At 57.1% G+C, this 55,758-nt stretch carries 57 protein-coding genes and 2 tRNA genes (1 of these 59 only partly in view); 22 read left to right on the forward strand and 37 right to left on the reverse strand.

The features are described from left to right. Positions 1 to 2: 2 nt before the first annotated feature. From ACMVME_RS20430 to mltB, 11 genes are all read right to left on the reverse strand, one after another. Positions 3 to 76 (reverse strand) — tRNA-Arg (locus tag ACMVME_RS20430). 4 nt (positions 77 to 80) lie between these two features. Further along, positions 81 to 173: transfer RNA gene (locus ACMVME_RS20435), tRNA-Ser, on the reverse strand. A gap of 343 nt (positions 174 to 516) precedes the next feature. After that, complete coding sequence (csrA, locus tag ACMVME_RS20440) at positions 517 to 702, reverse strand: carbon storage regulator CsrA (RefSeq protein WP_000906486.1); 186 nt, start codon at positions 700 to 702, stop codon at positions 517 to 519. A gap of 241 nt (positions 703 to 943) precedes the next feature. Further along, positions 944 to 3,571, reverse strand: a complete 2,628-nt coding sequence (gene alaS, locus ACMVME_RS20445) for an alanine--tRNA ligase (protein WP_078774237.1) — start codon at positions 3,569 to 3,571, stop codon at positions 944 to 946. Between the two features lie 131 nt (positions 3,572 to 3,702). Further along, on the reverse strand, positions 3,703 to 4,203 hold the full coding sequence (recX, locus tag ACMVME_RS20450) for a recombination regulator RecX (protein WP_014171334.1): 501 nt from the start codon (positions 4,201 to 4,203) through the stop codon (positions 3,703 to 3,705). Positions 4,204 to 4,271: 68 nt separating this feature from the next. After that, entirely contained in the window at positions 4,272 to 5,330 is a 1,059-nt protein-coding gene (gene recA / locus ACMVME_RS20455; protein ID WP_020883855.1) for a recombinase RecA, read from the reverse strand. A gap of 89 nt (positions 5,331 to 5,419) precedes the next feature. Continuing rightward, positions 5,420 to 5,917, reverse strand: coding sequence for a nicotinamide-nucleotide amidase (pncC, locus tag ACMVME_RS20460; RefSeq protein WP_020883854.1), 498 nt, complete (start codon positions 5,915 to 5,917; stop codon positions 5,420 to 5,422). Between the two features lie 130 nt (positions 5,918 to 6,047). Next, positions 6,048 to 6,926 carry a metal ABC transporter substrate-binding protein gene (locus ACMVME_RS20465; RefSeq protein WP_020883853.1) on the reverse strand — a complete coding sequence of 293 codons (879 nt, stop codon included), beginning with the start codon at positions 6,924 to 6,926 and terminating at the stop codon, positions 6,048 to 6,050. 14 nt (positions 6,927 to 6,940) lie between these two features. After that, complete coding sequence (locus tag ACMVME_RS20470; RefSeq protein ID WP_020883852.1) at positions 6,941 to 7,801, reverse strand: metal ABC transporter permease; 861 nt, start codon at positions 7,799 to 7,801, stop codon at positions 6,941 to 6,943. Then, positions 7,798 to 8,451, reverse strand: coding sequence for a metal ABC transporter ATP-binding protein (locus ACMVME_RS20475; RefSeq protein WP_025203389.1), 654 nt, complete (start codon positions 8,449 to 8,451; stop codon positions 7,798 to 7,800). Before ACMVME_RS20475 ends, ACMVME_RS20470 begins: the two co-directional genes overlap by 4 nt. 249 nt (positions 8,452 to 8,700) lie before the next feature. Further along, positions 8,701 to 9,801: a lytic murein transglycosylase B gene (mltB, locus tag ACMVME_RS20480; RefSeq protein ID WP_333054693.1), complete on the reverse strand. Its 1,101-nt coding sequence runs from the start codon at positions 9,799 to 9,801 to the stop codon at positions 8,701 to 8,703. Between the two features lie 274 nt (positions 9,802 to 10,075). On the opposite strand from mltB, the gene srlA reads away from it, so the two are divergent. The 7 genes from srlA to gutQ all read left to right on the forward strand — a co-directional run bounded on the left by srlA (position 10,076) and on the right by gutQ (position 14,981). Further along, positions 10,076 to 10,639 (forward strand): PTS glucitol/sorbitol transporter subunit IIC, encoded by a 564-nt coding sequence (gene srlA, locus ACMVME_RS20485; protein ID WP_014171343.1) that lies wholly within the window; start codon positions 10,076 to 10,078, stop codon positions 10,637 to 10,639. Then, on the forward strand, positions 10,636 to 11,595 hold the full coding sequence (locus tag ACMVME_RS20490) for a PTS glucitol/sorbitol transporter subunit IIB (RefSeq protein ID WP_014171344.1): 960 nt from the start codon (positions 10,636 to 10,638) through the stop codon (positions 11,593 to 11,595). The genes srlA and ACMVME_RS20490 overlap by 4 nt, the downstream gene beginning before the upstream one ends. 12 nt (positions 11,596 to 11,607) lie before the next feature. Further along, on the forward strand, positions 11,608 to 11,970 hold the full coding sequence (srlB, locus tag ACMVME_RS20495; protein WP_063156786.1) for a PTS glucitol/sorbitol transporter subunit IIA: 363 nt from the start codon (positions 11,608 to 11,610) through the stop codon (positions 11,968 to 11,970). Positions 11,971 to 11,985: 15 nt separating this feature from the next. Next, the gene (gene srlD, locus ACMVME_RS20500) at positions 11,986 to 12,765 is read left to right on the forward strand and encodes a sorbitol-6-phosphate dehydrogenase (protein WP_014171346.1); all 780 of its coding nucleotides are present in this window, start codon (positions 11,986 to 11,988) and stop codon (positions 12,763 to 12,765) included. A 61-nt stretch (positions 12,766 to 12,826) separates the two neighbouring features. After that, on the forward strand, positions 12,827 to 13,186 hold the full coding sequence (gutM, locus tag ACMVME_RS20505; protein WP_020883847.1) for a transcriptional regulator GutM: 360 nt from the start codon (positions 12,827 to 12,829) through the stop codon (positions 13,184 to 13,186). Positions 13,187 to 13,249: 63 nt separating this feature from the next. After that, on the forward strand, positions 13,250 to 14,023 hold the full coding sequence (gene srlR / locus ACMVME_RS20510; protein WP_014171348.1) for a glucitol operon DNA-binding transcriptional repressor SrlR: 774 nt from the start codon (positions 13,250 to 13,252) through the stop codon (positions 14,021 to 14,023). After that, positions 14,016 to 14,981: an arabinose-5-phosphate isomerase GutQ gene (gene gutQ, locus ACMVME_RS20515; protein ID WP_020883846.1), complete on the forward strand. Its 966-nt coding sequence runs from the start codon at positions 14,016 to 14,018 to the stop codon at positions 14,979 to 14,981. Before srlR ends, gutQ begins: the two co-directional genes overlap by 8 nt. Here the strand turns inward: gutQ and norR are convergent. After that, entirely contained in the window at positions 14,978 to 16,492 is a 1,515-nt protein-coding gene (gene norR / locus ACMVME_RS20520) for a nitric oxide reductase transcriptional regulator NorR (RefSeq protein ID WP_025203385.1), read from the reverse strand. The two genes, gutQ and norR, sit on opposite strands and share 4 nt — an antisense overlap. A 187-nt stretch (positions 16,493 to 16,679) precedes the next feature. Here norR and norV point away from each other — a divergent pair, with 187 nt between their 5' ends. Both norV and norW read left to right on the forward strand, forming a co-directional pair. Further along, positions 16,680 to 18,119, forward strand: a complete 1,440-nt coding sequence (norV, locus tag ACMVME_RS20525; protein ID WP_047356664.1) for an anaerobic nitric oxide reductase flavorubredoxin — start codon at positions 16,680 to 16,682, stop codon at positions 18,117 to 18,119. Then, positions 18,116 to 19,249: an NADH:flavorubredoxin reductase NorW gene (gene norW, locus ACMVME_RS20530; RefSeq protein WP_333054689.1), complete on the forward strand. Its 1,134-nt coding sequence runs from the start codon at positions 18,116 to 18,118 to the stop codon at positions 19,247 to 19,249. The genes norV and norW overlap by 4 nt, the downstream gene beginning before the upstream one ends. A gap of 121 nt (positions 19,250 to 19,370) precedes the next feature. Here norW and ACMVME_RS20535 read toward each other — a convergent pair whose 3' ends face one another. The 4 genes from ACMVME_RS20535 to ACMVME_RS20550 form a co-directional block, all read right to left on the reverse strand. Then, complete coding sequence (locus ACMVME_RS20535; protein WP_032680413.1) at positions 19,371 to 20,393, reverse strand: HoxN/HupN/NixA family nickel/cobalt transporter; 1,023 nt, start codon at positions 20,391 to 20,393, stop codon at positions 19,371 to 19,373. 1 nt (position 20,394) lies between these two features. After that, a complete protein-coding gene (hypF, locus tag ACMVME_RS20540) occupies positions 20,395 to 22,617 on the reverse strand; it encodes a carbamoyltransferase HypF (protein ID WP_068794960.1) in 2,223 nt (740 codons plus the stop codon). Between the two features lie 6 nt (positions 22,618 to 22,623). Continuing rightward, positions 22,624 to 23,169, reverse strand: a complete 546-nt coding sequence (gene hydN / locus ACMVME_RS20545) for an electron transport protein HydN (RefSeq protein ID WP_008499565.1) — start codon at positions 23,167 to 23,169, stop codon at positions 22,624 to 22,626. A 134-nt stretch (positions 23,170 to 23,303) separates the two neighbouring features. Then, positions 23,304 to 24,317 carry a LacI family DNA-binding transcriptional regulator gene (locus tag ACMVME_RS20550; protein WP_025203379.1) on the reverse strand — a complete coding sequence of 338 codons (1,014 nt, stop codon included), beginning with the start codon at positions 24,315 to 24,317 and terminating at the stop codon, positions 23,304 to 23,306. A 214-nt stretch (positions 24,318 to 24,531) separates the two neighbouring features. Between ACMVME_RS20550 and ascF the strand changes: the two genes are divergently transcribed. Both ascF and ACMVME_RS20560 read left to right on the forward strand, forming a co-directional pair. After that, positions 24,532 to 25,983, forward strand: coding sequence for a PTS cellobiose/arbutin/salicin transporter subunit IIBC (gene ascF, locus ACMVME_RS20555; protein ID WP_044858075.1), 1,452 nt, complete (start codon positions 24,532 to 24,534; stop codon positions 25,981 to 25,983). 18 nt (positions 25,984 to 26,001) lie between these two features. Continuing rightward, positions 26,002 to 27,426 carry a 6-phospho-beta-glucosidase gene (locus tag ACMVME_RS20560; RefSeq protein WP_020883838.1) on the forward strand — a complete coding sequence of 475 codons (1,425 nt, stop codon included), beginning with the start codon at positions 26,002 to 26,004 and terminating at the stop codon, positions 27,424 to 27,426. Between the two features lie 87 nt (positions 27,427 to 27,513). On the opposite strand, the gene hycI is transcribed toward ACMVME_RS20560, so the two are convergent. From hycI to hycA, 9 genes are all read right to left on the reverse strand, one after another. Continuing rightward, positions 27,514 to 27,969 carry a hydrogenase maturation peptidase HycI gene (hycI, locus tag ACMVME_RS20565; protein ID WP_014171360.1) on the reverse strand — a complete coding sequence of 152 codons (456 nt, stop codon included), beginning with the start codon at positions 27,967 to 27,969 and terminating at the stop codon, positions 27,514 to 27,516. After that, entirely contained in the window at positions 27,962 to 28,372 is a 411-nt protein-coding gene (locus ACMVME_RS20570; RefSeq protein WP_020883837.1) for a formate hydrogenlyase maturation HycH family protein, read from the reverse strand. Before ACMVME_RS20570 ends, hycI begins: the two co-directional genes overlap by 8 nt. Further along, positions 28,369 to 29,136, reverse strand: coding sequence for an NADH-quinone oxidoreductase subunit B family protein (locus ACMVME_RS20575; RefSeq protein WP_014171362.1), 768 nt, complete (start codon positions 29,134 to 29,136; stop codon positions 28,369 to 28,371). Before ACMVME_RS20575 ends, ACMVME_RS20570 begins: the two co-directional genes overlap by 4 nt. Next, on the reverse strand, positions 29,136 to 29,678 hold the full coding sequence (locus ACMVME_RS20580; RefSeq protein ID WP_068794961.1) for a formate hydrogenlyase complex iron-sulfur subunit: 543 nt from the start codon (positions 29,676 to 29,678) through the stop codon (positions 29,136 to 29,138). Before ACMVME_RS20580 ends, ACMVME_RS20575 begins: the two co-directional genes overlap by 1 nt. A 94-nt stretch (positions 29,679 to 29,772) precedes the next feature. Then, on the reverse strand, positions 29,773 to 31,482 hold the full coding sequence (hycE, locus tag ACMVME_RS20585; protein WP_068794962.1) for a formate hydrogenlyase subunit HycE: 1,710 nt from the start codon (positions 31,480 to 31,482) through the stop codon (positions 29,773 to 29,775). A 15-nt stretch (positions 31,483 to 31,497) separates the two neighbouring features. Further along, a complete protein-coding gene (locus ACMVME_RS20590) occupies positions 31,498 to 32,421 on the reverse strand; it encodes a respiratory chain complex I subunit 1 family protein (RefSeq protein ID WP_025203376.1) in 924 nt (307 codons plus the stop codon). A gap of 1 nt (position 32,422) precedes the next feature. Further along, on the reverse strand, positions 32,423 to 34,237 hold the full coding sequence (hycC, locus tag ACMVME_RS20595; RefSeq protein ID WP_068794963.1) for a formate hydrogenlyase subunit 3: 1,815 nt from the start codon (positions 34,235 to 34,237) through the stop codon (positions 32,423 to 32,425). Then, the gene (locus ACMVME_RS20600; RefSeq protein WP_014171368.1) at positions 34,234 to 34,842 is read right to left on the reverse strand and encodes a 4Fe-4S dicluster domain-containing protein; all 609 of its coding nucleotides are present in this window, start codon (positions 34,840 to 34,842) and stop codon (positions 34,234 to 34,236) included. The genes hycC and ACMVME_RS20600 overlap by 4 nt, the downstream gene beginning before the upstream one ends. Before the next feature lie 70 nt (positions 34,843 to 34,912). Further along, on the reverse strand, positions 34,913 to 35,377 hold the full coding sequence (hycA, locus tag ACMVME_RS20605) for a formate hydrogenlyase regulator HycA (protein WP_032680403.1): 465 nt from the start codon (positions 35,375 to 35,377) through the stop codon (positions 34,913 to 34,915). Between the two features lie 210 nt (positions 35,378 to 35,587). Between hycA and hypA the strand changes: the two genes are divergently transcribed. The 6 genes from hypA (at position 35,588) to flhA (ending at position 41,336) form a co-directional block, all read left to right on the forward strand. Continuing rightward, positions 35,588 to 35,938 carry a hydrogenase maturation nickel metallochaperone HypA gene (gene hypA / locus ACMVME_RS20610; protein ID WP_014171370.1) on the forward strand — a complete coding sequence of 117 codons (351 nt, stop codon included), beginning with the start codon at positions 35,588 to 35,590 and terminating at the stop codon, positions 35,936 to 35,938. Between the two features lie 3 nt (positions 35,939 to 35,941). Further along, positions 35,942 to 36,805: a hydrogenase nickel incorporation protein HypB gene (gene hypB, locus ACMVME_RS20615; RefSeq protein ID WP_068794964.1), complete on the forward strand. Its 864-nt coding sequence runs from the start codon at positions 35,942 to 35,944 to the stop codon at positions 36,803 to 36,805. Then, a complete protein-coding gene (locus ACMVME_RS20620) occupies positions 36,796 to 37,068 on the forward strand; it encodes a HypC/HybG/HupF family hydrogenase formation chaperone (RefSeq protein WP_014171373.1) in 273 nt (90 codons plus the stop codon). The genes hypB and ACMVME_RS20620 overlap by 10 nt, the downstream gene beginning before the upstream one ends. Before the next feature lie 3 nt (positions 37,069 to 37,071). Further along, positions 37,072 to 38,193, forward strand: coding sequence for a hydrogenase formation protein HypD (hypD, locus tag ACMVME_RS20625; protein WP_032678855.1), 1,122 nt, complete (start codon positions 37,072 to 37,074; stop codon positions 38,191 to 38,193). Further along, positions 38,190 to 39,200: a hydrogenase expression/formation protein HypE gene (gene hypE, locus ACMVME_RS20630; protein WP_068794965.1), complete on the forward strand. Its 1,011-nt coding sequence runs from the start codon at positions 38,190 to 38,192 to the stop codon at positions 39,198 to 39,200. The genes hypD and hypE overlap by 4 nt, the downstream gene beginning before the upstream one ends. Positions 39,201 to 39,263: 63 nt before the next feature. Next, positions 39,264 to 41,336 (forward strand): formate hydrogenlyase transcriptional activator FlhA, encoded by a 2,073-nt coding sequence (flhA, locus tag ACMVME_RS20635; RefSeq protein WP_020883827.1) that lies wholly within the window; start codon positions 39,264 to 39,266, stop codon positions 41,334 to 41,336. Positions 41,337 to 41,402: 66 nt separating this feature from the next. Here the strand turns inward: flhA and ACMVME_RS20640 are convergent, their stop codons facing one another. Next, complete coding sequence (locus ACMVME_RS20640; protein ID WP_068794966.1) at positions 41,403 to 41,747, reverse strand: nitrous oxide-stimulated promoter family protein; 345 nt, start codon at positions 41,745 to 41,747, stop codon at positions 41,403 to 41,405. 174 nt (positions 41,748 to 41,921) lie between these two features. Here ACMVME_RS20640 and ACMVME_RS20645 point away from each other — a divergent pair, with 174 nt between their 5' ends. Further along, a complete protein-coding gene (locus ACMVME_RS20645; RefSeq protein ID WP_032678858.1) occupies positions 41,922 to 42,152 on the forward strand; it encodes a SymE family type I addiction module toxin in 231 nt (76 codons plus the stop codon). 113 nt (positions 42,153 to 42,265) lie between these two features. Next, a complete protein-coding gene (gene mutS / locus ACMVME_RS20650) occupies positions 42,266 to 44,827 on the forward strand; it encodes a DNA mismatch repair protein MutS (RefSeq protein WP_068794967.1) in 2,562 nt (853 codons plus the stop codon). Positions 44,828 to 44,924: 97 nt separating this feature from the next. Here the strand turns inward: mutS and ACMVME_RS20655 are convergent, their stop codons facing one another. From ACMVME_RS20655 to ACMVME_RS20665, 3 genes are read right to left on the reverse strand one after another with little or no spacing between them, the layout of a single operon-like run. Further along, entirely contained in the window at positions 44,925 to 45,161 is a 237-nt protein-coding gene (locus ACMVME_RS20655; protein WP_014171381.1) for a non-oxidative hydroxyarylic acid decarboxylases subunit D, read from the reverse strand. 10 nt (positions 45,162 to 45,171) lie between these two features. Beyond that, positions 45,172 to 46,599: a non-oxidative hydroxyarylic acid decarboxylases subunit C gene (locus tag ACMVME_RS20660; RefSeq protein WP_025203369.1), complete on the reverse strand. Its 1,428-nt coding sequence runs from the start codon at positions 46,597 to 46,599 to the stop codon at positions 45,172 to 45,174. Continuing rightward, positions 46,589 to 47,191 (reverse strand): non-oxidative hydroxyarylic acid decarboxylases subunit B, encoded by a 603-nt coding sequence (locus tag ACMVME_RS20665; protein ID WP_063156797.1) that lies wholly within the window; start codon positions 47,189 to 47,191, stop codon positions 46,589 to 46,591. Before ACMVME_RS20665 ends, ACMVME_RS20660 begins: the two co-directional genes overlap by 11 nt. Positions 47,192 to 47,362: 171 nt before the next feature. Here ACMVME_RS20665 and ACMVME_RS20670 point away from each other — a divergent pair, with 171 nt between their 5' ends. After that, complete coding sequence (locus ACMVME_RS20670) at positions 47,363 to 47,770, forward strand: MarR family winged helix-turn-helix transcriptional regulator (protein ID WP_025203368.1); 408 nt, start codon at positions 47,363 to 47,365, stop codon at positions 47,768 to 47,770. On the opposite strand, the gene ACMVME_RS20675 is transcribed toward ACMVME_RS20670, so the two are convergent. Then, entirely contained in the window at positions 47,767 to 48,654 is an 888-nt protein-coding gene (locus tag ACMVME_RS20675) for a LysR family transcriptional regulator (RefSeq protein WP_044865621.1), read from the reverse strand. The genes ACMVME_RS20670 and ACMVME_RS20675 overlap by 4 nt on opposite strands. A gap of 107 nt (positions 48,655 to 48,761) precedes the next feature. Between ACMVME_RS20675 and ACMVME_RS20680 the strand changes: the two genes are divergently transcribed. After that, entirely contained in the window at positions 48,762 to 49,970 is a 1,209-nt protein-coding gene (locus tag ACMVME_RS20680; protein WP_068794968.1) for an MFS transporter, read from the forward strand. Further along, positions 49,967 to 50,344, forward strand: coding sequence for a DUF4440 domain-containing protein (locus ACMVME_RS20685; protein ID WP_014171387.1), 378 nt, complete (start codon positions 49,967 to 49,969; stop codon positions 50,342 to 50,344). The genes ACMVME_RS20680 and ACMVME_RS20685 overlap by 4 nt, the downstream gene beginning before the upstream one ends. 52 nt (positions 50,345 to 50,396) lie before the next feature. On the opposite strand, the gene rpoS is transcribed toward ACMVME_RS20685, so the two are convergent. The 7 genes from rpoS to ispD all read right to left on the reverse strand — a co-directional run. Further along, the gene (gene rpoS / locus ACMVME_RS20690; RefSeq protein ID WP_013098493.1) at positions 50,397 to 51,389 is read right to left on the reverse strand and encodes an RNA polymerase sigma factor RpoS; all 993 of its coding nucleotides are present in this window, start codon (positions 51,387 to 51,389) and stop codon (positions 50,397 to 50,399) included. Between the two features lie 59 nt (positions 51,390 to 51,448). Further along, positions 51,449 to 52,573: a murein hydrolase activator NlpD gene (gene nlpD / locus ACMVME_RS20695; protein WP_047356679.1), complete on the reverse strand. Its 1,125-nt coding sequence runs from the start codon at positions 52,571 to 52,573 to the stop codon at positions 51,449 to 51,451. A 116-nt stretch (positions 52,574 to 52,689) separates the two neighbouring features. Beyond that, a complete protein-coding gene (locus ACMVME_RS20700; RefSeq protein WP_020883820.1) occupies positions 52,690 to 53,316 on the reverse strand; it encodes a protein-L-isoaspartate(D-aspartate) O-methyltransferase in 627 nt (208 codons plus the stop codon). Beyond that, the gene (gene surE, locus ACMVME_RS20705; RefSeq protein WP_020883819.1) at positions 53,310 to 54,071 is read right to left on the reverse strand and encodes a 5'/3'-nucleotidase SurE; all 762 of its coding nucleotides are present in this window, start codon (positions 54,069 to 54,071) and stop codon (positions 53,310 to 53,312) included. The genes ACMVME_RS20700 and surE overlap by 7 nt, the downstream gene beginning before the upstream one ends. Continuing rightward, the gene (truD, locus tag ACMVME_RS20710; RefSeq protein ID WP_414743492.1) at positions 54,052 to 55,101 is read right to left on the reverse strand and encodes a tRNA pseudouridine(13) synthase TruD; all 1,050 of its coding nucleotides are present in this window, start codon (positions 55,099 to 55,101) and stop codon (positions 54,052 to 54,054) included. Before truD ends, surE begins: the two co-directional genes overlap by 20 nt. Next, entirely contained in the window at positions 55,098 to 55,577 is a 480-nt protein-coding gene (ispF, locus tag ACMVME_RS20715; protein WP_014171394.1) for a 2-C-methyl-D-erythritol 2,4-cyclodiphosphate synthase, read from the reverse strand. Before ispF ends, truD begins: the two co-directional genes overlap by 4 nt. After that, positions 55,577 to 55,758 carry the 3' end of a 2-C-methyl-D-erythritol 4-phosphate cytidylyltransferase gene (ispD, locus tag ACMVME_RS20720; protein ID WP_032680391.1) on the reverse strand. It continues 529 nt past the right edge of the window, so 182 of the gene's 711 nt are visible here — the last part of the coding sequence; its start codon lies off the right edge, out of view; its stop codon occupies positions 55,577 to 55,579. Before ispD ends, ispF begins: the two co-directional genes overlap by 1 nt.

The following is a 55,758-nucleotide window of genomic DNA, read 5'->3' on the forward strand; positions in this document are numbered from 1 at the left end:
GGTGCATCCGGGAGGATTCGAACCTCCGACCGCTCGGTTCGTAGCCGAGTACTCTATCCAGCTGAGCTACGGATGCAAAATGGCGGTGAGGCGGGGATTCGAACCCCGGATGCAGCTTTTGACCGCATACTCCCTTAGCAGGGGAGCGCCTTCAGCCTCTCGGCCACCTCACCACACAACGCCTCTTTCGAGTGCTTCGAGTAACTCGTTAAGAGCTTCTCGTCGCTGCGTGGCGCATATATTACTTTCTGGGACTTATAAGTCAAACAATTTTCCAAAAGCTTTTATCGTTTGCACAAATCACACGCAATTCGCATGCAAAAGCTGCAAAGAGGGTGTTTTATAAGCGGATTTTGCAGGCATCTTCTCAGAAAACTGATGACAGAATAGTGATGTTGAGGCGAGTTAAGGGTAAGAGAGTGGTTAAAAACAGAGCGATTGAAATTAAACGGTAACTTTGAGCAGGAAAAATGGCGGGAGAGGTTGCGTCTCGCCCGACAGCGAGACGCGACAATATCAGTAACTGGACTGCTGGGATTTTTCAGCCTGGATACGCTGGTAGATCTCTTCACGGTGGACAGATACTTCTTTAGGAGCGTTTACACCAATACGTACCTGGTTACCCTTTACCCCTAAAACTGTCACGGTGACCTCATCCCCAATCATGAGGGTCTCACCAACTCGACGAGTCAGAATCAGCATTCTTTGCTCCTTGAAAGATTAAAAGAGTCGGGTCTCTTGTATCCCGGCATTATCCATCATATAACGCCAAAAAGTAAGCGATGACAAACACGTAAAGTGTAAGCAGTCACGGCATCACATTCTGTTAAACGTAAGTTTAGCCGATATACACAAACTCAACCTGACTTTATCGTTATCGATAGCGCAGTGAACAAGACGCCATAACGTTACCGCTATGGCGTCTGCTTGTGCTTTGTAGTTATTACAGTTTCGCGCTCACCCAGCTTTCAACACTGGCCAATGCCGCAGGAAGTGCCGCCGCATCCGTACCACCGGCTTGCGCCATGTCCGGACGACCGCCACCCTTACCGCCCACCTGCTGGGCGACCATACCAATCAGTTCCCCTGCTTTTACGCGGTCGGTCACATCCTTAGAGACGCCCGCAATCAGAGAAACCTTACCTTCTGCCACTGTCGCCAGCACGATAACTGTGGAACCGAGCTGGTTCTTCAGATCGTCGACCATAGTACGCAGCATCTTAGGCTCAACGCCCGCCAGATCGCTGACCAGCAGTTTGACGCCTTTAATGTCTACAGCTTTGCTGGAGAGGTTTGCACTCTCCTGCGCCGCAGCCTGCTCTTTCAGCTGCTGCAGCTCTTTTTCCAGCTGACGCGTACGATCCAGCGCAACGCGCACTTTCTCGCCCAGGTTCTGGCTATCACCTTTCAACAACTGCGCGATGTCGTGCAGCTGATCGCTCTGCGCATGCAGGCTGGCAATCGCGCCTTCACCGGTTACCGCTTCAATACGACGCACGCCCGCCGCCGTTCCTGATTCGGAAACAATGCGGAACAGACCAATGTCGCCGGTACGGGAGGCATGCGTCCCGCCGCAGAGCTCAGTCGAGAAGTCGCCCATGCTCAGCACGCGAACGCGGTCGTCGTATTTCTCGCCGAACAGTGCCATCGCGCCTTTCTTCTTCGCCGCCTCGAGATCCATGATATCGGTTTCGATTGGCAGGTTACGACGGATCTGCGCATTCACCAGATCTTCCACCGCGCGGATTTCTGACGGCTTCATCGCTTCAAAATGAGAGAAGTCGAAGCGCAGCACTTTATCGTTAACCAGAGAACCTTTCTGTGCAACGTGCGTTCCCAGAACTTCACGCAGGGCAGCGTGCATCAGGTGCGTAGCTGAGTGGTTCAGACGAATGCGCGCACGACGAGCTTCATCAACGTTCGCCTGGACACCCTCGCCCACTTTCAGAGAACCGGCAGTCAGTTTGCCCTGATGGCCAATCGCCTGACCGTATTTCTGCGTGTCGCTTACGCTGAAGCTGAAACCGTTGCCTTTCAGTTCGCCTTTATCGCCAACCTGGCCGCCGGATTCCGCGTAGAACGGCGTTTTGTCCAGAATGACAACCGCATCCTGACCCGCGTTGATGCTGTCTACGGCTTTACCGTCAACAAACAGGGCGGTCACTTTGCCAGTCAGTTCCAGATTTTCGTAGCCTTTGAATTCTGATGCGCCATCAACGCGGATCATCGCGTTGTAGTCAGCACCAAAACCGCTGGACTCGCGCGCACGGCGGCGCTGCTCTTCCATTGCGGCTTCAAAGCCTGCTTCGTCCACTTTGATGTTACGCTCACGGCAAACGTCCGCCGTCAGGTCAACCGGGAAACCGTAGGTGTCGTACAGGCGGAAAGCGGTTTCGCCGTCCAGCGTATCGCCCTTAAGTTTCGCCAGCTCTTCATCCAGCAGCGCCAGTCCGCGCTCCAGAGTACGAGCAAACTGCTCTTCTTCCGTTTTCAGAACCTGCTCAACCTGCGCCTGCTGACGTTTCAGCTCATCACCGGCTGCGCCCATCACGCCAATCAGTGGCCCAACGAGTTTATAGAAGAAGGTGTCCTTCGCGCCCAGCATGTTGCCGTGACGGATAGCACGACGAATGATACGACGCAGCACATAGCCACGGTTTTCATTCGACGGGATCACGCCGTCGGCAATCAGGAACGCGCAGGAACGGATATGGTCTGCAATAACGCGCAGCGATTTGTTGTTCAGATCGGTTGCACCCGTCACTTGCGCAACGGCTTTAATCAGAGTGCTGAACAGGTCAATTTCGTAGTTGGAGTTAACGTGCTGCAGAACAGCCGCGATACGCTCCAGACCCATACCGGTATCAACGGACGGTTTCGGCAGCGGCTCCATCGTACCGTCAGCCTGACGGTTGAACTGCATGAAGACGATGTTCCAGATCTCAATGTAGCGATCGCCGTCTTCTTCCGGGCTACCTGGAGGACCACCCCAGATATGGTCGCCGTGATCGTAGAAGATCTCGGTGCACGGACCGCAAGGACCGGTATCGCCCATCTGCCAGAAGTTGTCAGACGCATAAGGTGCGCCTTTGTTATCACCGATGCGAATAATACGCTCGCGCGGGATACCAACCTCTTTTTCCCAGATTTCGTAGGCTTCGTCATCGGTTTCATAGACGGTAACCCACAGACGATCTTTCGGCAGGTTGAACCAGTTTTCACCGGTCAGCAGTTCCCACGCATATTGAATGGCATCGTGTTTGAAATAGTCGCCGAAGCTGAAGTTACCCAGCATTTCGAAGAACGTGTGGTGACGCGCGGTGTAACCGACGTTTTCCAGGTCGTTGTGTTTACCGCCCGCACGCACGCAACGCTGTGAGGTTGTGGCGCGGGAATAATTACGTTTGTCGAGACCAAGGAACACATCCTTGAACTGGTTCATCCCGGCGTTGGTAAACAGCAGAGTCGGATCGTTGTTCGGTACCAGGGAGCTGCTGGCAACTACCTGATGTCCCTTACTATGGAAAAAATCGAGAAACGCCTGACGGATCTCAGCGGTGCTCTTGCTCATAATTATCCTGAAATCAAGCTAACGAAATGTCGTAGCAAGCCTGTATCGGTAAAACGTTGGACAGACCAGCTACTGGAAAAAGTGGGAATAAGATAAGTTTTCTTTAGTGGGAAGTAAAATCCCGCATGCGTTCAATCCGCAAAATTACGCCAGATATCCTGAATATCTTCCATCAGAAAGCCGCGGTAGAGCAAAAAGCGCTGGATTTTAACTTTTTCTGAAAATTCACGTGGCAAGGGTTCGCCGTACTTGCGAATGGCCTGTTCTTTTGCCAGCGCGCACCAGTCTGTGTCGCATTCGCGCATGGCCTTTTCAATGGTTTCACGGGCGACCCCTTTCTGGTTCAGCTCCTGGCGGATACGCGCGGGGCCATATCCTTTGCGGCCACGGCTGGCAAGAAACCGGGAAGCGAAACGCTCGTCATCCAGATAGCGGTGCTCATAGCACCAGGCAATGACGCGGTCGTAATCTTCCGCAGTCGCATCAATCTCTTCCGGCCCGTTTTTACTCATGACGGGGGCCGACAGTTTTCGCCGCAACTCCTGTTCGCTGTGGTCACGGACGGCAAGAATGCGCACCGCACGGTCCAGTAAGCGTGCATAGGCAGGGCGGCGTGAAGTCGATTCACTCATAAAAAACCTGCTGATTCAGAAATGCAAAAAGGGCCGCATTAGCAGCCCTTCATCTTTAAACGAGAGAATTAGAAATCTTCGTTGGTTTCTTCAGCACCCGCGTTATCCACCACGAAATCAGGCGTACCGTCCTGGTTGTTCAGCAGAAGCTCACGCACTTTCTTCTCAATTTCTTTCGCCGCAGCCGGGTTCTCTTTCAGCCAGGAGATTGCATTTGCTTTACCCTGACCAATCTTGTCGCCGTTGTAGCTGTACCATGCGCCCGCTTTTTCAATCAGCTTCTCTTTCACGCCCAGGTCAACCAGTTCGCCGTAGAAGTTGATGCCTTCACCATAGAGGATCTGGAATTCAGCCTGTTTGAACGGCGCTGCGATTTTGTTCTTCACAACCTTCACGCGGGTTTCGCTACCCACCACGTTTTCACCCTCTTTCACCGCGCCGATACGGCGGATATCCAGACGGACAGACGCGTAGAATTTCAGCGCGTTACCACCGGTAGTAGTTTCCGGGTTACCGAACATCACACCAATTTTCATACGGATCTGGTTGATGAAGATCAGCAGCGTGTTGGACTGCTTCAGGTTACCGGCCAGCTTACGCATTGCCTGGCTCATCATACGTGCCGCGAGGCCCATGTGAGAGTCACCAATTTCGCCTTCGATTTCAGCTTTTGGCGTCAGAGCGGCAACGGAGTCGACCACGATAACGTCAACCGCACCGGAACGTGCCAGCGCGTCACAAATTTCCAGCGCCTGCTCACCGGTGTCCGGCTGAGAACACAGCAGGTTGTCGATATCAACGCCCAGCTTACGAGCATAAACAGGATCCAGCGCGTGCTCGGCATCGATAAACGCACAGGTTTTACCTTCACGCTGTGCCGCAGCGATAACCTGCAGCGTCAGGGTTGTTTTACCTGAGGACTCGGGCCCGTAGATTTCTACGATACGGCCCATTGGCAGGCCGCCAGCGCCCAGCGCGATATCCAGAGAAAGCGAACCGGTGGAGATAGTTTCCACATCCATGGAACGGTCTTCACCCAGGCGCATGATGGAGCCTTTACCGAATTGCTTTTCGATCTGGCCCAGTGCTGCCGCCAACGCTTTCTGTTTGTTTTCGTCGATAGCCATTATTACTCCTGTCATGCCGGGAGAAGCGACTGTGCTTCACCGTGGATTTCTGTTCTGTTGGTGCAATTATACTGTATGGTCATACAGTATCAAGTATTTTGTAGAAATTGTTGCCAGAGCGTTTTTAGCGCATAAACGGTTGCCTGACGACGCACGCTTTCGCGATCGCCGCTAAAGCACTCCCGGCGGGTGATCCCTTCACCTCTGGCGGTAGCAAAACCAAACCAGACGGTGCCGACAGGCTTCACGTCACTGCCCCCGTCCGGACCCGCGATGCCGCTAATCGATATTGCATAATCCGCGCGCGCCTCTTTGAGCGCACCAATAGCCATCTCAATCACCACCGGCTCGCTGACCGCGCCATGCTGTTCGAGCGTAGATTCCCGCACGCCGATCATTTGCGCTTTAGCTTCATTACTGTAGGTCACAAAACCACGTTCAAACCAGGCGGAACTGCCGGCAATATCGGTAATCGCTTTCGCCACCCAGCCGCCGGTGCAGGACTCCGCGGTGGTGAGGGTCGCCCCGCGTTGCTTAAGCGCCAGCCCTACCACTTCGCTAAGCTGCATCAATTCATGGTCAGTCATTCTCGCTCCAGGCCTTAGAAAAACATGCAGCACAAGATAGCACTTTCTCGTCAGATATGGGGATGCGCTGCAGGATTTACGAGGGGGCTTCAGAAAAAAGCCGATGCGAGCGCACCGGCGGTGGCGAGGATTATTTCATGCTGTCAGCGAGGGTATCCACATTGTGGCGGAACGCCTTAACGTAGGTCTCTGCCACGCCCCCTTTTGCCGAGAGCGCTTCCGGGTAAAGCTCGCCTCCCGGCTGCGCGCCGGTGGCTGTAGCAATTTGTTTAACCAGCCGCGGGTCGAGCTGGTTTTCCATAAACCAGGTTTTCACGCCGTCCGCTTTAATCTGATTAATGATCTCAGCGACCTGTGCCGCGCTGGCCTCGCTCTCTGATGACAACCCCTGGGGCGCCATAAACGTCACCCCGTAGGCGCGGCTGAAATAGCCGAACGCGTCATGGCTGGTCAGCACTTTACGTTTCACCAGCGGGATCTGGCTAAAACGCGTTTTGGCCCAGCTATCCAGCTGCTTAAGCTGCGCGATGTACGGTTTTCCGGTCGCTTCCAGCGCGGTTTTATCTTCTGGGTCGGCTTTCACCAGCCCGTTGAGAATATTTTGCGCGTACAGCGCCCCGTTCGCCGCGCTGTTCCAGGCGTGCGGGTCAGTGACGGTTTTGCCCTCTTCTTCGAGGGTATGCGTCTGCACGCCACGCGACGCCACCACCAGCTGGCCTTTGAACCCGGAGGCTTTCACCAGGCGATCCAGCCACCCTTCCAGTCCCAGACCATTGACCACCACAACATCTGCCTTGCTTAGCGCCGCGCTATCTTTTGGCGAGGGCTCGAAGGTATGCGGATCGCCGTCCGGCCCCACCAGCGTCGTGACGTTCACATGGTCACCGCCCACCTCCCGGGTCATATCCCCCAGTATGGAAAAGCTGGTCACCACATTGAGCGTTTTCGCCATCACCGTTTGCGACATCATCCCCAGCGCGAGCGCCACTACGAATCCCGTACGTTTCATCGTTTCCCCTTGCGTTAAAAAAGCGCACGCAGGCTGCCAGCCAGCCTGCTGCGCGTGCCAAATAAAATGGAAATAAAGAACAGCGCGCTGGCGGTAAGCACGATGGATGGCCCCGCGGGCAGGCTGGCGGCCCAGGAGAGACTGAGTCCGAGCCACGCGCAGAAAATACCGCTAATACCCGCCATCAATAGCAGTCCGGGTAAGGTGCGTGCCCAGCAGCGTGCCGCTACCGCAGGGAGCATCATCAGCCCGACCGCCATCAACGTGCCAAGCACCTGAAAACCGGCAACGAGGTTAAGCACCAGCAGCGCCAGAAACAGGCCGTGTAATAAGCCGGGAACATGGCGGGCGTTTACCTGCAGCCAGGCGGTGTCAAAGGCCTCGGTCACCAGTCCACGGTAGAAAATCGCCAGCGTGATAAGGGTGAACATGCAAACGCCTGCCACAAACAGCGCGGCATCGTTATCCACCGCCAGGATGGAGCCAAACAGCAGGTGCAGGAGATCGACGCTCGAACCGCGCAGTGATACCAGCGTGACGCCCAGCGCCAGCGAGCCAAGATAGAACCCGGCAAAACTGGCGTCCTCTTTAAGCGGCGTTCGACGGCTGACCAGCCCGGCCACCAGCGCCACGGTAATACCGGCAATAAAGCCTCCCACGCTCATGGCCAGCAGCGACATACCGCTGAGCAAATACCCCACCGCGACGCCGGGCAAAATGGCGTGAGAGAGGGCATCGCCCATCAGACTCATCCGGCGCAGTTGAAGGAAAACGCCCAGAGCAGTGGTACTGACGGACAACGCCAGGCAAACCACCAGCGCGCGGCGCATAAAGCCATACTCAATAAAAGGCTGAAAAAAGATATGCCAGATCATGCCACCCTCACCCGCTCGGTTTTCCACTGGGGAATGTCAGCGTCCAGCCGTAACGTCTGCGGGAAGTGGCGCGATACACGCTCGCTGTCGTGCAATACTGCAAGCACCGTTTGCCCCTGCATATACATTTCCAGCATCAGGTCCATCAGCACATTACAGGTAGCTTCATCAACGCCGGTAAAGGGCTCATCGAGCATGACCAGCGGCGCCTGCTGCACTAATACCCGCGCGAACAGCATGCGCTGAAACTGACCGCCTGAGAGCTCATCAATGGTCGTTAGCGCCATCGTTCCAAGCCCCACCCGCTCAAGCGCACCGGCAATGCGCAGCCGCATTTCACGGCGAAGGCCAGAAAAAAGCGACGCTTCAGGCCAGCAGCCCATGCTGACCACATCCTGCACGGTTAGCGGAAATTGCGCCTCCAGGGCATGACGCTGTGCCAGCCAGCCCATTACGGGGCGTTTTTTCTGCCAGTGAAAACGGCCGCTTACCGGCGGGATAAACCCGGCGAGGGTTTTCAGAAGCGTTGATTTACCGCAGCCGTTGGCCCCGAGGATGGCGGTCATGCTCCCGCATTCAATCACCCCGGACAGAGGACGCGTGACCGGCTCGCGGTCGTAACCCGCCGTGAGTTGATTCATCACAATCATGGCAATGCCACCGCCCAGCACACGGCCAGTCCGATAAAGACAATCAGCGCCAGCGCCATCAGAAGCCGGACCGGCGCAGACAGAGAAAAAAAGGAAGTAGACATCTCATCACCACATCAAATGTTATAACATAACAATAATGAAAGATAATGCGGATGTAAAATGAGCGAAGATTAACGGGAGTGTGGCGAAATGTTTCTGGATATCAGCCCAACCCTCTCCCGGCGGAAGAGGGTCGAACATCAAGCGTTACTGACTGAACGGCGACGCGGCAGGCACGCGCGCCTGTGACACCGCCAGCCCCAGCTGCCATACGGCCATCGCATAGTGAGTGCTGTGGTTATAGCGGGTGATGGTGTAGAAGTTAGGCAGCCCGTACCAGTACTGATAACCCGTACCGACATCCAGACGCAGCAGGCTCGCCTGTTGCATATTTCCCAGCGGCTGCGTTGGCGTTAAGCCTGCAGCGGCCAGTTGCGAAACGCTGTAGTTGGTTTTAAAGCCGTTCTCAAGCCCTGGTGCCTGTCCGTTAGCCTGCACCGCCACCTGACCGCCCGGCACCCAGCCGTGCGCTTTAAAGTAGTTCGCCACGCTGCCGATGGCATCCACCGGATCCCACAGGTTAATGTGGCCATCTCCGTTAAAGTCGACGGCATATTGCTTATAGGAGGACGGCATAAACTGGCCGTAGCCCATCGCACCGGCAAACGAGCCTTTGAGATCTAACGGGTCATCTTGTTCATTGCGCGCCATCAGCAGGAAGGTTTCCAGCTCAGACGAGAAATATTCAGCACGACGCGGGTAGTTGAAGGAGAGCGTCGCCAGCGCATCGAGGATACGGGTTTTGCCCATCACGCGGCCCCAGCGGGTTTCCACGCCGATAATCCCGACGATGATTTCAGGCGGTACGCCATACACCTGCCACGCACGGTTCAGCGCATCTTCATATTGGTTCCAGAAGACCACGCCATTTTGCACGTTATCCGGCGTAATGAACTGTTTACGATAACGCAGCCATGCGCCATTTGGCCCGATCGGTACCTGAGCCGTCGGTGCCTGGCGATCCATCAAACGCAGAACATAATCCAGTCGCTTCGCCTGCGACAGAATTTCATGCAGTTGCTGGCGGTCAAAACCATGTTTGCTCACCATTTTATCGATGAACTGCTCGGCCGCCGGGTTATTCGCAAAGTCGCCGCCCATCTGCATCATATTATGCTGCGGCTCCAGCAGGAATCCTCCGGAAGGCGCGCCAGCCGTTTGCTGCACGGCTTCGGTCTTGGGTTTGCTACTACAGGCAGACAGCAGAATAAGCGCAGGTAACAACGCTGCATAACGACGCTTGAACATGTGACATCCATTTAACGGGTTCGATAAGAACCCAGTATGGTAAAGCATCCGCAACACCTCAAGGAAGTGGTACGCACCTCCCCCACCAAATATTTACGCTCCCCATCGCAAATCTGTGCAATTTTCGTCCACCCAAGACTCCCACTGGCAATTAACTTTCAAAATAATCCATTTTTCTTTCATTGTGAGATCTAATTAACACTTTAAAACCTTTCAAAGTGATTATTATTAGCCTCGGTTATACAAAAACAAAAAAGCCCCACAGGAGAGAAGAATGATAGAAACCATCACCCACGGCGCCGAGTGGTTCATCGGGCTGTTTCAGAAAGGCGGAGAAGTGTTCACCGGCATGGTGACCGGGATCCTGCCCCTGCTGATTAGCCTGCTGGTCATCATGAACGCGCTGATTAACTTTATCGGCCAGCAACGCATTGAACGCTTTGCCCAGCGCTGCGCCGGCAATCCGCTGTCCCGTTACCTGGTTCTGCCCTTCATCGGCACGTTTGTTTTTTGCAATCCGATGACGCTGAGCCTCGGCCGCTTTATGCCTGAAAAATACAAGCCCAGCTATTACGCCGCAGCCTCCTACAGCTGCCACTCCATGAATGGCCTGTTCCCGCATATCAACCCCGGCGAGCTGTTTGTCTATCTGGGCATTGCCAGCGGCCTGACCACGCTTGGCCTGCCGCTCGGTCCGCTGGCGGTGAGTTATCTGCTGGTCGGTCTGGTCACCAACTTTTTCCGCGGCTGGGTCACGGACCTCACCACCGCCATTTTCGAGAAGAAAATGGGTATCCAGCTTGAACAGAAAGTCCATCTTTCAGGAGCCGCAGCATGAGCCGTATTCGCATTGAAAAAGGAACGGGCGGCTGGGGCGGCCCGCTGGAATTCGACGCCACTGAAGGCAAAAAAATCGTCTATATCACCGCAGGCACACGTCCGGCCATTGTCGACAAACTGCGTGAGCTGACCGGCTGGGAAGCGGTCGACGGCTTCAAAGAGGGCGAACCGCCTGAAGCGGAAATTGGCGTGGCGGTGATTGACTGCGGCGGCACGCTGCGCTGCGGCATCTACCCCAAGCGGCGTATTCCTACCGTGAATATCCATTCCACCGGTAAATCAGGTCCGCTGGCGCAGTACATCCTGGAGGACATTTATGTCTCCGGCGTGAAAGAGGAAAACATTCACCTGGCACAGGGGTCTGCTGCCCCTCAGAAAGCGGCCCCGCGCGATTACGACACGAGTAAAAAAATCACCGAACAGAGTGACGGCCTGCTGGCAAAAGTCGGAATGGGGATGGGCTCTGCCGTGGCCGTGCTGTTCCAGTCCGGGCGCGACACCATCGACACGGTGCTGAAAACCATTCTGCCGTTTATGGCATTCGTTTCGGCGCTGATCGGCATCATCATGGCCTCGGGTCTGGGCGACTGGATTGCCCATGGCCTCGCCCCGCTGGCGAGCCACCCGCTAGGGCTGGTGACGCTGGCGCTGATCTGCTCCTTCCCGCTGCTGTCGCCGTTTCTCGGCCCAGGCGCGGTCATTGCGCAGGTTATCGGCGTGCTGATTGGCGTGCAGATTGGCCTTGGCAACATTCCCCCGCATCTGGCTCTGCCCGCCCTGTTTGCCATTAACGCCCAGGCGGCGTGTGATTTCATTCCTGTCGGGCTGTCGCTGGCAGAAGCGCGCCAGGACACCGTGCGCGTTGGCGTGCCGTCTGTACTGGTCAGCCGTTTCCTGACCGGCGCACCGACGGTGCTGATTGCCTGGTTTGTCTCCGGCTTTATTTACCAATAAGAGGTTCCTGTGATGACCGTAATTTACCAGACCACCATCACCCGCATTGGCCAGAGCGCGGCCGATGCGCTCAGCGACAAGATGCTGATTACCTTCCGCGAAGGTGCGCCCGCGGATATCGAAGAGTTTTGCTTTATCCACTGTCACGGCGAGATGAACGGCGAGCTGAAGGCCGGGAGCCAGCTGGAGTTGGGCGACGCGCGCTACGCCGTGACCGCCGTCGGCGACGTGGCCGGACAAAACCTGCGGGAGCTCGGCCATATCACTTTGCGTTTTGATGGCCAGCCGCAGGCGGAATATCCCGGTACGGTTCATGTGGATGGCCCGGTTCCGCAGGCTGTCATCCCAGGCTGCACGTTGAAGTTTGTTGCGTAATTTAAGGAGAAAGATATGAGTCAGGTTGCCGTTGTCATTGGTGGGGGACAAACCTTAGGCGAGTTCCTCTGCCGTGGGCTTGCTGCAGAGGGTTACCGCGTGGCGGTAGTGGATATTCAGAGTGAAAAAGCCGCACGCGTGGCGGACACCATCAACACCGAATTGGGTGAAGGGATGGCCTACGGATTTGGTGCTGATGCCACCAGCGAGCAGAGCGTAATGGCGCTGGCCCGCGGCGTGGACGAGATTTTTGGCCGTACCGACCTGCTGGTATACAGCGCAGGAATAGCCAAAGCGGCCTTTATCAGCGATTTCGAACTGGGGGACTTCGACCGCTCCCTGCAGGTTAACCTGGTGGGCTATTTCCTCTGCGCACGCGAGTTTTCCCGTCTGATGATCCGCGATGGCATTCAGGGGCGCATCATCCAGATCAACTCGAAATCGGGCAAAGTGGGCAGCAAACATAACTCCGGTTACAGCGCGGCGAAATTTGGCGGCGTTGGGCTGACGCAATCTCTGGCCCTCGATCTGGCCGAATATGGCATTACCGTTCACTCGCTGATGCTGGGCAACCTGCTGAAATCGCCGATGTTCCAGTCCCTGCTGCCGCAATATGCCACCAAGCTCGGGCTGAAAGAGGAGGAAGTGGAGCAGTATTACATCGACAAAGTGCCGCTGAAGCGCGGCTGCGATTATCAGGACGTGCTGAACATGCTGCTGTTTTATGCCAGCCCCAAAGCCTCTTACTGCACCGGGCAGTCCATTAATGTCACCGGCGGGCAGGTGATGTTCTGATCGAACACGCTGATGCCCGTATCCCCCTCTCCTTCGGGAGAGGGAACAACAAGGAGCTCGTATGGTTACCGCACTCATTACCGTTGCCGCCATCGCCTGGATGTGCCAGCTGATCTTTGGCGGCTGGCAAATCCGCCAGTTTAACCGCGCGTTTGATGCCCTGTGTCAGAAAGGGCGCGTGGGCGTCGGGCGTTCCGGCGGGCGTTTCAAACCGCGCGTGGTGGTTGCCATTGCGCTGGACGAACACAATAGGGTCTGCGATTCCCTCATCATGCGCGGGATGACCGTTTTTGCCCGCCCGGCGAAAATCCAGGCGATTAACGGGATATCGCTGCAGGAATTACAACCCGATGTGATCTTTCCCCATGATTCGCTCTGTCAGAATGCTCTATCATTAGCGCTTAATCTGAAACATGGATAATTTCGTTGTGAACGCGATAAGCTTGCGAAATTATCATTTCGCAACCTAAGGAATTGAGCGCCTATGAAACCACGTCAGCGTCAGGCGGCCATTCTGGAGCATCTGCAAAAGCAGGGAAAATGCTCGGTAGAAGAACTGGCCCACTACTTTGACACCACCGGCACGACAATACGAAAGGATCTGGTATTGCTCGAAAACTCTGGTGCAGTCATCCGAACCTACGGCGGCGTGATGCTCAACAAAGATGAAGCCGACCCGCCTATCGATCACAAAACGCTGATCAATACTCACCAGAAAGCGCTAATTGCCGAGGCCGCCGTAAAATTTATCCATGATGGCGACTCCATTATCCTTGATGCAGGCAGCACCGTGCTGCAGATGATCCCGATGCTCAGCCGCTTTAACAACATCACGGTGATGACCAACAGTCTGCACATCGTCAACGCCCTGTCGGAGTTCGACAGCGAGCAAACCATTCTGATGCCCGGCGGGACGTTCCGTAAAAAATCTGCGTCGTTTCACGGTCAACTGGCGGAAAACGCCTTTGAACACTTCAGCTTTGATAAACTCTTTATGGGCACGGACGGTATCGATTTGAACGCCGGCGTGACGACCTTTAACGAGGTGTTCAGCGTCAGCAAAGCGATGTGCAACGCCGCGCGCGAAGTGATTTTGATGGCAGACTCGTCGAAGTTTGGCCGTAAAAGTCCCAACATAGTCTGCAGCCTTGAAAGCGTCGATAAGCTCATTACCGACGCAGGTATCGACCCGGCGTTCAAAAAAGCGCTGGAAGAGAAAGGGATCGACGTGATTGTAACCGGAGAGAGAGATGAGTGATTTTCTGTTAAACGCAGGCCGCCAGACCCTGATGCTGGAGCTGCAGGAAGCCAGCCGCCTGCCGGAACGTCTGGGCGAGGATTTTGTGCGCGCGGCAAACACCATTATCCAGTGCGAAGGTAAAGTGGTGGTCTCCGGGATCGGCAAGTCCGGTCATATCGGCAAAAAGATTGCCGCTACGCTTGCCAGCACCGGCACACCGGCGTTCTTCGTGCATCCGGCTGAAGCGCTGCACGGCGATCTGGGGATGATTGAAAGCCGCGACGTGATGCTGTTTATCTCCTACTCCGGTTCGGCCAAAGAGCTGGATCTCATCATCCCGCGTCTGCAGGAAAAATCGGTCGCGCTGCTGGCGATGACCGGTAAATCCCGCTCACCGCTGGCACTGGCGGCCAAGGCCACGCTTGATATCTCCGTTGAGCGCGAAGCCTGCCCGATGCACCTCGCCCCCACCTCCAGCACCGTAAATACGCTGATGATGGGCGACGCGCTGGCAATGGCGGTAATGCAGGCACGCGGCTTTAACGAAGAAGATTTTGCCCGCTCGCACCCGGCGGGCGCGCTCGGTGCGCGACTGCTCAATAAAGTTCATCATCTGATGCGGACCGACGAGGCCATTCCGCAGGTCAAACTCAACACCAGCGTAATGGATGCGATGCTGGAACTGAGCCGCACCGGGCTGGGTCTGGTAGCGGTGTGCGATGAAACCGGTAGCGTTAAAGGCGTGTTTACCGACGGCGACCTGCGCCGCTGGCTGGTGGGCGGCGGCAAACTGGAATCCCAGGTTTCGGAAGCGATGACCCGGGGCGGGCTGACCCTGAACGCCGAGAGCCGCGCCATCGAAGCCAAAGAGGTGCTGATGAAACGCAAAATCACCGCCGCGCCGGTGGTGGATGAGCACGGCAAGCTGTGCGGCGCCATCAACCTGCAGGATTTCTACCAGGCCGGGATTATTTAACCTTTGAGTCCCAGACGTTTCGCCAGCCGGTGCAGGTTGGCGACGTCCATTTCCAGCGCGCGCGCGCACGCCGCCCAGCTGCGGTTATTCTGCTCCAGCGCGCGGGCGATCGTCTGACGCTGAAACGCTTCTGTTGCTTCCCGCAGGTTCTCATGGGCCATTTCCGGCGCGGCAGGCGTAACGAACGAAGCGGTGTCATCGTGCAATGCGAAATGCCGCGCGTGGATCACCACCTCATCTCCCGAACGTGTCGCCCGCGCCAGCACTACGGCGCGGTGAATCGCATGTTCCAGTTCGCGCACGTTTCCCGGCCAGCCGTAGCGCATCAGATGGGCTCGCGCGCCGGGGCTTAATACCACGCGGGAAAGGCCCATTCGTAACCGACATTGCTCGCAGAAAAACCCCGCCAGCAGCACCACATCGTCGCCGCGCTCGCGTAGCGGCGGCACGGTAAGCGGAAACACGCTCAGACGATGGTACAGGTCAGCGCGGAAATTCCCGGCCAACACCTCTTCGCGCAGGTCGCGGTTGGTTGCCGCCAGCACACGCACGTTGACTCTCAGGCTGCGATCGTCGCCGACGCGCTGAATATCGCCGTACTGCAGGACGCGCAGCAGTTTGGCCTGAAGCGACAGCGACAGTTCGCCAATTTCATCGAGGAACAACGTGCCGTTATCCGCCATTTCGAATTTGCCGCTGCGGTTGCTGATCGCCCCGGTAAACGCCCCTTTGACGTGACCAAACAGCTCACTTTCCGCCACGCTTTCCGGCAGCGCGGCGCAGTTGAGGTACACCAGCGGGTTGACCGCGCGCGGCGAGGCTTCGTGGATGCCCTTCGCCACCAGCTCTTTACCGGTGCCGGTTTCCCCGAAAATCAGCACATTTAAATCCGAGGCCGCCACGATATCGATCTCTTTTTTAAGCTGCACCATCCCCGGTGACAGCCCAATCATCTCCGTGTGTGCCACCGGTTCAAACGCCGACGGGCTGCCGGGAAGGATGTTCTGGCTCTCCAGCTGTTCGATCAGTAGCGCGTTATTCAGCGCACCGGCGGCCAGCGCGGCAATCAGCCGCAGCTCTTCATCGCTAAAGGTGTCGAACTGATCCGGCGACAGGCCGTCGAGGGTTAATGCCCCAATCAGGTTTTGTCCGGCAAACAGCGGCAGACCGATACAGGCATGAACTTTCAGGCTCTCCTGCCCCGGGATCAGCCCGTCGTAAGGGTCGGGCAAATCACTGTCCGCCGGAAAGCGCACCACGTCACCGGCCCGCGCGATGGTTTCCAGACGCGGATGGCCTTCCAGGGAGAAGCGTCGCCCAAGAACGTCCTGCGCCAGCCCGTCGATAGCCAGCGGAATAAACTGCCGGGCGTCGTAGCGCAGCAGTGCCGACGCATCGCACGCCAGCACGTGGCGCAGCGTCGAAATCAGCCGCTGAAAACGGTCCTGATGACCGATACCGGTTTGCAGTTCAATGGCAATTTTTGCCAGTACGTCCACGGAAAAGCTCATCTGCGCCTCACTGTCATTTTGACCATTCATATTGTCACAATGACCATAAATCAGATAGTCATATTGACTACCCATTACGAGTAATAAAATTTAAAAACCATAAAAAACAGCAACATGAAAAACTGGCACGCAACTTGATAAAGGCTAGTCATCTTATTTGAAAAACGCCGTATTAATTGAGGTTGCTATGTCTATTCTGGTTAAAAATAACATTCATTGGGTTGGCCAACGTGACTGGGAAGTGCGTGACTTCCACGGAACGGAGTACAAAACGCTGCGCGGCAGCAGCTATAACAGCTATCTCATCCGTGAAGGCAAAAACGTGCTCATCGATACCGTCGATCACAAATTCAGCCGGGAGTTCGTGCAAAATCTGCGCAGCGAAATCGATCTTGCGGATATCGACTACATCATCATTAACCATGCGGAAGAGGATCATGCCGGGGCGCTGACCGAGTTAATGTCCTGCATTCCCGACACCCCGATTTACTGCACCACCAACGCCATCGACTCGATTAACGGCCATCACCACCACCCGGAGTGGAATTTCCACACCGTCAAAACCGGCGACACGCTGGATATCGGCAACGGCAAACAGCTGATCTTCGTTGAAACCCCGATGCTGCACTGGCCCGACAGTATGATGACCTACATGACCGGCGATGCGGTGCTGTTCAGCAACGATGCCTTCGGCCAGCACTATTGTGACGAGCGCCTGTTCAACGATGAAGTGGATCAAACCGAGCTGTTCGAACAATGTCAGCGCTACTACGCCAATATCCTGACGCCGTTCAGCCGTCTGGTGACGCCAAAAATCACCGAAATCCTCGGCTTTAACCTGCCCGTGGATATGATTGCCACCTCTCACGGTGTGGTGTGGCGCGAAAACCCCACCCAGATCGTGGAGCTGTACCTCAAATGGGCCGCGGATTACCAGGAAGACCGTATCACGCTTTTCTACGACACCATGTCTAATAATACCCGCATGATGGCGGACGCCATTGCGCAGGGTATTAACGAAGTCGACCCGAACGTGGCGGTGAAAATCTTCAACGTGGCGCGTAGCGATAAAAACGAGATCCTGACCAACGTCTTCCGCTCCAAGGGCGTGCTGGTGGGCACCTCCACGATGAACAACGTGATGATGCCGAAAATTGCGGGCCTTGTAGAAGAGATGACCGGCCTGCGCTTTCGTAATAAACGGGCCAGCGCATTTGGCTCCCACGGCTGGAGCGGCGGCGCAGTAGACCGGCTCTCCACGCGTTTGCAGGATGCCGGTTTTGAGATGTCCATGAGCCTGAAGGCGAAATGGCGTCCGGACATCGACGCGCTTGAATTGTGCCGCCAGCATGGCCGTGACATTGCGCGTCAGTGGGCGCTCGCGCCGCTCCCCGACATGAACGCCAAAAACCCCGCGCCGCAACAAGCCTGCGCCGCAGCGGTCGCTGACGTTGGCCCTCGCATGCAGTGCAGCGTCTGCCAGTGGATTTACGACCCGGCACAGGGCGAGCCGCTGCAGGATGTTGCCCCCGGTACCCCCTGGTGCGACGTGCCGGACAATTTCCTCTGCCCGGAATGTTCCCTGGGAAAAGAGGTCTTTGACGAACTGGCGACGGAGGCACAATGAACCACGGTATCGTTATCATCGGCTCGGGCTTTGCCGCCCGCCAGCTGGCGAAAAACATTCGCAAACAAGACGCCAGCGTGCCGTTGACGCTCATTGCCGCCGACAGCATGGACGAGTACAACAAGCCTGATTTAAGCCACGTTATCAGCCAGAATCAGCGAGCCGAAGACCTCACCCGCCAGACCGCGGGGGCGTTCGCGGAACAGTTTAGTCTGCGGTTATTTCCGCACACCTGGATAACCGATATCGACGCCGCCGCCCATGTGGTGAAAGCAAAAGACAAAACCTGGCAATACGACAAGCTGGTACTGGCGACAGGGGCGTCTGCTTTTGTGCCGCCGGTGGAAGGCCGGGAACTGATGATCACCCTCAACAGCCAGCAGGCGTATCAGGCCAGTGAAACCCTGCTGCGTGACGCGAAGCGGGTGATGATTGTCGGCGCAGGGTTGATTGGCACAGAGCTGGCGATGGATTTTAACCGGGCGGGTAAATCCGTCACCCTGGTCGACCATGCGGCAAGCATTTTGTCGGCGCTGATGCCTGCAGAAGTAAGTAGTCGCTTACAGCATCGTCTGACCGATATGGGCGTACATCTGCTGCTGAAATCCCAGCTGCAAAGCCTGAAGAAAACCGGGAGTGGGATTCATGCAACGCTCGACCGCAGCCGCAGCGTTGAGGTGGATGTGGTGGTTGCCGCCACGGGCCTGCGTCCGGAAACGGCGCTGGCGCATCGCGCCGGCGCGGAAACAGGTCGTGGCGTGAAGGTAGACAGCTACCTGCAAACCACGCAGCCCGATATTTACGCCCTGGGTGACTGCGCTGAAATTAACGGACAGGTCCTGCCCTTCCTGCAGCCCATTCAACTGAGCGCGATGTACCTGGCGAAAAACCTGTCTGGCGGCAGTGCGCCACTGAAATTACCCGCCATGCTGGTAAAAGTAAAAACGCCGGCGCTCCCGCTGCACCTGGCAGGCGAAACCGAGCGTCCGGATCTGCACTGGCAACTCACCATTGAACCTCAGGGAATGGTGGCTCGTGGGTGCGACAGCGAAGGACAAATGCGTGCCTTTGTGGTGAGCGAAGACCGGATGAAAGAGGCTTTCGCTCTGCTGAAATCATTACCCGCTTAACGCTGATTCGCCTGCCACGCTAACGTAACCTTTGGATTTTATGGTCCACAGCCCCGATGTCCCGGGGCTTTTTTTTCAACGTCGTTTAGCCAGATAAAGACAATGATGTTCAGACGCCGCGTCAGGAACGCACGACAAGCGCATCGTAGCCGCGCCAGCGATAGTTGATCATGGAAATCAGCCAGCAGGCAACGAACAGCCCGACCACCACGAACCCGGCGTTACCGAGGTTGTCATTAACTGCGCCAATGCGATCCCAGAGGCCTCCGCTGAGGGCAAATTTATCCATCAACAGACCCAGAGCTTCCAGCCCGCCGATAAACAGCGCCACCACCACGGAGGTGCCGGTGATGGTCATGTTGTAGTAAAGCTTGCGCTGCGGCTTGTTAAACGCCCAGCCGTAAGCGCCGACCATCAGCAGATTGTCGAGGGTATCGACCAGCGCCATACCGCTGGCAAACAGCGCCGGGAAGATCATGATGGACCAGACTGACATCCCGTTTGACGCGCTGGCGGCTGAAATCCCAAGCACACCGATTTCCGTCGCGGTATCAAACCCCAGACCAAACAGGAAACCGACCAGGTACATTTGCCAGCTCTTGTTCACCAGGCGGAACGTTGCGCCAAACAGCCAGTTCATGACTCCGCCTGATGCCGGAAGCGTGATGTCGTCACGCGTGACCTGACCGTTCTTCAGCGCCTGAAAATTACGCCACACGCCGCGCAAAATCACCAGATTGACCAGCGCCATCGCCAGCAGAAACGTTGCAGAAACGGCGGTGCCAATCAGGCTACCGGTTTCATGAAACCATGCCATATTCTTCTGAAACGCCGTGGCGGTGGCCGCAATGGCAATGGAGGCCAGCACCACAATGGTGGAGTGTCCCAGAGAGAACCATGCCCCCACGCCGGAAGGGCGTTTACCCTGCTGCATCATCTTACGCGTGACGGTATCAATGGCCGCGATGTGGTCGGCATCCACCGCATGACGGAGTCCATAACACCAGGCCAGCAGGCTGGCGGCCATCAGCGCCGTACTGCCGCTGAAGGTTTGCCATGCCCAGCCCCATGCCAGAAGATTAGCCACTACCAGAGCCAGCAGCAGAAACGCCGCGCGGGGTTCATTGCGTAAGAGTCGTAACATTTTACATCCTTTGTGAACATGACCGGGCGGCAGCAACCACCGCCTGCCCGAAGGAGATAGCGCCGTCACCTGACGGCAGATGATGAGGAAAAAGCAGCGTGAAGTCTGAGAGGTAATGGCGCAGTCGCGCGCGCAGCAGACGGTTATGTAACACGCCGCCGCTGAAGCATACGGTGGAAAGCCCCAGTCGCCGGGTATGGGAGGTGACAAGCTCCGCCAGCCCTTTCGCCAGCGCATCGTGAAACGCCCATGCCCGCTCGCAGGGTTCCGCCTGCCAGTTCAGCCACTGTTGCCAGAAGCGCGTAAGGTTTTCGGCCTGAAGCGTAACCGGATGTTGAACGTCGTGGCACTGCGCGGCCAGCGCTTCAAGCCGGCAGGCGGCCTCACCTTCATAGCTCTGGGTTTCTGACGTGATGCCGAGCGCGCAGGCCACCGCGTCGAACAGACGTCCGCAGGATGAGGCCAGCGGCGCGTTTAAACCGCGCTGAATGGCCGTAGCCAGCAGCGGCCAGTTTTGCCGCTGAACGTCACGCGTTTCCGGGTACTGCTGCCAGTCCGGCACAAACGCCAGGCAGTGGGCGAGTAAATTGCGCCACGGCTGCATGGCAGCCCTGTCCCCGCCCGGCAGCGCAACCGCAGGCAGACCGCCCAGACGTTCGCAGTCGAGATAGCTTACCCGCAGGCACTCCCCGCCCCACAGCGCGCCGTTTTCGCCCATGCCGATCCCATCCAGCGTCAGGGCAATGACATCTCCGCCCTCAAGCGGCCAGCCGTTTTCTGCCATGCATGCCGCCGCGTGAGCGTGGTGGTGAAGCACGGTGTCGATCGGCAAAGCCTGGGCTTGCGCCCACTGTCGGGCGTGATAGCCCGGATGGGCGTCGCATACCACGCGCTGCGGCTGAAACGCATAGATCTGCTGCATCATCGACAGCGCAGAACGCCACTGGGCCTCGACACCGTCGTCACTCAAATCGCCAAAGTGCTGACTCAGTACCGCCTGGTTACCGCGCACCAGACAGAAGGTATTTTTCATATCAGCACCGGTGCACACCATCGCCGGGACAGCGCTGAAACCGGCGGGCAGCGTGATGGCATCCGGCACAAAACCGCGCGCGCGACGCAGCATCATACCGTCCTGATCCATCACGGAATCATCCATACGCTGCAGGATGTCGCGGTTGTGCAGCAGGAATCCGTCAGCGATGTCGCCCAGTTCATCCAGTGCCTGCTGGCAGGTGATGGCCGGCGGACGCCCGCTGAGGTTGCCGGAGGTCATCACCAGTGCGCGCTGACAGTCCATCATCAGCACATGCTGTAGTGGGTTAGCGGGCAGCATCAGTCCAACGGTGTCCAGCCCTGGCGCGATCGCGTCAGGAAGCGGAGGACACCATGCTTTTGGCGTGAGCACGATGGGCGCTGCAGGCGAGCGCAGCAGCGTTTGCACTGATTCCGGCAGTCCCTCCGCCTGCGGGATCATGACCGCCAGCGGCTTCATCGGGCGCTGTTTGCGCGCCCGCAGGGTTGCCACCGCCTGCGCGTTGGCTGCGTCACAGGCAAGGTGAAAACCGCCCAGCCCTTTGATGGCGACAATCCCGCCATGTTTGAGCATGTGGACCGCCGCACTCAGCGCAGACTCGCGGGTGGCAACGGTCTCGCCCGCGCGCCATTCCAGCTCGGGTCCACAATCCGGACAGGCTACCGGCTGCGCGTGAAAACGGCGGTCAGCGGGATTGCGGTACTCGGTTTCACACGGCTCACAGAGGGGAAATGCCGCCATTGACGTGGCCGGGCGGTCATAGGGCATGGCGCGAATGATGGTAAAACGGGGACCGCAATGGGTACAGTTGATAAACGGATAGCGATAACGCCGCGCTCGGGGATCACGCATTTCAGCCAGGCACGCCGGGCAGGTAGCGGCATCCGGCACAATCTGGGTGTCCATCGCTCCGCCCGCGCTATGGCGAATGGTGAACGCCTGCGGCACCGTTGCCCAGGTGAACGGCTGGCTGTCGACAGCATCGATACGTGCCAGCGGTGGGCAGTCCTGATGCAGCCTCGCGGTAAAGGCCCCCCCATTACCCGCGAGACGCACCAGCACGCCCTCTCCGTCATTACAAACGTCACCCGTCAGCTGTAGCTGATGCGCCAGCTGCCAGACGAAGGGACGAAACCCTACCCCCTGCACCTTGCCGCGCACCCGCAACTGTACGCCGTTATCGCCCATCGCGACTTAAAACAGCAGTGACGATGACGTGTCGAACGCGGCACGACGACGTTTTTCCGCGCTCATCTGCTCAAGCTTGTCGCGATCCACGCAGACCAGGGCGTGCGTCGGGCAGGCTTCCATACAGGCCGGGCCGGCTTCACGGTGGTAGCAGAGGTCGCATTTATTGGCTTCCGCTTTTTCCGCGCGCACGCTCAGCCCCATGCCGCTGTTGCGCACAACCGGACGCACCACGACTTCCATCGCACCGTACGGGCAGGCAACCACACAGGTTTTGCAGCCGATGCAGCGCTCCTGCATCACATGCACGAATCCTTTCTCACGTTTGATGGCCCCGTTTGGGCAGACGTTAGCGCACGGCGCATCCTCACACTGGCGACAGATAGCGGCAGTGGAGATATTCACGCCTTTAATGACGTGGATCCGCGGTAAAAAGGTATCAGGGGTGAGCGATGCGCAATCCTGCTCCGCCTGATGGGAAACCACACACGCCACTTCACAGGTACGGCAGCCAATGCATTTACTGGCATCGGCCATAATAAAACGGTTCATCTGCTTCTCCAGCATTACAGTCCTGCGCGGAGATATACATAAACCGTGCCAATTATTAACCTGTTGATTTTATGCAGTTTATAAAATGAAAGCAGGGCTGTCATCGTCACTTCTGACGATGACAGCTGTCGACATCAGCGGTGAGGCCCGTCAGTAACCGAGTCACGCAGGATAAGCTCGCCGGAGAAGGTTTGCTGGTACTTAAACTCACCGCCATCCAGCAGGAAGATCAGGCGGCTAATGGTCTCTTTGATCATCTCCGTCACCGGAATGCGCACGCTGGAGAGCGAGGGGACGATGTAGGGGGCGATGGCCACATCGTCAAAGCCAATCACCGACACGGCATCCGGGGTGGCGATCCCGCACTCGTGCAACTGTTTCATGGCACCAATCGCCATATCGTCATTACTCGCCACCAGCGCCGAAAAAGTTTCACCGCGCGAAAGCAGCTCAGACACCGCCGCCGCACCGCTGGCCGGGTTCCATTTCCCCTGCGCAATCAGCGACGGGCGCAGCGGGATCTGGTGTTGTGCCAGGGCGTCTTTGTAGCCCGAGAGACGCTCAACGCCCGTGGGGGAATCCAGCGAACCGGTGATAAACGCAATCTCCCGGTGCCCTTTCTGAATCAGCTGCGACACGGCGTCCTGGCAGGAGGCTTTATGATCTGACCAGACGCTGTGACTGCTGTTTTTCCGTAAGCGGCGGTTGAGGACCATAATCGGCTGTTCGCATTTCTCAACGATGTCGTCCATCTCATCCACGCTCAGGAAACGCGGGTAAATGATCACCGCGTCACAGCGCATATCGAGCAAATACTGAATGGCCTCGCGCTCTTCATCCGCACTGTGCTTACCGTCCGCCAGGATCAGCTGCCGCCCTTTCTCTTCCGTCATGCGGGCGGCGTGAAAGAGCAGTTCGCTAAAATAGACGCCGTGATAAAGGGTGTTGGTGACCACCAGACCCAGCGTCTGGGTACGTTTGGTCGCCAGATTTCGTGCCAGCAAATTCGGGCGATAGCCGCTCTCTTCAATCGCCTGAAACACCCGGTCTTTGGTCTCCTGGCTGACGTAGCCATTGCCCGACAATACCCTGGAAACCGTCGCTTTCGAAACGCCTGCCCGCTTCGCGACTTCAAGCATCGTGGTCATCGTAATCTTCCGTTTGAAACTACCAGGGCGCAGTGTACTGCACTGCAGAAAAATTGTCGCAGCGGCGATATCACGCTTTTTATCCCTCCAGGTGATCATCATCACGAAATGAAAAAATGTACAAAATGTGATCTTGTTTCATTCAAAGAAACTATTGATGATTATGTGGAACCGGTTTCCTACATTTCTCACAACGATAACAGGATTACATCCGATGGCCAAAAATTACGCTGCGCTGGCGAATGACGTTGTCAGCGCGCTCGGCGGCAGAGACAACATCGTCGCCGTCACCCACTGCATGACGCGACTGCGTTTCGTCCTCAAAGACGAAAGCCTCACCGATGCCCCGCGCCTGAAAAGCATTAACGGCGTGCTCGGCGTGGTCCGCAACGACAACCAGTGCCAGGTGATCATTGGCAACACCGTGTCTCAGGCCTACCGCGAAGTGGTAAGCCTGCTGCCCACCGACCTGCAGCCTGTCGTACCGGAAGGCCCGCAAAAAATGACCCTGCGCCGCATCGGTGCCGGGATCCTCGATGCGCTGATCGGCACCATGTCACCGCTGATCCCGGCGATCATCGGCGGTTCAATGGTCAAACTGCTGGCAATGATCCTGGAGATGACCGGCGCCCTGGAAAAAGGGGCACCGACGCTCACCCTTCTGACGCTGATTGGCGATGGCGCGTTCTTCTTCCTGCCGCTGATGGTCGCCGCCTCTGCCGCAGTGAAATTCAAAACCAACATGTCGCTGGCGATTGCCATCGCGGGCGTGCTGGTACACCCGGGCTTTATCGAACTGATGGCGAAAGCCGCACAGGGCGAGCACGTTGAATTCGCCTTTATTCCGGTGACGGCAGTGAAATACACCTATACGGTTATCCCGGCGCTGGTGATGACCTGGTGCCTGTCGTACATCGAACGCTGGGTTGATCGTATTACGCCGGCGGTCACGAAAAACTTCCTTAAACCGATGCTGATCGTTCTGATTGCCGCCCCGCTCGCCATTGTGCTGATAGGGCCGCTCGGGATCTGGATCGGGAGCGCGATTTCAGCGCTGGTCTACACTATTCACGGCTATCTGGGCTGGCTCTCCGTGGCCATTATGGGTGCCCTCTGGCCGCTGCTGGTGATGACCGGGATGCACCGCGTATTTACGCCGACGATCATTCAGACCATTGCCGAGACGGGCAAAGAGGGAATGGTTATGCCGTCGGAAATCGGAGCCAACCTGTCGCTCGGCGGTTCATCACTGGCGGTGGCGTGGAAAACGAAAAACCCGGAACTGCGCCAGACGGCGCTGGCGGCAGCGGCTTCTGCCATCATGGCAGGCATTTCAGAACCTGCCCTCTATGGTGTGGCGGTACGTCTGAAACGCCCGCTGATTGCGAGCCTTATCAGCGGCTTCATCTGCGGGGCAGTGGCTGGCATAGCCGGTCTTGCCAGCCACTCAATGGCGGCGCCGGGGCTGTTTACCAGCGTACAGTTCTTCGATCCGGCCAACCCAATGACCATCGTCTGGGTATTCGGGGTCATGGCGCTGGCGGTTGTGCTCTCGTTTGTTCTGACCCTGATTTTAGGTTTTGAAGATATCCCGGTCGAAGACGAGGCTGAGAAAGCACGCGCCCTGCAGAGCGCTCCGGTTCAGGCCAAAGCAGCACAAGTCTAAATTTATAGCGAGGTAAAGATGTCTGTTTTTCCACAAGGATTTTTATGGGGCGGCGCGCTTGCCGCCAACCAGAGTGAAGGGGCTTACCGTGAAGGCGGCAAAGGACTGACGACGGTCGATATGATCCCCCACGGCGCGAATCGTCTGGCGGTGAAGGTCGGTAAGGAAAAACGTTTTACGTTGCGTGACGACGAGTTTTACCCAAGCCACGAGGCGATTGATTTTTACCATCGCTACAAAGAAGACATCGCCCTGATGGCGGAGATGGGCTTTACGGTATTTCGTACCTCGATTGCCTGGAGCCGCCTCTACCCGAACGGCGATGAGCCACTGCCCAATAAAGAGGGGATTGCCTTCTACCGCGCAGTGTTCGAAGAGTGCAAAAAATACAACATCGAACCGTTGGTCACCCTGTGCCATTTCGACGTACCAATGCATCTGGTCACGGAGTATGGATCCTGGCGCAACCGCAAGATGGTCGATTTCTTTGCCCGCTATGCCCGTACCTGTTTCGAAGAATTTAACGGTCTGGTGAAGTACTGGCTCACCTTCAACGAAATCAACATCATGCTGCACAGCCCGTTCTCCGGCGCGGGGCTGGTGTTTGAAGAGGGTGAGAACGAAGATCAGGTGAAATATCAGGCCGCGCATCACGAACTGGTGGCAAGCGCCCTGGCGACCAAAATCGCCCATGAGGTGAACCCGGAAAACCAGGTCGGCTGTATGCTGGCCGGCGGCAACTTCTACCCCTACTCCTGCAAACCGGAAGACGTGTGGATGGCGCTGGAGAAAGACCGCGAAAACCTGTTCTTTATCGACGTGCAGGCGCGCGGCAGCTACCCGGCCTATTCTGCCCGCGTGTTCCGCGAAAAAGGGGTGGTGATTGTCAAAGACCCTGGCGACGATGAACTGCTGAAAAACACTGTCGATTTTGTGTCGTTCAGCTATTACGCCTCGCGCTGCGCGTCGGCGGACATGAACGCCAGTAATACCAATGCGGCGAATATCGTGAAATCCCTGCGCAACCCGCACATCCAGGTCAGCGAATGGGGCTGGGGTATCGACCCACTGGGGCTGCGCATCACCATGAACATGATGTACGACCGCTATCAGAAGCCGCTGTTCCTGGTGGAAAACGGCCTCGGTGCGAAAGACGTCATGGATGAACACGGTGAGATTAATGACGACTACCGTATCAGCTACCTGCGCGAACATATTCGTGCGATGGGCGATGCCATAGAAGACGGTGTACCGCTGATGGGCTACACCACCTGGGGATGCATTGACCTGGTGGCCGCATCCACGGGCGAGATGAGCAAACGCTACGGGTTTGTCTATGTTGACCGCGACGACGCGGGCAACGGTACGCTGGACAGAACGCGTAAGAAATCGTTCTGGTGGTATAAGAAGGTGATTGCAAGTAACGGCGCGGATCTGGCGTAGCCTGTTGCTCTCTCCCCCGCCCTCTCCCACAGGATGCGGGCGAGGAGGTGTCCAGGCCGGGTGGAAGCTACCACCACCCGGCACTGCTCACAGTCGGGAAAAACCGCCGTCCCCACGCCATCCGGCAAGCCGGGAGTAAACCTCTTCGACGGCCTCTTTCACCGGCGGCGTCATCGGATAATAAAACCCAACGATGTCAGGCTGAATGCCCAGAAACAATACCTCACCCACGTCGTCTTTAATCTGATCGACCAGATAGTTCAGCGGCATATTGTGGGTGGTCATCATAAACATCTCGGCGATGTCATCCGGATCAATCAGGCGGGTTTCACCCGGATTAAGTCCCATATCGGTTGCATCCACAATCAGCAGCCTGTCCGGGTGCAGCTCACGGATCGCCACCACATCGTTTTCCGGTGCGCTGCCGCCGTCAATAACCACCCATTCGCCCTGCGGATGCGCGGCACACATTTGTGCAAGCAGCGGGCCCGCGCCGTCGTCGCCCATCATGCTGTTGCCGACACACAGTAAAACATCAGTCACGTAATCTCCTCACCATCAGGTAGATGGCACTCTCCTGATGAATATCATGCAGCATGCTGAGCAAAATTTTGCTCCAGGCCTGCTGCTGCGGGGTTTGCACGCTCAGCGCGGCGTCGAAAGCACTGGCGAGCATCGCAATGTGGTTGGCGTCGATAACGATCTCACCGTACTTCGGCACACCCTCCATTTTGCGGCGCGCCGTACTGCCCTCCTCCAGCGTGGCGATCCACGCCAGATAGTCAGGCCACGGGCAGCTTAATGCCGTTTCGAGACAATCTATCACCCCGAGGTGATGCCCAATGGCCAGGCTGTAATAGACCACCTGCTGCGCCGCATCCGGCGTGGCATCGTTCTCATCAATAAACTTACGGCTCAGCTGACTGAACACCACCGTTTCACTCATCGGATACGCGCCTCTTCCACCACCTGATTCAGGTTCGCGACGATCTCATTAAGACGAGGATCGTTTTCCGCCTCCAGCCAGCGCGTGACCTGATGATCGCCCTGACTCAGCAGACGCAGATAATCGTCGGCAATCTGGCGACCATAGCGATACCCCGCGAGCCGGCGCGCCGTGCGATCGACCTTCACGCGCAGCGGCTGCACCATATCCGGGTGCAGAATTGCGGCAGCCTGGTTGTCGCGTTCACCCGGTTCACGGGCATGTATTTTCTGCTCCAGCAGCCCGAGCGCCATGGCAAAACCGTACAGCGTGGCCGCAGGCGTTGGCGGACAACCGGGAATGTAGACATCCACCGGAACAATTTTATCGGTGCCACCCCAGACGCAGTACAGGTCATGGAAGATGCCGCCACTGTTGCCGCAGGCACCGTAAGAGATACAAATTTTTGGATCCGGTGCGGACTGCCAGGCACGCAATGCTGGCGATCTCATGGCACGGGTAACGGCACCGGTAAACAGCAAAATGTCCGCATGACGCGGCGAAGGCACCACTTTAATACCGAAGCGTTCGGCGTCGAACAGGGGCGACAGCGTGGCAAAGATCTCAATCTCACAGCCGTTGCAGCCGCCGCAGTCCACGCGGTACACATAGGCCGAACGTTTAATGTTTTTCAGCAGCGAGGCCTTCATGCTGGCGATGGATTCCTCCACCGTCATCGGCACCGGAATGCCGTTAGCGTCGCGTGGGCCGATCAGGTTTTCCATCAGCTGGCCTCTCTCATATGACGGGTAATATCGATGCGGTCCGACGGCAGCAGGCATTTCTGCCGTTTGCAGTCCGGGCAGGTTTCAAAGCTTTCGCGATGATGCTCCGCGCGGGCATCACCGTTGTGCTGCAACAGCGCGATGGCGTAGTCGATCTCTTTTTGTACGGCAAACGGGCGTTTGCAGACACGGCAGTTGCAGAGCGCGAAACGCGACTGCTGCAGAAAATCCTCTTTCTTCCAGACCGCCAGCTCGTACTCCTGCGAAAGACGGATCGCCACCGTCGGGCAAACCTCCTCGCAACGGCCGCAGAAAATGCAGCGCCCGAGGTTGAACTGCCAGGCCAGCTCGCCCGTTTTCAGATCGGTTTCCACCGTCAGGGCATTTGACGGGCAGGCGTTAACGCAGGCAGCACAACCGATGCACTGTTGCGGGTTGTGCTCCGGCTTGCCGCGAAAGTTTTTATCGACCGGCATCGGCTCCTGCGGATAGCGGCTGGTGACCGTGCCGGTTTTGATCACTTTTTTGATGAAGGTAAACATGTTGACTCCTGCTTATGTGCTGCCTGTGCTCCGCACCCCGGATCTCTCATCAGAAAGAGGGTCAGGATGAGGGCATCAGCCTGCACAAAATCCCCTATTTCAGCGGCGAGTTCTTACGCTCGATGCTGTAGCGCTCCAGCTCTTTGTATGGCACCACCTGGCTTTTCTTCTTGCGCACATCCACCACCGTCATGCGGTCGGTGCAGGAGTAGCACGGATCGAGGCTGCCAATGATCAGCGGCGCATCGGATACCGTATTGCCGCGCAGCATGTAGCGCAGGGTTGGCCAGTTGGCGTAGGTTGCCGCACGGCAGCGCCAGCGGTAGAGCTTCTGGTTGTCACCGGTCATGCTCCAGTGGATATCGTCTCCACGCGGGGCTTCGGCAAACCCCAGCGCAAAGCGGTTTGGAATGTAGGTGAAGCCCTCAACCATCAGCGGACCGCCCGGCAGATTATCCAGACCGAAGTCGATCATGTTCAGCGCGGTGAAGACCTCGTTGATACGCACCTTCAGACGTGAAATAACGTCGCAACCCTGCTCGCTGTGCACGGTCATAGGCAGCAGGCCGTAGCCGACGAATGGATGATCGGCGCGGGTATCGCGGGCGTGGCCGCTGGCGCGAACCATGGGGCCAACGTTACTGAAATCGCGGGCGATTTGCGGATCCAGCCGGCCAATACCGACGGTACGCTGCTCAATGTTCGGCGTGCTGAGCAGCATATCCACCAGCTCCTGAACGTCGCGACGCATCTGCTGCGCCAGCTGGCGGGTCTGGATCATGTCATCTTTCAGCAGATCGCGACGAATCCCGCCGATCAGGTTCAGACCGTACGTTTTACGCGCCCCGGTCAGGATCTCCGCCATCTTCATGGAGGCTTCACGTACGCGGAAAAACTGCATAAAGCCGGAGTCAAAACCGACAAAGTGACAGGCCAGACCGAGGTTCAGCAGGTGCGAGTGCAGACGCTCCACTTCCAGCAGGATGGCGCGGATCATCTGCGCGCGTTCCGGCACCACAATCCCCATGCCGTTCTCCACCGAGGTGGTGTAGGCGGTACTGTGGGCAAACCCGCAGATGCCGCACACGCGGTCAGAGAGGAACGTCACTTCGTTATATCCCATCCGGGTTTCCGCCAGCTTTTCCATCCCGCGATGGACGTAGAACAGGCGGTAGTCGGCATCAATAATATTCTCGCCGTCGACAAACAGGCGGAAGTGGCCCGGCTCGTCAGACGTGACGTGCAGCGGGCCTATCGGCACCACATTGTTCTTTTTGCGGCCGAGCTCATTGATGAACGCGTAAGTCTCGCTGTCGGTGGTCGGGGCCGGACGCTGACGGTAATCCATGCTGTCTTTACGCAGGGGATAGAGTTCGTCTGGCCAGTCGTCCGGCAGCACCAGACGGCGCTCATCCGGAAGCCCAACCGGGACCAGACCATACATATCGCGCACTTCACGCTCGCCCCAGACGGCGGCGGGCACGCGCGGGGTGACAGACGGGTATTCCGGTTTGTTGGGATCCACTTCGACACGCACGGTGAGCCAGCACTTCTCGCCCTGCTCCATCGACATCACGTAGTAAACCGCATAGTTTCCGCACAGCTGACGCTCGTCGTTGCCGAACAACACCGACAGCCAGCCCCCCTGCTGGTAGTAGAGAAACTCCACCACTTCCGGCAGGTAGTTCACTTTCACGGTCACCGTTATCTGGTCTTTGGTTTGCCAGGACTCCTCCAGCACCACGCCCGGGAAGGCCTGGTGCAACGCGGCGAGATACTGCTGACCTTTCTTTTCTTCAGACATAAAAACTCTCTTTGATCACGCCACCAGCAAGGAGACGAACGCTAAAAATGCAAAACCAAAACCGGCCCAGGTGATGCGCGACGTCGCCACAAAACGCAGACGCGCCATGCTGTTCTCAAACAGGGCAATCACCAGCACGCCGACAAGTAGCTTGAGCACGGCAACGACCACCGCCAGCACCAGACCGGCCGCGGAAAAGTGCGTCATCTGCCCCCACGGGAAGAAGACACCGACAAACATCTGCAGCACCACCAGCTGTTTGAGGCTGATGCCCCATTTCAGCACCGCAAAGCCGTAACCGCTGTACTCAGTCAACGGACCTTCCTGCAGCTCCTGCTCCGCTTCCGCGAGGTCGAATGGCAGTTTGCCCATCTCGATAAACGTGGCGAATGCGCAGGCGCAGAGCGCCAAAAGCAACGGAAGGGAACGGTCCACGGGCCAGTGATACACGGTATGAGTGATAAAGCTGATATGGGTTGACCCCGCAACCTGCGCAGCGACCCACAGGCCGAGCAGCAGGATCGGCTCAACCAGCACGCCGAGCATGGCCTCGCGGCTGGCACCAATCCCGGTAAACGGGCTGCCGGTATCGAGGCCTGCAATCGCGAAGAAGAAGCGCGCGATGGCGAAGAGGTAGATAAGCGTAATGAGATCGCCCAGCACCGGCAGCGGCGACCCGACGGTGACGACCGGTAACGCCGTGGCGATGGTGAGCATGACGCCAGCCAGCACAAACGGTGTCAGGCGAAAGACCCATCCTGCCGCGTCCGGGGAAACGCTCTGACGTCCCATCAGCTTGAACAAATCACGGTACTCCTGGAGTACACCAGGCCCGCGACGGTTATGCATCCGGGCACGCGCCACGCGGCTCACCCCGGAGAGCAACGGCGCCATGGCAAATAGCACCAGCGCCTGAAGTATTGCCAGTAACAGACTCATGTCAGGCTCCTCGTGAAATCACAATCACAACCAGTACCGCCAGCTCGATCAACGCCAGTCGGCGGAACAGCACGGGCACGGTAGCGCTCTGCCAGCCCGGCACCCACCCCACCGGGTTAAGCCAGTCCCGCAGTTTCAGCACCGCGGCAAAGTTCTCTTTGACCGGCATGGCAAAGCCGTGCGCTGTGATCACCATGGATTGCTCGTGTGCGTAACCGCAAGCCCAGGCGGTACCGCGTGCGCGGGCGGAGAGGCGGTCGCGTCTGAAGAACAGCATCAGCACGAACGGCAGCAGCGGCGCGGCAATCAGCAGCAGCGCAATCATCGGCTGGGACACCGTGGTATGCGCCGTGGTGAGCGGCAGAGGAATGGCGTTACCCAACAGCGGAAGAAGCCACGGGGCAGCTACCCCGCCCGCGATGCAGCACAGCGCCAGCGCGACAACGCTCGTCCCCATCAATGCCGGTGCACAGCAGGCGTTTTCGGCCTCACGCGTGCTTGGTGCACCCAGAAAGGTCACGCCGTAGACTTTAGCCATACACATCACCGCCAGCGCACCGGTTATCGCCAGCCCAACCGCCAGCAGCGGGCCGAGCAACCGGGCGATAAACACCTCGCTCTGACCGAGTGCGAAGAAGGACTGATAGATAACCCACTCGCCGGCAAAGCCGTTCAGCGGCGGCAGCGCAGCCATTGCCATCAGCCCCACCAGCATGCACAGAGAGATAACGGGCATTTTTTTGCCGATGCCGCCGAGTTTTTCGATATCGCGATGACCGGTGCGGAACCAGACGCTACCGGCCCCGAGGAACAGAGTGCTTTTAAACAGGCTGTGGTTGATCAGGTGATACAGGCCGCCGATAAAGCCGGCCGCAATCAGCGCCGGTTGATTGAGCGCCAGCCCGGTAACGCCTGCGCCAATACCCAGCAGGATAATGCCGATGTTCTCAAGGGTGTGGTACGCCAGCAGACGCTGGATATTGTGCTCCATCAGGGCGTACAGGCCGCCGACGAAGGCGGTGATCATCCCGGCGACCAGCAGTACAACGCCCCACCACAGCGGTGGCTGCCCACCGGTGAGCGTTATCGTCAGAATGCCGAACAGACCCACCTTCATGACAACCGTCGAGAAGAGCGCTGCGGCAGGCGCGGAGGCATGTGCATGTGCCTGTGGCACCCAGCCGTGCAGCGGGATAATCCCGGCCAGCAGGCCAAAGCCGATCACGCCAAGGAGCCAGACATCATTCCCCAGCCACTGACCGTTAAGGACGGAGAAGTCCAGCGTGCCGAAGCGCTGCCACACCAGCCAGCAGGCCAGTGCCAGCAGCAACGTGCCAAGACGCCCCAGCGCAAACCACAGTTTGCCGGAGGTGCTACAGCCCGTAAGGAATACGCCGCACAGCGCCATGATCTCGGCCATCACCACCAGCGCGCCGAGGTTGCTGGCAGTCACGGTACAGACCGCCGCGGCCATCAGCAGATTGACCAGCAGACCGTTGGGCTGAGTGTGCTGATGGCGGTGCCAGTCAATATTAAACAGGCTGATAAACACGCCGCACAGACCAAAGGTCACCAGCCAGATGGCATTCAGCGGCGTAATTTCAACGGTGTGCCGTATCAGCGGCATCACCGCTTCGACAGATTGTCCGCCTGTTAATACGAGGCCACCAGCCACCAGCGTCATCACGCTGCCAACCGCCCCGCCGATACCGGCTATCCAGCCGCTCAGGGTTTTATGGAAAGAGAAGATCAAGGCCAACACAGCGGCGGCGGCAAAATAGGCCACCGCGCTGGTAATCATCATCACCGCGTTCATTTCGCCCCCTCGTTCAGCGCCTGAAGCAGAGAAAGATCGCCGAAATCACTGTTAATGGTCAGCTCACGCTTACGTTTACTGGTGCGAACGATGTCGCGAATATTGACCAGAATCAGCGCCTTCGTCGGGCAGGTGCGCACACAGGCTGGCCCTTGTTCATCAAAGCTGCACAGGTCGCATTTGACCGCAACGGCACGCACGCCGGGAACCCAGTCAAGCAGCGTGCTCACCTTCGCCGGCGCAGGTGGCGCTGGCGGCGCTTTCGGGGAGTTGGCATTCGCCGGGATATGCAGCGGACGGCTGCCGGAAAATTCAATCGCGCCGAACGGACAGGCAATGCCGCACAGTTTGCAGCTCACGCACAGACTTTCATTCAGCTGCACTGCCCCCTCGACACGGGTGATGGCATTAACAGGACAGACTCCCGCGCAGGGGGCATCTTCACAGTGGTGGCAGAGCTGCGGCGCAGACTCTTTTTCATTACGCATGACGCGCAGGCGCGGCATGGACTGTAGCCCGTGCTGACGGTGCGTTTCCGAACAGGCCGCCTCACAGGTTCGACAGCCAATACAGACCGTCGAGTCAGCAATTACAAAACGGTTCACCGGGTCATCCTCTGGTGATAGTCATTTTTGACGAAAAACTGTCTTGTCGACACTTCTCGACACGCAATGGTCAGGCCACGTTCGCTGAGGGATTTCCATCCATCAGCTGTTTCAGGTTGACCGGGAGATCGTGTTCAACAGCGGCGTACAGGCCGTTATAAACCGGCGCGATTTTTTCCAGATAGTGCTCCAGCACCTGCTGGCGATCGCGGTTACTGACGTGACCATCGACCATCCCGTCGGCCATCAGCTGCGCCTTCGCAATACACTGTTTTTCACCTTCTTTTGTTTCGACGTAGTACTCGATGGTGTGGCTGTTGAAGGTGTCTGCCAGGGTGACGTTTATCGTGAAATGGCCGAAGAGCACAAAGCGCATATCCCCCTGCGCTGCACAGCTCATGGCGTGGTGAAGACGGGCTTTTGACAGGGTGATGCCCTGAACCAGAGAGTTGCAGTAAAGGTGCCACTGCTCCTGTAACTGCTGATGGCGCTGCGCAATGTAATCCGCTTTTTCGCTAATTTCCCAAATAGTCATAAAAGGTATCCGGTTAATGGAGATAGCGGCTGTTAAGCAGATTCCATGCCAGTTTTTAATGCATTGATTTTTAACTCTTTTAATCAAAAGAAGGGTGTCAATCGCGCCGTGTCGACGTGTCATTTCGACAGCATTGACATCGTCACGCCTTAACAAAAATCAAGCTGGCACCGTTATTGCATTATCGGGGCAATTCATTGAGGAGGCGTCATGCACGAAATCACCCTCTGCCAGCGGGCCGTCGAGTTAATTGAACAGCAGGCGCGGGCAAACAATGCAAAACGCGTCACCGGTGTCTGGCTACAGGTCGGGGCCTTTTCCTGCGTTGAAACCAGCGCCCTGACCTTCTGCTTTGAGCTGGTGTGCCGCGGCACGCTGGCGGAAGGCTGTGAACTTCATATTGAAGAACAGCAGGCGGAGTGCTGGTGCGCGCAGTGTCAGCAATACGTCACTCTGCTTTCATCGAAGGTTCAGCGCTGTCCGCAGTGCCAGAGCAGCGAGCTTCGCATCGTGGCGGATGACGGCATGCAGATCCAACGTCTCGAAATCGAGAAGGAGTAAAATATGTGTAGTACCTGCGGTTGCGCTGAAGGCAACCTGTATATAGAAGGGGATGAACACCGTCCTCACGCCGCGTTTCGCTCCGCACCCTTTTCACCTGCCCCTCGTCCTGCAGCGGCAATAACCGGTATCACCTTCGCCCCCCGACACTCCGCTGCGGGCGACCTGCATTACGGGCATGGCGTCGCCGGTACCCACGCGCCGGGGCTCAGCCAGCGTCAGATGCTGGAGGTGGAAATCAACGTTCTGGATAAAAACAACCAGATTGCAGCACGCAACCGCGCCCGCTTTGCCACGCGTAAACAGCTGGTCCTGAACCTGGTCTCCAGCCCCGGCTCCGGCAAAACCACGCTGCTGACACAAACGCTCCACCGCCTGAACGGGCGCATCTCCTGCGCGGTGATCGAAGGCGATCAGCAGACGGTGAACGACGCCGCGCGTATACGCGAAACCGGCACGCCCGCCATTCAGGTTAATACGGGTAAAGGCTGCCATCTGGATGCACAAATGATTGCCGACGCCACGCCGCGCTTGCCGCTGGCGGACAACGGCATCCTGTTTATTGAGAACGTGGGCAACCTGGTCTGTCCAGCCAGCTTCGATCTCGGTGAGCGACATAAGGTCGCGGTACTCTCGGTGACCGAAGGTGAAGACAAGCCGCTTAAATATCCGCATATGTTTGCCGCCGCTTCGCTGATGTTGCTGAACAAAGTTGACCTGCTGCCGTACCTGAATTTCGACGTGGATAAATGCATGGCCTATGCCCGTGAAGTGAACCCGGAGATTGACATCATGCTGGTATCCGCCACCCGCGGCGACGGGATGGACGCCTGGCTGAACTGGCTGGAGAGCGAACGATGTGCATAGGCGTCCCCGGACAAATTCACGCCATTGACGGGAATCAGGCCCGCGTTGAGGTGTGTGGCATATTGCGCGACGTCGACCTGACGCTCGTCGGCAGCACCGACGAAACCGGCGCCTCACGCCTTGGTCAGTGGGTACTGGTGCACGTGGGGTTTGCCATGAGCATCATCAACGAAGCTGAGGCCCGCGACACGCTCGATGCCCTTCAGAATATGTTCGACGTGGAGCCGGACGTCGGGGCATTGCTGTACGGCGAGGAGCGGTAAACCATGCGCTACGTTGATGAATATCGCGCGCCTGAGCAGGTGATGCAGCTGATTGAACATCTGAAAACACGGGCGGCACGGCTGAGCTATACCGCCGAAAAGCCGCTGCGTATTATGGAAGTCTGCGGCGGGCATACGCATGCCATCTTTAAATTTGGCCTCGACCAGCTTCTGCCGGAAAACATCGAGTTTATCCATGGCCCCGGCTGCCCGGTGTGCGTCCTGCCGATGGGACGCATCGACGCCTGCCTTGAGATAGCCCACCAGCCTGACGTGATTTTCTGTACCTTTGGCGATGCGATGCGCGTGCCGGGCAAAAACGGCTCGCTGCTGCAGGCAAAAGCCCAGGGCGCGGATATCAGGATCGTGTACTCGCCGATGGACGCCCTGACGCTGGCCACCCATAACCCCGGTCGCAAGGTCGTCTTTTTCGGGCTTGGTTTTGAAACCACTATGCCCGCCACGGCCATCACGCTGCAGCAGGCCAAAGCCCGCGACATTGATAACTTTTTCTTTTTTTGCCAGCACATTACGCTCATCCCGACGTTACGCAGCCTGCTTGAAGAGCCGGACAACGGAATTGACGCTTTTCTGGCGCCGGGCCATGTCAGCATGGTTATCGGGACGGCGGCCTACGGCTTTATCGCTGAACAGTTCGAACGGCCTTTAGTGGTGGCTGGTTTCGAACCTCTTGATCTACTGCAAGGCGTGACCATGCTGGTTGAGCAGAAAATAGCAGCCCAGAGTGCAGTAGAAAATCAGTACCGCCGTGTCGTCCCCGACAGTGGAAATGTGGTGGCCCAGCAGGCGATAGCCGAGGTATTTAGCGTCGAGGGCGACAGCGAATGGCGTGGACTGGGGCTGATTGCAGAGTCCGGCGTGCGCCTGACGCCAGCCTACCGGTCGTTCGACGCCGAAGCCCACTTCCGCCCGCAGCCGCAACAGGTGTGTGACGACCCGCGGGCCCGCTGTGGCGAAGTGCTCACCGGCAAATGCAAACCCCATCACTGCCCGTTATTTGGCAACACCTGTAACCCGCAAACGGCTTTTGGCGCGCTGATGGTCTCTTCCGAAGGGGCGTGTGCCGCGTGGTATCAGTATCGCAATCAGGAGTCTGAAGCATGAATACGGTTGAAATGGCACACGGCAGCGGCGGCCTGGCGATGCAGCAGCTGATTAACCGTCTGTTTATGGACGCGTTTGATAACCCCTGGCTGGCGGAGCAGGAGGATCAGGCCCGCATTGACCTCTCCACCCTGACCGCGCAGGGCGACAGGCTGGCCTTTTCCACCGACAGCTACGTGATTGACCCGCTGTTCTTCCCGGGCGGCGATATCGGCAAGCTCGCGGTCTGCGGTACGGCAAACGACGTGGCCGTCAGCGGTGCTGTTCCGCGCTTTCTCTCCTGCGGCTTTATCCTTGAAGAGGGGCTGCCGATGGAGACGCTCTCTGCGGTCGTCAGCAGCATGGCGCACACGGCACGCGAGGCGGGTATCGCCATCGTCACCGGCGACACCAAAGTGGTCCAGCGTGGCGCAGCCGACAAACTGTTCATCAATACCGCCGGCATGGGGGCGATCCCTGCCGACATTCACTGGGGCGCGCAGCAGCTTGCCGTCGGCGACGTGCTGATCGTCAGCGGATCGCTGGGCTGCCACGGGGCGACGATCCTGAACCTGCGTGAAGGCCTGGGGCTGGACGGAGAATTACGCAGTGATTGCGCGGTACTGACTCCGCTTATCCAGACCCTGCGTTCCCTTCCAGGCGTGAAAGCCCTGCGCGATGCGACCCGCGGCGGGGTTAACGCCGTGGTACATGAGTTCGCGGCGCGCTGCGGTCTGGGTATCGAACTCACTGAACGCGCGCTGCCCGTTAAGCCTGCCGTTCGCGGCTTGTGCGAACTCCTCGGGCTCGACCCGCTAAACTTTGCAAATGAAGGCAAGCTGGTCATTGGCGTGGAGCGCGCGGCGGCCGAATCCGTACTTGAACAGCTGCGGGCACATCCTTTCGGGAAAAAGGCCGCGCTGATTGGTGAAGTGGTTGAGCGCAAAGGGGTGCGCCTGACCGGGTTGTATGGCGTCAAGCGGACGCTGGATCTGCCGCACGCGGAACCTTTACCCCGCATTTGCTAGAACCGCGCCAAAAGCGGTCAGCACTGACTTTCTCTTTTTTGCCAGTTTCTATTGGAAAGCAATATGCCGTATACACCGATGAGCGATCTTGGACAGCAGGGCCTGTTTGACATTACGCGCACACTTTTACAGCAGCCCGATCTTGGCGCGCTGAGCGATGCCCTGACGCGGCTGGTCAGGCAATCAGCGCTGGCAGACAGCGCCGCAATTGTGCTCTGGCATAGCGCAAGCCATCGCGCGAGCTACTATTCAACGCGCGACAATGGCAAAGCGTTTGAGTACGAGGATGAAACCTACCTCGCTCATGGTCCTGTCCGGCGTATTCTTTCCCGCCCGGAGGCGCTGCACTGCAATTTTGAGGAATTCCGCGAAGCGTGGCCGATGCTGGCGCAGAGTCAGTTATACCCGCCTTTCGGCCACTACAGCCTGCTGCCACTGGCGGTGGAAGGGCATATCTTCGGCGGCTGCGAGTTTATTCGTCACACCGACCAGCCGTGGAGCGAGGCGGAATACGAGCGTCTGCACACCTTCACCCAGATTGTGGCCGTGGTCGCAGAGCAAATTCAAAGCCGCGTCACCAATAATGTGGATTACGACCTGCTGAGCCGCGAACGTGACAATTTCCGGATCCTGGTGGCCATCACCAACGCGGTGCTTTCGCGCCTCGATATGGATGAGCTGGTCAGCGAAGTCTCAAAAGAGATCCACCACTATTTCAAAATCGACGCCATCAGTATTGCGCTCCGGGGGCACCGGAAAGGCAAGCTGAACATCTACTCCACCCACTATCTTGATGAGGCAAACCCCGCCCACGAACAGAGTGAAGTGGATGAGGCGGGCACGCTCTCTGAGCGGGTATTTAAAAGCAAAGAGATCCTGCTGCTCAACCTCAACGAGCAGGATGCGCTCGCGCCTTATGAGCGGATGCTGTTTAACACCTGGGGGAATAAAATCCAGACGCTGTGCCTGCTGCCGCTGATGTCCGGCAATACTATGCTTGGTGTCCTGAAGCTGGCGCAGTGTGAAGAGGGCGTCTTTACCACCGCCAACCTGAAACTGTTGCGCCAGATTGCCGAGCGTATCTCCATCGCACTGGATAACGCGCTGGCCTATCAGGAGATCCACCGTCTGAAAGAACGGCTGGTGGATGAAAACCTGGCGCTGACGGAACAGCTTAACAACGTGGACAGCGAGTTTGGCGAAATCATCGGCCGCAGCGATGCCATGTACAGCGTGCTGAAACAGGTGGAGATGGTGGCGCAAAGTGACAGTACGGTGCTGATCCTCGGTGAAACCGGCACCGGTAAAGAGCTGATTGCCCGTGCGATCCACAACCTCAGCAACCGTAACAGCCGCCGCATGGTGAAGATGAACTGCGCCGCTATGCCCGCAGGCCTGCTGGAAAGCGATCTCTTTGGCCACGAACGCGGCGCGTTTACCGGTGCCAGCAGCCAGCGCCTGGGCCGTTTCGAGCTGGCGGACAAAAGCTCGTTGTTCCTTGATGAAGTGGGTGACATGCCTCTGGAGTTGCAGCCCAAACTGCTTCGCGTCCTGCAGGAGCAGGAGTTTGAACGTCTTGGCAGTAACAAACTTATCCAGACTGACGTGCGGCTCATTGCCGCCACCAACCGCGACCTGAAAAAAATGGTCGCCGACCGCGAGTTTCGAAGCGACCTCTATTATCGCCTGAACGTCTTCCCAATCTGCCTGCCGCCCCTGCGTGAACGGCCGGAAGATATCCCTCTGCTGGTCAAAGCGTTTACCGCCAAAATAGCCCGCCGGATGGGCCGCAACATCGACAGTATCCCCGCCGAGACGCTACGTACCCTCTCCTCGATGGAGTGGCCGGGTAACGTCCGTGAACTGGAAAACGTCATTGAACGTGCGGTATTGCTGACGCGCGGTAACGTACTGCAACTCTCCCTGCCCGAAGTTTCCCTGCCCGAAACCCCGGTTACAGCCACCGACGTGGCGCAGGAAGGTGAAGACGAATATCAGCTGATCATGCGCGTGCTGAAAGAGACTAACGGTGTCGTGGCCGGACCGAAAGGTGCCGCCCAGCGACTGGGGCTAAAACGCACCACGCTGCTCTCAAGGATGAAGCGTCTGGGGATTGATAAAGAGAGCCTGGTGTAGCGTCATTCTGGCTGAGATCCCGCATGCAGGCGTTGGGATACGGTTGTCAGCGAAGCGCCAGAACGGTTACTTTTTCGGGCGATACTTTTCCGGTAATTCCGGTACCGGGCGACGGTCATCCATCAGGTGGCGTACCGTCAGGATGGGATGACGCCATAACATGCGTGGGCCAGCCCAGCGCATCACCTGCTTCATCTCTTCGCGCCTGGCAGGCTGATAGCAGTGAACGGGGCACTGTTTACAGGCGGGTTTTTCCTCACCAAAAACGCATTTATCCAGGCGCTTATTGGCATACGCTTTCAGCGCCTGATAATGCCCCTCTTCCTGCGAAGCCTGAGGACACTGTGTTTCATACAGCGCGATCATTTTCGCGATCGTCGCTTTCTCACGTGTAATGCGTTTTCCGGACATAACGGCTCACCAGATAATAAAGTGCATTTATAATACGCCTTTCAGCTACTGATTTCAGGTGTTGCATTCTGTTTTCTGAAGGCTGATTCCAGTATTAAGCCCACACCTGCAGTAAATCACTGGTATTTTATACAGCATCAGGAATGACCCTTGTCCACGTTGTCCGGAGGCCGTATGCACAAGATCGCTATCACCAAATCCTATCGTCATTTGAAAGTGGGGTATTTCAGAAAGCGTCATGAAGACCGTAACACCAAGATACCCAAACGCTACAGCGTGCATGCGGCGCTGAGCTTAAAGGGCGACTGGCTTGAAAAAGCGGGGTTTACCACCCATTCGCAGGTCAGAGTGGGGGTTGAGCATGGAAAAATTGTCATTGAGTTAGTGCAGGAAGGCACCTCGTAAAGCCGCGACATTTTTCTGCGCCGTACCTTTTTTTCATGCGACAATAGAAGGAACTAACGGCCACTGAGCCGCCCAAAGCGTATTATTTTCAAAGAAATGGACATCATAACTCCATGAGCACAATCGACAATTTCGACGCACATACGCCAATGATGCAGCAGTACCTGAAGCTGAAAGCACAGCATCCGGAAATCTTGTTGTTCTACCGTATGGGCGATTTTTACGAGCTATTTTATGACGATGCCAGACGTGCGTCGCAGCTGCTCGACATCTCGCTGACCCGGCGTGGCGCATCTGCAGGCGAGCCCATTCCCATGGCCGGTATTCCGCATCACGCGGTAGAAAACTACCTTGCGAAACTGGTGAATCAGGGTGAGTCAGTCGCCATCTGCGAACAGATCGGCGATCCGGCAACCTCAAAAGGGCCGGTTGAGCGCAAAGTCGTGCGCATCGTCACGCCTGGTACGATCAGCGACGAAGCCCTGCTGCAGGAGCGCCAGGATAACCTGCTGGCGGCACTGTGGCAGGACGGCAAAGGTTTCGGTTATGCGACGCTGGATATCAGCTCCGGACGTTTTCGTCTGAGTGAACCGGCAGATCGTGAAACGATGGCGGCTGAATTGCAGCGCACGAACCCGGCAGAACTGCTCTATGCCGAAGATTTTGCCGAGATGGCGCTGATTGAAGGCCGCCGCGGTCTGCGCCGTCGTCCGCTGTGGGAGTTCGAAATTGATACCGCGCGCCAGCAGTTGAATCTGCAGTTTGGCACCCGCGATCTGATTGGCTTTGGTGTGGAAAATGCCCCGCGCGGACTGTGTGCCGCGGGTTGCCTGCTGCAGTACGTCAAAGATACCCAGCGCACCACCCTGCCGCATATCCGCTCGATCACGATGGAGCGTCAGCAGGACAGCATCATTATGGATGCCGCGACGCGTCGTAATCTGGAGATCACCCAGAATCTGGCCGGAGGCGTGGAAAACACCCTCGCTTCCGTCCTCGACAGCACGGTGACGCCGATGGGCAGCCGTATGTTAAAACGCTGGCTGCATATGCCCATTCGCGATACCGACACGCTTACCTGTCGTCAGCAGACGATTGCCGCATTGCAGGATCGCTACAATGAACTGCAGCCCGTGCTGCGTCAGGTCGGCGATCTGGAGCGTATTCTTGCGCGTCTGGCGCTGCGTACGGCACGTCCGCGCGACCTCGCCCGCATGCGTCATGCCTTCCAGCAGTTGCCGGAATTGCGCAGCCTGCTCGCCGATGTGGATAGCGCGCCGGTGCAGAAACTGCGTGAAACCATGGGTGAATTTAGCGAGCTGCGCGAGCTGCTCGAACGCGCCATTATTGACGCACCTCCGGTTCTGGTGCGTGACGGCGGCGTAATTGCCCCGGGCTACAACGAAGAGCTGGATGAATGGCGTGCGCTGGCCGACGGTGCCACGGACTACCTGGATAAGCTGGAAATTCGCGAGCGCGAACGCCTTGGGCTTGATACCCTCAAAGTGGGCTATAACGCGGTTCACGGTTACTACATTCAGATCAGCCGTGGACAAAGCCATCTGGCCCCCATCCACTACGTGCGCCGCCAGACGCTGAAAAACGCTGAGCGTTACATTATCCCTGAACTGAAAGAGTATGAGGACAAAGTTCTCACCTCGAAAGGCAAGGCGCTGGCGCTGGAGAAACAGCTGTATGAAGAGCTGTTCGACATGCTGATGCCGCACCTTGCAGACCTGCAGTCAAGCGCCAGTGCGCTGGCAGAGCTGGACGTGCTGGTCAACCTGGCAGAACGCGCTGAAACGCTGAACTACACCTGCCCGACCTTTACCGATAAACCCGGTATTCGCATCACCGAAGGCCGTCATCCGGTTGTGGAACGGGTGCTGAACGAGCCGTTCATCGCCAACCCGCTAAGCCTGTCGCCACAGAGAAGAATGCTGATCATTACCGGTCCAAACATGGGCGGTAAAAGTACCTATATGCGCCAGACAGCGCTTATCGCTCTGCTCGCCTATATCGGCAGCTACGTTCCTGCGCAAAAAGTGGAGATTGGCCCTATCGACCGTATCTTTACCCGTGTCGGGGCAGCGGACGATCTGGCCAGCGGCCGCTCAACCTTTATGGTGGAGATGACCGAAACCGCCAATATTCTGCATAACGCGACCGAATACAGCCTGGTATTGATGGATGAAGTCGGGCGCGGCACATCAACCTATGATGGTCTGTCACTGGCATGGGCCTGCGCTGAAAACCTTGCCAATAAGATCAAGGCAATGACGCTGTTCGCAACCCACTATTTCGAGCTGACACAGTTGCCAGAAAAGATGGAAGGCGTGGCAAACGTCCACCTCGATGCGCTGGAACACGGCGATACCATCGCCTTTATGCACACCGTACAGGATGGTGCCGCAAGCAAGAGCTATGGCCTGGCCGTGGCCGCGCTGGCGGGGGTTCCTAAAGAGGTGATCAAACGTGCGAGACAGAAATTGCGTGAGCTGGAGAGCCTGTCACCGAATGCCGCGGCCACGCAGATTGATGGCACGCAAATGTCGTTGCTAGCCCCGGCAGAAGAGACGTCACCGGCCGTTGAGGCGCTGGAAAATCTCGATCCGGACTCGCTCACGCCGCGTCAGGCGCTGGAGTGGATTTATCGCCTGAAAAGCCTGGTGTAATCTGCACCCGGTGGCGCAATGCTTACCGGGCCTGCCGGGAAGTAGCGGTATCTGAAACAAACAGGCCGGGTAAGGCGAAACCGCCACCCGGCTTTTTTTAGCGCTTATCATCGGCCAGTAACGGCGGGATCGTCGGCACCTGTGGTGCGTCATCGATATCCTTCTGCGTCATGCGAAACGCTTGTGGATAATGATCGCGGTGGGTCCGGCGTAGCGGCTCCGTGTCACGCCAGGTATACAGACAATGCTGGCACTGATAGACAGTCCAGACCCCTTTCACCGGTGATGTTGCCATCACCTCAATATGCTCATCAGCACAACGTGGACATATCATCTTTTCCTCCTTATTGGCGTGCAGCCAGCATCGCAGTCAGTTTTTCGGCCCAGGCTTTGGTTTCAGGTAAATCCTGTACCGGCTGGCTGAAGTGGCCCCGGTTGTCGGGTGCAACAGGCGTGGTGGCATCAATAATCAATTTGTCGGTAATACCTGCCGGGCTGGAGCCCGGGTCCAGTTCAAGTACCGACATATTCGACAACTGCACCAGATCGCCCGCCGGGTTCACCTTCGAGGACAGCGCCCACATCACCTGCGGCAGGTTGAACGGGTCAACGTCTTCATCAACCATAATCACCATCTTCACGTAGCCCAGGCCGTGCGGCGTGGTCATAGCACGTAAGCCGACTGCGCGGGCAAAGCCACCGTAGCGTTTTTTGGTGGAGATAATCGCCAGCAAACCGTGGGTATACATGGCATTGACCGCCTGCACTTCCGGAAATTCTGCTTTCAGCTGCTGGTAGAGCGGTACACAGGTAGCCGGGCCCATCAGGTAGTCAATTTCGGTCCACGGCATACCGAGGTAGAGGGATTCAAAAATGGGTTTTGTGCGGTAAGACACTTTATCAATACGCACCACCGTCATGTTACGGCCACCAGAGTAGTGCCCGGTAAACTCACCAAAGGGTCCTTCGATTTCGCGCTTGCGGCCTTCAATCACCCCTTCCAGAATGACTTCAGATCCCCACGGTACATCAAAGCCGGTCAGCGGTGCCGTCGCAATGGGATAGGGGCTTTCGCGCAGCGCACCGGCCATCTCATACTCAGATTGATCGTATTTCAGCGGCGTCGCGCCCATAAGTGTAATAATCGGATCATTGCCAAGCGTAATCGCGACCGGCAGATCTTCACCGCGCTCTTCCGCTTTATGCAGATGCAGGGCGATATCGTGCATCGGAACCGGTTGCAGACCCAGCTTACGTTTTCCCTTCACTTCCATGCGATAGATACCGACGTTCTGCTTGCCGAAGTTATCCGCATCAAGCGGGTCGCGCGAAACGACGCACGCTTTGTCGAGATAAAAACCGCCGTCACCGTCGTTCAGACGGAACAGTGGCAGGATGTCGAAAAGGTTAATGTCTTCACCCTCCACCGTATTTTGAGCCCAGGCGGGATCTGCACGGCGCTCTGGCGTGACGGGGAATTTATCCCAGCGGCGAATAAACTCATCAATCTGTTTTTTGACGGGGGTGTTCGCGGGCAGTCCCATAGAAATGGCGTGATTCTGCCAGGATCCAATGGTGTTCATTACCACCCGGGCATCGGTAAACCCGCGAATATTATCGAACCACAGCGCCGGTGCGCCGTCGCCAATACGGCCTGTGGCATTGGCTGCCGCGGCCAGGTCCGGTTCTGCATTCACCTCTTCTTCAATTTTCAGCAGTTGCCCTTGCTCATCGAGCGCCTGCAGGAAGCTTCTCAAATCATCAAATGCCATCTTTATTCTCCTGTGAAAAATGTTTTGCTTCCCGCAACCCGTTCCAGCGGCGCGCTTTTTTGTGCTCCAGACCAAACTGGTCGAGCACGCGGGTCACAATGTGATGGGTGATATCGTCGGCGGTCTGCGGGTGGTTGTAATACGCGGGCATCGGCGGCACCATTGCCACGCCCATACGGGACAGTGCGAGCATATTCTCGAGATGAATGGTGCTGAGTGGGGTTTCACGAGGAACCAGCACCAGTTTGCGCCCCTCTTTCAGCACCACATCTGCCGCACGGCCCACCAGTCCTTCGGCATAGCCTGCGCGAATGCCTGCCAGCGTTTTCATACTGCAGGGAATGACGATCATGCCGTCGGTGCGAAACGAGCCGGATGAGATAGTGGCAGCCTGATCGGCCGGGCTGTGGACAACATCGGCCAGCGCAGCCACATCCTGTGCGGTGTAGGGCGTCTCCAGCTCAATGGTGGTTTTTGCCCATTTCGACATGACCAGATGGGTCTCCACCGCCGGCATGTCACGTAATGCCTGCAGCAACGCTACGCCCAGCGGCGCTCCCGTTGCGCCCGTCATTCCAACTATCAATCTCATTCAGCACCTCAATTAATTCGTTCGCATACGAACATATTAAATACGTTACTCCCGGATCCTGTTTCTGACAATATTGTTCGTACACGATCACATTAATTGCTAAAAATTGCCGCGTTAAAATCCTGGGCAAGAGCGGCTATCATAGGGAGAGAATTTTTCGTCGGAGTGTTCATGGAACTGAGACAAGAGGCGTTTCACCTGTTACGCCAGCTTTTTCAACAGCATACTGCCCGTTGGCAACATGCATTGCCGGAACTGACCAAACCGCAGTACGCGGTATTGCGGTCTATTGCCGAAAATCCGGGGATTGAGCAAGTTGCTCTGACAGAAGTGGCGGTCAGCACAAAGGCGACGCTCGCGGAGATGCTGAGCCGCATGGAGGCGCGTGGACTGGTAAAACGCGAGCACGATCCGGCGGACAAGCGCCGTCGTTTCGTCTTTCTGACGCCGGAAGGTGAAGCGCTGCTTGCCAGCTGTAAACCGATCGGCAATGACGTGGACGAGGCGTTTTTAGGGCGGCTGAGCAACGACGAGCGGGCGCAATTCTCCGCACTCGTCAAAAAAATGATGCGCGACTAGTTAACCCGGGTGCGCATAAAGTCGATAAAGGTGCGCACTTTCGCGGGCACATGCGGGGCATCGGGATAAACCGCATAGATGCCCTGCCGCGCAAAGGTATATTCCGGTAAAACCGACACCAGCTTGCCGTCATCAAGCGCATGGCGCACCAGCCACTCCGGCAACAGCGCCACACCGCATCCCGCGAGCGCAAAGGCCATCAGCGCCTGAGCACTGTCCGCAAACAAACGCGGTGCTTTTTTAATTTCCAGCGTGGCGGGCTCACCGCTGGCATCGTTCACCTGCCAGCGCAGCGGCGAGGCTAAGCGCTCATGAATAATCCAGTCAGCTTTCGCCAGCTGTTCAAGCGATTCTACAGGATGGTTACGCAGCCAGCCGGGCGTCGCTACGGGGAAAATAGTGAACTGCGTTATCAATGCCGCGTGGTAGCGTGAATCGGCAAGGGTTCCCAGCCGGATGGCGACATCAAAGCGCTCTGAAATCAGATCGGCATGCAGTGAAGACGAAACGTGACGCACGCGAAGGTCCGGGTGTTGCTGGCTAAACTCAGCCAGTAACGGGACCACAACCTGCGAGCCGTACTCCGGTGTGGTGGTGATCCGCAACTCCCCCGTAAGACCTGCATGGTTTGCACGGACGTCGTCCTTCAGGCGTTCCGCGTCCTTTAAAAGCGCGACGCTCCGTTGATGGAAAAGCCTCCCTGCCTCGGTTAACGTCAGTCGACGGGTGGAACGCAGCAACAGGGTGACACCCAGTTCATCTTCCAGCTGGCGGATATTGAAGCTGACCACCGCTTTTGTCAGCCCCATTGCCTCTGCTGCGGCGGTGAAACTCCCGGTATCTGCGACGGCGACAAACATCGCGGTACGCTGCAAATTAATCATTGTCAGCCCTATTACTGTCAAAAATTTTTTGACAGTATATCGCGCTTTATAACGTTTATCCGTACCTCCCTGCCCGATACGATACGCCCCTCACTGGAGGTGCCGCCATGTCGTATCGCAGCAAAGTCGCCGTTGTCTATCTGCTGGGCTTTTTTCTTGATTTAATTAATATGTTTATCGCCAGCGTCGCTTTTCCGTCAATGGCTCAGGCGTTCAACGCCACGCCCTCATCGCTTGCCTGGGTCAGTAACGGCTATATTGCCGGTCTGACACTCGTCATCCCCTTCAGCACCCTGCTGACGCGCAGACTCGGGCCGAAGCATGTCATTCTGCTTTCGCTTTTTCTCTTTAGCGCCGCCTCCGTTGCGGCAGGTTTGTCGTCCTCACTTGAGAGCCTGATTGCCTGGCGAGTGCTGCAGGGCATGGGAGGGGGTTTACTGATCCCGGTCGGACAGGCGCTGACCTGGCAACAGTTTAAACCCCATGAGCGTGCCAGGCTCTCCTCAGCGGTCATGCTGGTTGCATTGCTTGCGCCTGCATGCTCACCCGCCGTGGGGGGAGTGCTGGTTCAGGCACTCAGCTGGCGATGGATATTTTTTGCCACAACGCCTGTCGCCGCCGTGACGTTTTTCCTGGCCTGCGTGTGGCTTAAGAATGAGAGGCCCCCCGTGAAAGCGAGCAGGCTGTTAAACCTGCCCCTGCTGGCCGACCCGCTGCTGCGTTTTTCCATGCTTGTCTATTTGTGCGTACCCGGCATGTTTATTGGGGTGAACGTCACGGGGATGTATTATCTTCAGAGCGAGGCGCACATGACACCTGCCGCAACGGGGATGCTGATGCTGCCATGGTCTCTGGCCTCGTTTATGGCGATCACCGCGACCGGACGTTATTTTAACCGCGTGGGTCCCCGGCCTCTCATTGTCGTGGGTTGCCTGTTACAGGCGCTGGGCGTTTTACTGCTGCTTAACGTCAGCCCGACTACCACAGTGTTGTTACCTGGCGTCGCGTTTACGTTAATGGGCGCGGGCGGCAGTCTTTGCAGCAGTACGGCGCAAAGCAGCGCTTTTTTAACGACAGCGCGCGACGAGATGCCTGACGCCAGCGCGCTATGGAATCTTAATCGTCAGATCAGTTTTTTTGCCGGGGCATTCCTGCTCTCGCAGGTGCTGAACCTGACACTGGCGTTTTTCACGCCGCTCGCCGCATGGCACTGGATGTTTAGTGTTGCTGCGGCCATCACATTACTGCCCGTCGTGTACGTCTTTCGTCTTAACAACACGCAGGTGCTTTCAGAGGTGCAACAGGAGAAACCATGACCCATTTCGAACAGGACATTATCGACGTTCACGTTATGCTGGAGAACTGGTTGGGTAAGGGCGAAGGGGATGTTGACGCCCTGCTTGCCCACTTTCAGCCGGATTTTATGATGCTCACCCCAGGTGGCGTCCATTTTGACTATAACGCGCTTGTCGGTTTCCTGGACCTTCAGCGCGGCAGCCGTCCTGGTCTGGAGATTGTTCTTGATGAGATAACGACGCTACAGACGTGGGCCAACGGCGCAGTGCTTCACTACCGGGAAACGCAAACTCGCCCGGATCAGCCCGTCAATGTGCGCTGGTCAACCGCCGTGCTCAATCAGAAGGATGGCAAGATAACGTGGCGTTTGCTGCACGAAACGGCACAACCGTAACGCAAAAGAAAAAGGCCCGTCTCACGACGGGCCTTTTTTGATGAAAGATTGCTTATTCGCGGAACAGCGCTTCGATATTCAGACCTTGTCCCTGCAGGATTTCACGCAGGCGACGCAGACCTTCAACCTGAATCTGACGAACACGTTCACGGGTCAGGCCAATTTCGCGGCCGACGTCTTCCAGTGTTGCAGCTTCATACCCCAGTAAACCGAAACGACGTGCCAGCACTTCACGCTGTTTGGCGTTCAGTTCGAACAGCCATTTGACGATGCTCTGTTTCATGTCATCGTCCTGCGTGGTGTCTTCCGGACCGTTGTCTTTTTCATCGGCCAGGATGTCCAGCAGCGCTTTTTCGGAGTCGCCACCCAACGGGGTGTCAACGGAGGTAATGCGCTCGTTGAGACGCAGCATACGGCTTACGTCATCAACCGGTTTATCAAGTTGTTCGGCGATCTCTTCCGCGCTTGGCTCGTGGTCCAGTTTATGGGACAACTCGCGCGCAGTACGCAGATAGACGTTCAACTCTTTGACGATGTGAATCGGCAGGCGAATCGTACGGGTTTGGTTCATAATCGCCCGTTCGATGGTCTGACGAATCCACCAGGTCGCGTAGGTTGAGAAACGGAACCCGCGTTCCGGGTCAAACTTCTCAACTGCGCGGATGAGACCTAAGTTGCCCTCTTCAATCAGGTCCAGCAGAGCCAGACCTCGATTGCCGTAACGACGGGCAATTTTCACGACCAGACGCAAGTTACTTTCAATCATGCGACGGCGCGAGGCAACATCACCACGCAAAGCACGACGTGCGAAATAGACTTCTTCTTCGGCCGTTAACAGTGGGGAGTAACCAATCTCCCCAAGGTAAAGCTGAGTCGCGTCCAGTACACGCTGTGTGGCGCCCTGCGATAACAGCTCTTCTTCAGCCAAATCGTTATCACTGGGTTCCTCTTCTACTAAGGCTTTTTCATCAAAAGCCTCTGCTCCGTTCTCATCAAATTCCGCATCTTCATTTAAATCATGAACTTTCAGCGTATTCTGACTCATAAGGTGGCTCCTACCCGTGATCCCTGAACGAGACACCCTGGCTGGCATGCCCCGTCAACTTATCGCTGCGGCAAATACTGCAGCGGGTTTACGGATTTCCCCTTGTAACGAATTTCAAAATGCAAGCGTGTAGAACTGGTGCCGGTGCTACCCATGGTAGCGATTTTTTGCCCCGCCTTAACTTCTTGTTGTTCCCGGACCAGCATTGTGTCGTTATGGGCGTAGGCACTCAGGTAATCATCGTTATGTTTGATGATAATAAGATTACCGTAACCGCGCAGAGCGTTACCGGCATATACAACACGACCGTCTGCGGTCGCGATAATAGCCTGTCCCTTATTCCCTGCGATATCGATCCCTTTATTTCCTCCCTCAGAGGAAGAGAAGTTTTCGATAACCTTGCCGTCAGTTGGCCAGCGCCATGCAGAAATTGGCGAACTGGAGGTCATACTGCTGGCAGTCGGTTCAGTAGAGCTAACCACAGGTGCCGTAGTGGGTGCTGTGACAGCAGTCGCAGTCCCTTTATTATTCGGCAACATTTTGTTAGCAGTCTGATCACCTGAATCCTCAGAATACGTAATTACCGGTTGTGAAGCAACCACCGTGGTGGATTTTTGTGCAGGCTTAACGCTGTTATTTTGCGCAGTGACATCGGCCGCTGAAACGGTGTTGCCAGGCGTGAGCGGCGTACCCGTCGCATTGCCCACCTGAAGCGTCTGGCCGACTTCCAGACCATACGGGGCCTGGACGTTATTACGCTGCGCCAGGTCACGGAAATCGTTCCCGGTGATCCACGCAATATAGAACAGCGTATCGCCGCGTTTTACGGTATAGGTGCTCCCACCGGTATAGCTACCTTTCGGAATGTTCCCATACTGGCGGTTATACACTATGCGGCCATTTTGAGTCTGCACAGGGTGTTCCACTGGCTGAACCTGAGTTGGCTGCGTAACAGGAGGCTGCATTGGCTGAATGGGCGGATTTTGTTGCGCCGCAGCAGTGCCCATTTTAGGCGGAGGCGTGATCAACATTCCGCTGGACGTGTTACCCGAGCTGCTGGATCCCCCCACGGAACTGACGGGCGCAGGTGCATTATTAGAACTTGTACAGCCTGCCAGCCAGAGCGAAACCAGTGATAATGCCGCAACACGGCTGATGGTGAATTTAGGGCTTCCCGCGCTCATTTATCCCCCAGGAATGTGTTAACTACCAGTGACTTAAAATTTACCGTGATGACACGAATCTTTCGCGCCACACCATACGCTGAATTTGCCTTAATAACCCTGGATAATTCTGAGTCTCAGGCCAACTCCCCCTTTACCAGAGGAACAAAGCGCACGGCTTCCACGGTATCGATAATAAACTCGCCGCCACGCCGACGAACGCGCTTCAGGAGCTGTTGCTCGTCCCCGACAGGCAGAACAAGAATGCCGCCTTCATCCAGCTGCGATAACAGAGCAGCGGGAATTTCAGGTGGAGCAGCCGTCACGATGATCGCGTCAAACGGGGCGCGTGCCTGCCAACCCTGCCATCCATCACCGTGTCGTGTCGAAACGTTATGTAAATCAAGTTGTTTCAGGCGACGACGCGCCTGCCACTGCAAACCTTTAATACGCTCAACGGAGCAAACATGGTGCACCAGATGCGCCAGGATCGCGGTTTGGTACCCCGACCCGGTGCCAATTTCCAGCACGCGCGAATGGGGCGTGAGCTCCAGCAGCTCCGTCATACGCGCCACCATGTAAGGCTGTGAAATCGTCTGACCCTGCCCGATAGGCAGCGCCACGTTTTCCCACGCTTTGTGTTCAAACGCCTCGTCTACAAATTTCTCACGCGGCACCTGGGCGAGCGCGTCGAGCACATGCTCGTCGCGGATCCCCTGAGCGCGTAGCTGTTCCAGAAGAGTTTGTACACGTTTGCTTACCATTGCGCGTTCACTCCTGCGCGATCCAGCCAACCCGACACCACATCATGCGCACTATACGCGGTTAAATCTACATGCAGTGGCGTAACCGAGACATATCCTTCATCAACGGCGGCAAAGTCGGTATCCGGTCCGGCGTCACACTTGTCGCCAGGAGGACCAATCCAGTAAAGCGTATTGCCGCGCGGATCCTGCTGCGGGATCACCTGGTCAGCCGGGTGTCGGCTTCCGCAACGCGTTACGCGAATGCCTTTGATTTCACTCAGCGGCAGATCCGGCACGTTAATATTGAGGATGCGCCCGGTACGCAGCGGCTCGCGATTGAGCGCCCGCAGGAGAGAACAGGTCACCGCTGCCGCCGTGTCGTAGTGCGTGTGGCCGTTTAACGAAACGGCCAGTGCAGGGAACCCCAGATGGCGCCCTTCCATGGCGGCGGCCACGGTTCCGGAGTAAATCACATCGTCGCCAAGATTGGGCCCGGCGTTAATACCGGAGACGACGATGTCCGGGCGCGGGCGCATCAGCGCGTTCACGCCCAGAAAAACGCAGTCGGTCGGCGTGCCCATCTGGACGGCGATATCACCATTTTCGAAGGTAAAGGTGCGAAGCGACGACTCCAGCGTCAGAGAGTTAGACGCTCCACTGCGGTTACGATCGGGTGCCACGACCTGCACTTCCGCAAATTCGCGAAGGTGTTTCGCCAGGGTCTGTATACCCGGCGCATGGATCCCGTCATCGTTACTCAGCAATATTCGCATAATCACCCGACGTGTTGATAAGTTCCCTGACAACACTGGTGGCAAAGCTACCTGCCGGCAGCCAGAAGCGTAACTCGACGGTTACATCGTCCCACCAGTTCCAGCTCAACTGTTGCGGATAGAGCAGCATCGCACGGCGTGCCGCCTCGACTTTTTCCCGCACCAGCAATGTTTGTAATGCCTGCATATCAGCGACGGCAGACTGCTCAGCAGCCAGCGCATCGCCCTGCGTACCCCAGTCGCCCGTGCCGGGCAAGGCTGCGGTAATCATCAGCGTTTGAGTATCCACGCGCGACTGCACATCGGCCATTTCTTCAGCCGTTGCCACAAACCAGCTCCCGCGTCCCGCTAATTGTAGCGCATCGCCGACAACAACTTGATTCGCGTCCGGTTTTTTCAGCCGTTCGCTCACAATCTGATTAAACAACGCACTGCGGGCCGCCGACAACCAAAAACTGCGTTTATTCCTGTCGCGGACCGGGGCATCGCTTTGCGCCCAGCGCAGTGCGCCGAGCAGGTTGCTGCCGCCGATACCAAAGCGCTGTGCGCCAAAATAGTTTGGTACGCCGCACGCGTTGATAGCGTTCAGGCGTTTTTCCACATCATCACGGTCCGAAATCTCGCGCAGTACCAGCGTAAAATGGTTGCCCTTCAACGCGCCCAGACGCAGTTTGCGCTTATGGCGCGCGTATTCCAATATCTTACAGCCCTCAAGCTCAAATTTGCTTAAATCAGGCATCGTATTACCCGGCACGCGCGCGCAGAGCCACTGTTCGGTGACGGCGTGTTTATCTTTCTGCCCGGCAAAGCTCACTTCGCGGGCATGAATTTTGAGAAATTTTGCCAGCGCATCGGCCACAAAACGGGTATTGCAGCCATTTTTCAGAATGCGTACCAGGATATGTTCGCCTTCGCCATCCGGTGCGAATCCCAGGTCTTCCACCACAACAAAATCTTCAGGGCTGGCTTTCAGCAGCCCGTTCCCCTGCGGTTTACCGTGCAGCCAGGTCAGGTTGTCGAAGTCCGTCATTGGCTTGCCTTCACCAGCAGCGCCACGGCCTCACAGGCAATCCCTTCACCACGACCGGTAAAGCCCAGTTTCTCTGTCGTCGTCGCTTTGACGTTAACATCATCCATGTGGCAACCCAGATCTTCTGCAATGAACACACGCATCTGCGGGATATGCGGCAGCATTTTGGGGGCCTGAGCGATGATCGTCACATCCACGTTGCCGAGGGTGTAGCCTTTCGCCTGAATACGACGCCAGGCTTCACGCAGCAGCGCACGGCTGTCCGCACCTTTGAAGGCCGGGTCAGTGTCCGGGAACAGCTTACCGATATCGCCCAGTGCCGCAGCACCCAGCAATGCATCGGTCAGGGCATGTAAAGCTACGTCGCCATCAGAATGCGCAAGCAGCCCTTTTTCATAAGGAATGCGTACGCCGCCAATGATAATTGGGCCTTCTCCGCCAAAGGCGTGTACATCAAAACCGTGTCCAATTCGCATTATGCCTTCTCCTGATGGGTCGAACGGGTAAGATAAAATTCCGCGAGCTGTAAATCTTCCGGACGCGTCACTTTTATATTATCAGCGCGTCCTTCAACCAGCTCAGGATGGAAACCGCAATACTCCAGCGCCGAGGCTTCGTCCGTGATGGTCGCACCTTCTTTAAGCGCACGCATTAAGC

This window comes from Enterobacter cloacae complex sp. 2024EL-00711 (assembly GCF_047529885.1).
GTDB lineage: Bacteria > Pseudomonadota > Gammaproteobacteria > Enterobacterales > Enterobacteriaceae > Enterobacter > Enterobacter ludwigii.

What these genes read in the sequence shown, in the direction of transcription:
- recX (WP_014171334.1), bottom strand. Translation starts at nt 4,203, where the DNA reads ATGAGTGAATCGACTTCACGCCGCCCTGCCTATGCACGCTTACTGGAC.
- ACMVME_RS20660 (WP_025203369.1), bottom strand. Translation starts at nt 46,599, where the DNA reads ATGGCATTTGATGATTTGAGAAGCTTCCTGCAGGCGCTCGATGAGCAA.
- ACMVME_RS20685 (WP_014171387.1), top strand. Translation starts at nt 49,967, where the DNA reads ATGACCCATTTCGAACAGGACATTATCGACGTTCACGTTATGCTGGAG.
- nlpD (WP_047356679.1), bottom strand. Translation starts at nt 52,573, where the DNA reads ATGAGCGCGGGAAGCCCTAAATTCACCATCAGCCGTGTTGCGGCATTA.
- ACMVME_RS20535 (WP_032680413.1), bottom strand. Translation starts at nt 20,393, where the DNA reads ATGTTACGACTCTTACGCAATGAACCCCGCGCGGCGTTTCTGCTGCTG.
- norV (WP_047356664.1), top strand. Translation starts at nt 16,680, where the DNA reads ATGTCTATTCTGGTTAAAAATAACATTCATTGGGTTGGCCAACGTGAC.
- hypA (WP_014171370.1), top strand. Translation starts at nt 35,588, where the DNA reads ATGCACGAAATCACCCTCTGCCAGCGGGCCGTCGAGTTAATTGAACAG.
- pncC (WP_020883854.1), bottom strand. Translation starts at nt 5,917, where the DNA reads ATGACTGACCATGAATTGATGCAGCTTAGCGAAGTGGTAGGGCTGGCG.
- ACMVME_RS20470 (WP_020883852.1), bottom strand. Translation starts at nt 7,801, where the DNA reads ATGATCTGGCATATCTTTTTTCAGCCTTTTATTGAGTATGGCTTTATG.
- truD (WP_414743492.1), bottom strand. Translation starts at nt 55,101, where the DNA reads ATGACGGACTTCGACAACCTGACCTGGCTGCACGGTAAACCGCAGGGG.
- recA (WP_020883855.1), bottom strand. Translation starts at nt 5,330, where the DNA reads ATGGCTATCGACGAAAACAAACAGAAAGCGTTGGCGGCAGCACTGGGC.
- ACMVME_RS20575 (WP_014171362.1), bottom strand. Translation starts at nt 29,136, where the DNA reads ATGGAAAACCTGATCGGCCCACGCGACGCTAACGGCATTCCGGTGCCG.
- mltB (WP_333054693.1), bottom strand. Translation starts at nt 9,801, where the DNA reads ATGTTCAAGCGTCGTTATGCAGCGTTGTTACCTGCGCTTATTCTGCTG.
- mutS (WP_068794967.1), top strand. Translation starts at nt 42,266, where the DNA reads ATGAGCACAATCGACAATTTCGACGCACATACGCCAATGATGCAGCAG.
- srlR (WP_014171348.1), top strand. Translation starts at nt 13,250, where the DNA reads ATGAAACCACGTCAGCGTCAGGCGGCCATTCTGGAGCATCTGCAAAAG.
- flhA (WP_020883827.1), top strand. Translation starts at nt 39,264, where the DNA reads ATGCCGTATACACCGATGAGCGATCTTGGACAGCAGGGCCTGTTTGAC.
- hycE (WP_068794962.1), bottom strand. Translation starts at nt 31,482, where the DNA reads ATGTCTGAAGAAAAGAAAGGTCAGCAGTATCTCGCCGCGTTGCACCAG.
- srlB (WP_063156786.1), top strand. Translation starts at nt 11,608, where the DNA reads ATGACCGTAATTTACCAGACCACCATCACCCGCATTGGCCAGAGCGCG.
- hypF (WP_068794960.1), bottom strand. Translation starts at nt 22,617, where the DNA reads ATGGGCGATAACGGCGTACAGTTGCGGGTGCGCGGCAAGGTGCAGGGG.
- ispF (WP_014171394.1), bottom strand. Translation starts at nt 55,577, where the DNA reads ATGCGAATTGGACACGGTTTTGATGTACACGCCTTTGGCGGAGAAGGC.
- ascF (WP_044858075.1), top strand. Translation starts at nt 24,532, where the DNA reads ATGGCCAAAAATTACGCTGCGCTGGCGAATGACGTTGTCAGCGCGCTC.
- ACMVME_RS20640 (WP_068794966.1), bottom strand. Translation starts at nt 41,747, where the DNA reads ATGTCCGGAAAACGCATTACACGTGAGAAAGCGACGATCGCGAAAATG.
- ACMVME_RS20700 (WP_020883820.1), bottom strand. Translation starts at nt 53,316, where the DNA reads ATGGTAAGCAAACGTGTACAAACTCTTCTGGAACAGCTACGCGCTCAG.
- gutQ (WP_020883846.1), top strand. Translation starts at nt 14,016, where the DNA reads ATGAGTGATTTTCTGTTAAACGCAGGCCGCCAGACCCTGATGCTGGAG.
- ACMVME_RS20665 (WP_063156797.1), bottom strand. Translation starts at nt 47,191, where the DNA reads ATGAGATTGATAGTTGGAATGACGGGCGCAACGGGAGCGCCGCTGGGC.
- surE (WP_020883819.1), bottom strand. Translation starts at nt 54,071, where the DNA reads ATGCGAATATTGCTGAGTAACGATGACGGGATCCATGCGCCGGGTATA.
- ACMVME_RS20560 (WP_020883838.1), top strand. Translation starts at nt 26,002, where the DNA reads ATGTCTGTTTTTCCACAAGGATTTTTATGGGGCGGCGCGCTTGCCGCC.
- ACMVME_RS20670 (WP_025203368.1), top strand. Translation starts at nt 47,363, where the DNA reads ATGGAACTGAGACAAGAGGCGTTTCACCTGTTACGCCAGCTTTTTCAA.
- ACMVME_RS20490 (WP_014171344.1), top strand. Translation starts at nt 10,636, where the DNA reads ATGAGCCGTATTCGCATTGAAAAAGGAACGGGCGGCTGGGGCGGCCCG.
- ACMVME_RS20590 (WP_025203376.1), bottom strand. Translation starts at nt 32,421, where the DNA reads ATGAGTCTGTTACTGGCAATACTTCAGGCGCTGGTGCTATTTGCCATG.
- hypE (WP_068794965.1), top strand. Translation starts at nt 38,190, where the DNA reads ATGAATACGGTTGAAATGGCACACGGCAGCGGCGGCCTGGCGATGCAG.
- srlD (WP_014171346.1), top strand. Translation starts at nt 11,986, where the DNA reads ATGAGTCAGGTTGCCGTTGTCATTGGTGGGGGACAAACCTTAGGCGAG.
- hypB (WP_068794964.1), top strand. Translation starts at nt 35,942, where the DNA reads ATGTGTAGTACCTGCGGTTGCGCTGAAGGCAACCTGTATATAGAAGGG.
- ACMVME_RS20570 (WP_020883837.1), bottom strand. Translation starts at nt 28,372, where the DNA reads ATGAGTGAAACGGTGGTGTTCAGTCAGCTGAGCCGTAAGTTTATTGAT.
- ACMVME_RS20655 (WP_014171381.1), bottom strand. Translation starts at nt 45,161, where the DNA reads ATGATATGTCCACGTTGTGCTGATGAGCATATTGAGGTGATGGCAACA.
- ACMVME_RS20465 (WP_020883853.1), bottom strand. Translation starts at nt 6,926, where the DNA reads ATGAAACGTACGGGATTCGTAGTGGCGCTCGCGCTGGGGATGATGTCG.
- hycA (WP_032680403.1), bottom strand. Translation starts at nt 35,377, where the DNA reads ATGACTATTTGGGAAATTAGCGAAAAAGCGGATTACATTGCGCAGCGC.
- hycC (WP_068794963.1), bottom strand. Translation starts at nt 34,237, where the DNA reads ATGAACGCGGTGATGATGATTACCAGCGCGGTGGCCTATTTTGCCGCC.
- ACMVME_RS20620 (WP_014171373.1), top strand. Translation starts at nt 36,796, where the DNA reads ATGTGCATAGGCGTCCCCGGACAAATTCACGCCATTGACGGGAATCAG.
- ACMVME_RS20675 (WP_044865621.1), bottom strand. Translation starts at nt 48,654, where the DNA reads ATGATTAATTTGCAGCGTACCGCGATGTTTGTCGCCGTCGCAGATACC.
- ACMVME_RS20680 (WP_068794968.1), top strand. Translation starts at nt 48,762, where the DNA reads ATGTCGTATCGCAGCAAAGTCGCCGTTGTCTATCTGCTGGGCTTTTTT.
- srlA (WP_014171343.1), top strand. Translation starts at nt 10,076, where the DNA reads ATGATAGAAACCATCACCCACGGCGCCGAGTGGTTCATCGGGCTGTTT.
- hydN (WP_008499565.1), bottom strand. Translation starts at nt 23,169, where the DNA reads ATGAACCGTTTTATTATGGCCGATGCCAGTAAATGCATTGGCTGCCGT.
- ACMVME_RS20475 (WP_025203389.1), bottom strand. Translation starts at nt 8,451, where the DNA reads ATGATTGTGATGAATCAACTCACGGCGGGTTACGACCGCGAGCCGGTC.
- ACMVME_RS20580 (WP_068794961.1), bottom strand. Translation starts at nt 29,678, where the DNA reads ATGTTTACCTTCATCAAAAAAGTGATCAAAACCGGCACGGTCACCAGC.
- hypD (WP_032678855.1), top strand. Translation starts at nt 37,072, where the DNA reads ATGCGCTACGTTGATGAATATCGCGCGCCTGAGCAGGTGATGCAGCTG.
- gutM (WP_020883847.1), top strand. Translation starts at nt 12,827, where the DNA reads ATGGTTACCGCACTCATTACCGTTGCCGCCATCGCCTGGATGTGCCAG.
- norW (WP_333054689.1), top strand. Translation starts at nt 18,116, where the DNA reads ATGAACCACGGTATCGTTATCATCGGCTCGGGCTTTGCCGCCCGCCAG.
- alaS (WP_078774237.1), bottom strand. Translation starts at nt 3,571, where the DNA reads ATGAGCAAGAGCACCGCTGAGATCCGTCAGGCGTTTCTCGATTTTTTC.
- csrA (WP_000906486.1), bottom strand. Translation starts at nt 702, where the DNA reads ATGCTGATTCTGACTCGTCGAGTTGGTGAGACCCTCATGATTGGGGAT.
- ACMVME_RS20550 (WP_025203379.1), bottom strand. Translation starts at nt 24,317, where the DNA reads ATGACCACGATGCTTGAAGTCGCGAAGCGGGCAGGCGTTTCGAAAGCG.
- ACMVME_RS20645 (WP_032678858.1), top strand. Translation starts at nt 41,922, where the DNA reads ATGCACAAGATCGCTATCACCAAATCCTATCGTCATTTGAAAGTGGGG.
- norR (WP_025203385.1), bottom strand. Translation starts at nt 16,492, where the DNA reads ATGAGCTTTTCCGTGGACGTACTGGCAAAAATTGCCATTGAACTGCAA.
- rpoS (WP_013098493.1), bottom strand. Translation starts at nt 51,389, where the DNA reads ATGAGTCAGAATACGCTGAAAGTTCATGATTTAAATGAAGATGCGGAA.